Source organism: Nonomuraea sp. NPDC026600 (assembly GCF_040638335.1).
In the GTDB taxonomy this organism is placed as follows: domain Bacteria; phylum Actinomycetota; class Actinomycetes; order Streptosporangiales; family Streptosporangiaceae; genus Nonomuraea.
In genome coordinates this window covers 164899-213974 of sequence record NZ_JBEZYD010000021.1, presented here as the reverse complement: position 1 = coordinate 213974, position 49076 = coordinate 164899, and the positions used below count along the sequence as shown (strand labels likewise).

The 49076-nt window shown below is 69.4% G+C and carries 48 protein-coding genes and 2 tRNA genes (1 of these 50 running past the window's edge); 14 read left to right on the top strand and 36 right to left on the bottom strand.

The window, feature by feature from the left end; genetic code table 11:
• Positions 1 to 41: 41 nt before the first annotated feature.
• From AB0F17_RS38665 to AB0F17_RS38585, 17 genes are all read right to left on the bottom strand, one after another.
• Entirely contained in the window at positions 42 to 452 is a 411-nt protein-coding gene (locus AB0F17_RS38665) for a PPOX class F420-dependent oxidoreductase (RefSeq protein ID WP_358033372.1), read from the bottom strand.
• A gap of 57 nt (positions 453 to 509) precedes the next feature.
• Positions 510 to 743, bottom strand: coding sequence for a DUF4287 domain-containing protein (locus AB0F17_RS38660; RefSeq protein WP_358033370.1), 234 nt, complete (start codon positions 741 to 743; stop codon positions 510 to 512).
• Positions 744 to 899: 156 nt separating this feature from the next.
• Entirely contained in the window at positions 900 to 1688 is a 789-nt protein-coding gene (locus AB0F17_RS38655; RefSeq protein ID WP_358033367.1) for a Bax inhibitor-1/YccA family protein, read from the bottom strand.
• A gap of 170 nt (positions 1689 to 1858) precedes the next feature.
• Positions 1859 to 1931, bottom strand: a tRNA-Leu gene (locus tag AB0F17_RS38650).
• 49 nt (positions 1932 to 1980) lie between these two features.
• Positions 1981 to 2505, bottom strand: a complete 525-nt coding sequence (locus tag AB0F17_RS38645) for a peptide deformylase (protein ID WP_358033365.1) — start codon at positions 2503 to 2505, stop codon at positions 1981 to 1983.
• Entirely contained in the window at positions 2502 to 3014 is a 513-nt protein-coding gene (locus AB0F17_RS38640) for an ACT domain-containing protein (protein WP_358033362.1), read from the bottom strand. Before AB0F17_RS38640 ends, AB0F17_RS38645 begins: the two co-directional genes overlap by 4 nt.
• Before the next feature lie 79 nt (positions 3015 to 3093).
• A complete protein-coding gene (locus AB0F17_RS38635; protein WP_358033359.1) occupies positions 3094 to 4410 on the bottom strand; it encodes an NAD(P)/FAD-dependent oxidoreductase in 1317 nt (438 codons plus the stop codon).
• A 96-nt stretch (positions 4411 to 4506) separates the two neighbouring features.
• Entirely contained in the window at positions 4507 to 5301 is a 795-nt protein-coding gene (locus AB0F17_RS38630; RefSeq protein ID WP_358033356.1) for a uracil-DNA glycosylase, read from the bottom strand.
• Positions 5302 to 5369: 68 nt separating this feature from the next.
• Positions 5370 to 6803: a hypothetical protein gene (locus AB0F17_RS38625; RefSeq protein ID WP_358033354.1), complete on the bottom strand. Its 1434-nt coding sequence runs from the start codon at positions 6801 to 6803 to the stop codon at positions 5370 to 5372.
• Positions 6804 to 6979: 176 nt separating this feature from the next.
• Positions 6980 to 7972 (bottom strand): Ppx/GppA phosphatase family protein, encoded by a 993-nt coding sequence (locus tag AB0F17_RS38620; protein ID WP_358033351.1) that lies wholly within the window; start codon positions 7970 to 7972, stop codon positions 6980 to 6982.
• The gene (locus AB0F17_RS38615; protein ID WP_214639628.1) at positions 7963 to 8451 is read right to left on the bottom strand and encodes a DUF501 domain-containing protein; all 489 of its coding nucleotides are present in this window, start codon (positions 8449 to 8451) and stop codon (positions 7963 to 7965) included. Before AB0F17_RS38615 ends, AB0F17_RS38620 begins: the two co-directional genes overlap by 10 nt.
• A 13-nt stretch (positions 8452 to 8464) precedes the next feature.
• Complete coding sequence (locus AB0F17_RS38610; RefSeq protein WP_214639627.1) at positions 8465 to 8857, bottom strand: septum formation initiator family protein; 393 nt, start codon at positions 8855 to 8857, stop codon at positions 8465 to 8467.
• Between the two features lie 123 nt (positions 8858 to 8980).
• Complete coding sequence (eno, locus tag AB0F17_RS38605; protein ID WP_358033348.1) at positions 8981 to 10258, bottom strand: phosphopyruvate hydratase; 1278 nt, start codon at positions 10256 to 10258, stop codon at positions 8981 to 8983.
• A 133-nt stretch (positions 10259 to 10391) separates the two neighbouring features.
• Positions 10392 to 11336 (bottom strand): MazG family protein, encoded by a 945-nt coding sequence (locus AB0F17_RS38600; RefSeq protein ID WP_358033345.1) that lies wholly within the window; start codon positions 11334 to 11336, stop codon positions 10392 to 10394.
• Between the two features lie 2 nt (positions 11337 to 11338).
• On the bottom strand, positions 11339 to 11947 hold the full coding sequence (locus AB0F17_RS38595) for a SurA N-terminal domain-containing protein (protein ID WP_358033342.1): 609 nt from the start codon (positions 11945 to 11947) through the stop codon (positions 11339 to 11341).
• Between the two features lie 26 nt (positions 11948 to 11973).
• On the bottom strand, positions 11974 to 15462 hold the full coding sequence (gene mfd, locus AB0F17_RS38590; protein ID WP_358033339.1) for a transcription-repair coupling factor: 3489 nt from the start codon (positions 15460 to 15462) through the stop codon (positions 11974 to 11976).
• A gap of 52 nt (positions 15463 to 15514) precedes the next feature.
• Entirely contained in the window at positions 15515 to 15913 is a 399-nt protein-coding gene (locus AB0F17_RS38585) for a signal peptidase I (RefSeq protein WP_358033337.1), read from the bottom strand.
• A 62-nt stretch (positions 15914 to 15975) separates the two neighbouring features.
• Here AB0F17_RS38585 and AB0F17_RS38580 point away from each other — a divergent pair, with 62 nt between their 5' ends.
• The 3 genes from AB0F17_RS38580 to AB0F17_RS38570 all read left to right on the top strand — a co-directional run bounded on the left by AB0F17_RS38580 (position 15976) and on the right by AB0F17_RS38570 (position 18854).
• Positions 15976 to 16692, top strand: a complete 717-nt coding sequence (locus AB0F17_RS38580) for a class I SAM-dependent methyltransferase (RefSeq protein WP_358033335.1) — start codon at positions 15976 to 15978, stop codon at positions 16690 to 16692.
• Between the two features lie 69 nt (positions 16693 to 16761).
• Positions 16762 to 17976 (top strand): adenylyl-sulfate kinase, encoded by a 1215-nt coding sequence (gene cysC, locus AB0F17_RS38575; protein WP_358033333.1) that lies wholly within the window; start codon positions 16762 to 16764, stop codon positions 17974 to 17976.
• The gene (locus tag AB0F17_RS38570; RefSeq protein WP_358033331.1) at positions 17973 to 18854 is read left to right on the top strand and encodes a sulfite exporter TauE/SafE family protein; all 882 of its coding nucleotides are present in this window, start codon (positions 17973 to 17975) and stop codon (positions 18852 to 18854) included. The genes cysC and AB0F17_RS38570 overlap by 4 nt, the downstream gene beginning before the upstream one ends.
• Here AB0F17_RS38570 and AB0F17_RS38565 read toward each other — a convergent pair.
• Entirely contained in the window at positions 18799 to 19896 is a 1098-nt protein-coding gene (locus tag AB0F17_RS38565) for a hypothetical protein (RefSeq protein WP_358033327.1), read from the bottom strand. The two genes, AB0F17_RS38570 and AB0F17_RS38565, sit on opposite strands and share 56 nt — an antisense overlap.
• Before the next feature lie 220 nt (positions 19897 to 20116).
• Here AB0F17_RS38565 and AB0F17_RS38560 point away from each other — a divergent pair, with 220 nt between their 5' ends.
• Genes AB0F17_RS38560 through AB0F17_RS38535 form a run of 6 tightly spaced genes read left to right on the top strand, consistent with a single transcriptional unit; the run spans position 20117 to position 26687 of the window.
• A complete protein-coding gene (locus AB0F17_RS38560) occupies positions 20117 to 21490 on the top strand; it encodes a Wzz/FepE/Etk N-terminal domain-containing protein (RefSeq protein ID WP_358033324.1) in 1374 nt (457 codons plus the stop codon).
• Positions 21487 to 22764, top strand: coding sequence for a hypothetical protein (locus tag AB0F17_RS38555; protein ID WP_358033322.1), 1278 nt, complete (start codon positions 21487 to 21489; stop codon positions 22762 to 22764). Before AB0F17_RS38560 ends, AB0F17_RS38555 begins: the two co-directional genes overlap by 4 nt.
• Positions 22761 to 23666, top strand: a complete 906-nt coding sequence (locus AB0F17_RS38550; RefSeq protein ID WP_358033319.1) for a hypothetical protein — start codon at positions 22761 to 22763, stop codon at positions 23664 to 23666. The genes AB0F17_RS38555 and AB0F17_RS38550 overlap by 4 nt, the downstream gene beginning before the upstream one ends.
• A 5-nt stretch (positions 23667 to 23671) precedes the next feature.
• Positions 23672 to 24517: a sulfotransferase domain-containing protein gene (locus tag AB0F17_RS38545; RefSeq protein ID WP_358033388.1), complete on the top strand. Its 846-nt coding sequence runs from the start codon at positions 23672 to 23674 to the stop codon at positions 24515 to 24517.
• Complete coding sequence (locus tag AB0F17_RS38540; RefSeq protein WP_358033315.1) at positions 24505 to 25785, top strand: polysaccharide biosynthesis C-terminal domain-containing protein; 1281 nt, start codon at positions 24505 to 24507, stop codon at positions 25783 to 25785. Before AB0F17_RS38545 ends, AB0F17_RS38540 begins: the two co-directional genes overlap by 13 nt.
• Complete coding sequence (locus tag AB0F17_RS38535; RefSeq protein WP_358033312.1) at positions 25782 to 26687, top strand: sulfotransferase; 906 nt, start codon at positions 25782 to 25784, stop codon at positions 26685 to 26687. Before AB0F17_RS38540 ends, AB0F17_RS38535 begins: the two co-directional genes overlap by 4 nt.
• Here AB0F17_RS38535 and AB0F17_RS38530 read toward each other — a convergent pair.
• From AB0F17_RS38530 to AB0F17_RS38470, 13 genes are all read right to left on the bottom strand, one after another.
• A complete protein-coding gene (locus tag AB0F17_RS38530; protein ID WP_358033309.1) occupies positions 26662 to 27288 on the bottom strand; it encodes a hypothetical protein in 627 nt (208 codons plus the stop codon). The genes AB0F17_RS38535 and AB0F17_RS38530 overlap by 26 nt on opposite strands.
• Before the next feature lie 39 nt (positions 27289 to 27327).
• The gene (locus AB0F17_RS38525) at positions 27328 to 28131 is read right to left on the bottom strand and encodes a WecB/TagA/CpsF family glycosyltransferase (RefSeq protein ID WP_358033306.1); all 804 of its coding nucleotides are present in this window, start codon (positions 28129 to 28131) and stop codon (positions 27328 to 27330) included.
• A 361-nt stretch (positions 28132 to 28492) separates the two neighbouring features.
• Complete coding sequence (locus tag AB0F17_RS38520) at positions 28493 to 29413, bottom strand: glycosyltransferase family 2 protein (protein ID WP_358033304.1); 921 nt, start codon at positions 29411 to 29413, stop codon at positions 28493 to 28495.
• A gap of 91 nt (positions 29414 to 29504) precedes the next feature.
• A complete protein-coding gene (locus tag AB0F17_RS38515; protein ID WP_358033302.1) occupies positions 29505 to 30413 on the bottom strand; it encodes a sulfotransferase in 909 nt (302 codons plus the stop codon).
• Between the two features lie 205 nt (positions 30414 to 30618).
• The gene (cysN, locus tag AB0F17_RS38510) at positions 30619 to 31881 is read right to left on the bottom strand and encodes a sulfate adenylyltransferase subunit CysN (RefSeq protein ID WP_358033299.1); all 1263 of its coding nucleotides are present in this window, start codon (positions 31879 to 31881) and stop codon (positions 30619 to 30621) included.
• A 4-nt stretch (positions 31882 to 31885) separates the two neighbouring features.
• Entirely contained in the window at positions 31886 to 32800 is a 915-nt protein-coding gene (gene cysD / locus AB0F17_RS38505; RefSeq protein WP_358033296.1) for a sulfate adenylyltransferase subunit CysD, read from the bottom strand.
• Between the two features lie 18 nt (positions 32801 to 32818).
• Positions 32819 to 33595, bottom strand: a complete 777-nt coding sequence (locus tag AB0F17_RS38500) for an inositol monophosphatase family protein (protein WP_358033293.1) — start codon at positions 33593 to 33595, stop codon at positions 32819 to 32821.
• A complete protein-coding gene (locus AB0F17_RS38495; protein ID WP_358033385.1) occupies positions 33595 to 34920 on the bottom strand; it encodes a sugar transferase in 1326 nt (441 codons plus the stop codon). The genes AB0F17_RS38500 and AB0F17_RS38495 overlap by 1 nt, the downstream gene beginning before the upstream one ends.
• Before the next feature lie 226 nt (positions 34921 to 35146).
• Positions 35147 to 35731, bottom strand: coding sequence for an aminoacyl-tRNA hydrolase (gene pth, locus AB0F17_RS38490; protein ID WP_358033291.1), 585 nt, complete (start codon positions 35729 to 35731; stop codon positions 35147 to 35149).
• A 60-nt stretch (positions 35732 to 35791) separates the two neighbouring features.
• On the bottom strand, positions 35792 to 36385 hold the full coding sequence (locus AB0F17_RS38485) for a 50S ribosomal protein L25/general stress protein Ctc (protein ID WP_358033288.1): 594 nt from the start codon (positions 36383 to 36385) through the stop codon (positions 35792 to 35794).
• A gap of 93 nt (positions 36386 to 36478) precedes the next feature.
• The gene (locus tag AB0F17_RS38480; protein WP_358033285.1) at positions 36479 to 37456 is read right to left on the bottom strand and encodes a ribose-phosphate diphosphokinase; all 978 of its coding nucleotides are present in this window, start codon (positions 37454 to 37456) and stop codon (positions 36479 to 36481) included.
• 64 nt (positions 37457 to 37520) lie between these two features.
• Positions 37521 to 38972, bottom strand: coding sequence for a bifunctional UDP-N-acetylglucosamine diphosphorylase/glucosamine-1-phosphate N-acetyltransferase GlmU (gene glmU, locus AB0F17_RS38475; RefSeq protein WP_358033282.1), 1452 nt, complete (start codon positions 38970 to 38972; stop codon positions 37521 to 37523).
• 118 nt (positions 38973 to 39090) lie between these two features.
• Positions 39091 to 39162: transfer RNA gene (locus AB0F17_RS38470), tRNA-Gln, on the bottom strand.
• Between the two features lie 232 nt (positions 39163 to 39394).
• Here AB0F17_RS38470 and AB0F17_RS38465 point away from each other — a divergent pair.
• From AB0F17_RS38465 to AB0F17_RS38450, 4 genes are all read left to right on the top strand, one after another.
• Complete coding sequence (locus tag AB0F17_RS38465; RefSeq protein ID WP_358033279.1) at positions 39395 to 40333, top strand: acyl-CoA desaturase; 939 nt, start codon at positions 39395 to 39397, stop codon at positions 40331 to 40333.
• Positions 40334 to 40427: 94 nt separating this feature from the next.
• A complete protein-coding gene (locus AB0F17_RS38460; RefSeq protein ID WP_358033383.1) occupies positions 40428 to 41294 on the top strand; it encodes a TetR family transcriptional regulator in 867 nt (288 codons plus the stop codon).
• Positions 41295 to 41347: 53 nt separating this feature from the next.
• A complete protein-coding gene (locus tag AB0F17_RS38455) occupies positions 41348 to 43408 on the top strand; it encodes an RNA degradosome polyphosphate kinase (RefSeq protein WP_358033277.1) in 2061 nt (686 codons plus the stop codon).
• Entirely contained in the window at positions 43401 to 44234 is an 834-nt protein-coding gene (locus AB0F17_RS38450) for an NUDIX hydrolase (protein ID WP_358033275.1), read from the top strand. Before AB0F17_RS38455 ends, AB0F17_RS38450 begins: the two co-directional genes overlap by 8 nt.
• A 4-nt stretch (positions 44235 to 44238) precedes the next feature.
• Here AB0F17_RS38450 and AB0F17_RS38445 read toward each other — a convergent pair whose 3' ends face one another.
• Genes AB0F17_RS38445 through AB0F17_RS38430 form a run of 4 tightly spaced genes read right to left on the bottom strand, consistent with a single transcriptional unit; the run spans position 44239 to position 48194 of the window.
• A complete protein-coding gene (locus tag AB0F17_RS38445) occupies positions 44239 to 45414 on the bottom strand; it encodes a cytochrome P450 (RefSeq protein WP_358033272.1) in 1176 nt (391 codons plus the stop codon).
• On the bottom strand, positions 45411 to 47048 hold the full coding sequence (locus tag AB0F17_RS38440; protein WP_358033269.1) for a CYTH and CHAD domain-containing protein: 1638 nt from the start codon (positions 47046 to 47048) through the stop codon (positions 45411 to 45413). The genes AB0F17_RS38445 and AB0F17_RS38440 overlap by 4 nt, the downstream gene beginning before the upstream one ends.
• Before the next feature lie 31 nt (positions 47049 to 47079).
• Positions 47080 to 47436: a glyoxalase gene (locus tag AB0F17_RS38435; protein ID WP_358033266.1), complete on the bottom strand. Its 357-nt coding sequence runs from the start codon at positions 47434 to 47436 to the stop codon at positions 47080 to 47082.
• A complete protein-coding gene (locus AB0F17_RS38430; RefSeq protein WP_358033263.1) occupies positions 47433 to 48194 on the bottom strand; it encodes a trans-aconitate 2-methyltransferase in 762 nt (253 codons plus the stop codon). The genes AB0F17_RS38435 and AB0F17_RS38430 overlap by 4 nt, the downstream gene beginning before the upstream one ends.
• Before the next feature lie 109 nt (positions 48195 to 48303).
• Here AB0F17_RS38430 and AB0F17_RS38425 point away from each other — a divergent pair, with 109 nt between their 5' ends.
• Complete coding sequence (locus AB0F17_RS38425) at positions 48304 to 48804, top strand: MarR family transcriptional regulator (protein WP_358033260.1); 501 nt, start codon at positions 48304 to 48306, stop codon at positions 48802 to 48804.
• A 122-nt stretch (positions 48805 to 48926) separates the two neighbouring features.
• On the opposite strand, the gene AB0F17_RS38420 is transcribed toward AB0F17_RS38425, so the two are convergent.
• Positions 48927 to 49076: the 3' end of an ABC-F family ATP-binding cassette domain-containing protein gene (locus AB0F17_RS38420; RefSeq protein ID WP_358033258.1), read on the bottom strand. The gene runs 1647 nt beyond the window's last position; the window shows 150 of its 1797 coding nt (coding positions 1648-1797); its start codon lies beyond the right edge, outside the window; its stop codon occupies positions 48927 to 48929.

Sequence of the window (49076 nt, the reverse complement as noted above, 5' to 3'; positions counted from 1 at the left end):
CCGTGACGTGCGCGTCCCCGGCCGTCTTCTTCGGACTTCCCCTACCCGTGGCGGTCCGGCCCGGCCTGAACCGGAGCCACCCGGACGATGACCCTCTTGTCCCGGACCATCGCCGCCTCGTAGTCCGGCCAGTCCGGATGCTCGCCCGAAATGCCGCGGTAGTAGGCGATCAGGTGATCCATGGCGTCCGGGAGGGAGATGATCTCCGCCTCGCCCTCTACCTGGATCCAATTCCCGTAGAAGGCGTCCGTGAAGGCACAGATCGCCACCCTGTTGTCGCGGCGGATGTTGAGAGTCTTGGCCGCCGTCTCTCTGGTGCTGATGACGAGGTAGCCCTCGTCGTCCACGCCCACCCCCACCGGGGACATCTGCGGACGGCCGTCGCCGCGCCTGGTGAGGAGTATGGCGCGGTGGTTGTGCCGCAGGAAGTCGCGTGCCTCGTCTAGATCCATGCACCCATGATTACGCGCCCGTGCCGGAGGCACGGGCGCGGAGTCGGAGTACGGGCTCTACAGGAAGCCCGCGCGGTTGTGGCGGAACCGCTCGTGTTCGTGCACGATCGCGGCGGCGTAGCCATGGGTCAGCCCGTGCTCGTCCGCGAGCCAGTTGGCCCGCTCGTCACACCTCAGGAAGGACGGGCCGTTGTCGATGGCTTGAAACCACTCGGGGAGTTCGCGTCCCGTTATCGTTGGGACCCTGGCGATGAGCTTCGTGTGCGTCTCCGGTGAGTGGTTCAAGGACATGGGCACCTCCACGGATTAAGGTCCTTTGCTCGACACTGCAACACGTCCCCCGGAATGACAAGCCCCAACCTCCGACCATTTTGTGACGGCGGGTAGATTTTCGGTCGCGCAAAGCGAAGGACCCCGCCGGATCGACGGGGTCCAGGAGAAGAACGATCAGTCGCTTCGAGTGAAAATGCTGATGAACCGGAGCACCTCGAGGTAGATCCACACGAGGCTCAGCGTGAGCCCGAAGGCGCACTGCCAGGCGAACTTCTCCGGAGCGCCCTGCCGGACGCCTTCCTCGATGGAGTTGAAGTCGAGCAGCAGGAAGAAGCAGCCGAGCAGGATCATCGCGATGCTGAAGATCCAGCCGAGCGGGGAGTCGGTGCGGAGGCCGAGGCCGCCCGCGACGAAGAACCCGGCGATCAGGTTGACGAGCATCAGCCCGACGGCCGCGATGCCCGCGGCGACCACGAACCGGACGAACTTCGGCGTGACCCTGACGATGCGCAACGCGTAGACGGTCAGGACTCCGCCGAAAGCGAACGCGGTGCCGAGCACCGCCTGGAGCACGATCCCGTTGTAGAGGTTCTCGTACGCGCTGCTGATCGCGCCGAGGAAGACCCCTTCGAACGCCGCGTAACCGAGGATCAACGCCGGGTTGGTGCTCATCTTGAAGGAGGCGATCAGCCCCAGGACGAGCGCGACGAGGGCCGCGCCGATGGCCACGCCCAGGGAGACGTTGAGATACCAGGCCGCCGCCGCGGTCACGACGAGCGTGCCCAGGGTCATGAAGCCGCGGACCACGACGTCGTCGATCGTCATCGCCCGGTAGGCAGGCGGGGCCGAGGGGGCGTACGACGGGGAGTCGTACATGTTCTGCAGGTGGCCGGGTGTCGGCGTCGCGCCCTGCCACCCTGCCGACTGCCTGGACCTGTTGAAAACGGGGTTCTTGCTCTCCATCGCTGCCTCCTGTGCGCCGAGCTTATTGGACCCGGCGTCGCCTAGGTCAACCGGCGCTCAGATCTATGTGGTTTCGAGACTTCAGCAGGTGGACAACGAACGGATACGTTCCTGAGTTCCCGCGGTTACTGAGGGTTGTTTAATGGGGCATTTCCTATGGTAGACGCGGGTGCCCCCGGCGGGATTCGAACCCGCACTACAACCCTTTTAAGGGGTTTGCCTCTGCCTTTGGGCTACGGGGGCGCCGCAATCATACGAAACGGACCATGCTTCCGAGGAGCACAACTTCGTATCAGGCGTCACATCTGTGAAGTCTGCGGTGAAGTGATAGGGCTCCTGGCACTCTGTCCAGGAACAGAACGCCGTCGAGATGGTCCAGTTGATGCTGAATGCACCTAGCTTCGAATGCATCCGCCTCGATGGTGACGGGATCTCCCGTGCCAGGCAAGCTGCCGAACACTGTGATACTCGTCGCTCGCCGTACGTCACCGGTCAGATCCGCGATCGAGACGCAACCCTCGCGCCCCGCGCGCCAGCGAGACGCCTCAGCGAGGCGTGGATTGACCACCACGAGCTCGCCGGCCCAGGACCGGCCCTTCGGGTGCCCGGCGGCGTCGAAGGCGATCAGCCGCCAGCTCAGCCCGATCTGGGGGGCGGCCAGGCCCGCCGTCCTCGGCTCGCTGCGCAGGGTGGCGAGGAGGTCGGCCGCCGCCGCCACCACGCGGGGGTCTGTGGGGTCCACCTGCTGGGCCCGGGCGGACAGGAGCGGGTGCGGAGCGTCGAGCACACCGCGGACGATCCCGTCCGGCCAGGTCACAGCAGGTCCGGTTCAACAGGGCGGAAGGTGATCTCGGATTCGAGACCCGTGCCGACCGTGGCCAGCCGGCGCATCAGCCCGGCCACGTCGACCTCCTCGGGCAGCTCGACGTCGGCGATGAGGACGTAGAGCCGGCCGGTGAGCCGGGTGCTCATGCCGGTGATGTTGCCGCCCACCGAGGCGAGCACGGCGCTGATGGCCGAGATGATGCCCGGCCGGTCGGGGCCGTGGACGGTCAGGACGTAGCCGAGACCGGTCGGCCGCCCGCCGAAGTAGCGGCGGGCCTCGACGGCCGAGGCGGTCACCACCAGTTCCGGCGCGCAGAGGTGCTTGCAGAGTTCCTCGGCGCTCAGGTCGCCCGAGACCAGCAGCATCATCGCGACATGGCCGCCGAGCAGCGTCATGGTCGAGTCCTGGATGTTCGCCCCGCAGTCGGCGAGCGAGCCGGTGACCGCGGCGATCACGCCGGGCCGGTCCACGCCGAGCACCGTCACCGCTGAGAGCCCCACTCGTGGATCCCCTCTCTATCGAGATCGAGGATGCCGAAACGCCCCGATGCGGCCGCACCGGGGCGCTGCTGTACGCGGGCTAGCGGCGGGTCGTCGCCACAGCGGCCCTGAACCCGTCACGCGGGTGCTCCATCTCGCCCAGTGAGATGGTCTCCCGCTTGAAGAACAGGGCCAGCGTCCAGTCGACGACGACACGGACCTTGCGGTTCAGCGTCGGCACCCGCGACAGATGGTAAGTGCGGTGCATGAACCACGCAGGGAATCCGCGAAGCTTGATGCCATAGACGTTCGCGACGCCCTGATGCAGGCCGAGACCGGCGACCGATCCGACATACTTATGACGGTAATCGACCAGATCCTGCCCACGGAGATGGCGGACCAGGTTGTCGGCCAGCACCTTGGCCTGGCGTACGGCGTGCTGGGCGTTGGGCGCGCAGTACTGGCCCGGGTTCGTCACGTCGGGCACGCCCGCCGCGTCACCGGCGGCGAAGGCGTCCGTGACGCCCGCGACGGTCAGCCTGGTCGTGGTCTTGATCCGGCCGCGCTCGTCGAGCGGCAGGCCGCCGTCGTTGACCACCGGGCTGGGCTTGACGCCCGCGGTCCACACGAGGGTCTCGGCGTCGAACTCGGTGCCGTCGGAGAGCACCACGTGGCCGCCCTCGCACGACTCCAGGCGCGTGTCGAGCTTCACCTCGATGCCGCGCTCGCGCAGCTGCTCCAGGGTCCACTTGCCCATCTCGGGGCCGACCTCGGGCAGCACCCGGTTCGTGGCCTCCACCAGCACCCAGCGGATGTCGGCGGGCGTGATGTTGCGGTAGTAGCGGGTGGAGTGCTTGGCCATGTCCTCGAGCTCGGCCAGCGCCTCGACGCCCGCGAAGCCCGCGCCGACCACGACGAACGTGAGGGCCCGGCGGCGCGCCTCCACGTCGTCGGTCGACTCGGCGACGTCGAGCAGGTGCAGGACCCGGTTGCGCAGCGCGATGGCCTCGCCCACGGTCTTGAACCCGATGCCGATGTCGATCAGCCCCGGGATCGGCAGCGTCCGCGAGATCGAGCCGGCGGCCATCACGATCACGTCGTAGGCGATCTGGCGGGGCTCGCCCTTGGACGGCTGGAAGGTGACGGAACGCTCTCCGTGGTCCACCGCGGTGACCGTGCCGTTGAGCACGCGCACCTTAGGCAGCACCCGGCGCAGCGGGGCGACCACGTGCCGCGGGGAGAGGTTGCCCGCCGCCGCCTCAGGCAGGAACGGCTGGTAGGTCATGTAGGAGTGGGGGTCGATGATCGTGATGCGCACTTCGCCGTCGCGCAGCTCCGTGCGGAGCTTGTGCTGCAGTCGCAATGCCGTGTAGAGGCCGACGTAACCGCCGCCGACGATCAGAATGTGCTTGTTCATCCTCAGGTCCCATCCCTTGCGGGCAAGCTTGTGAAACTATTCACAAGGCTACGTCAAGAGCGCCCCCAAAAGCCAATCCCCAGGTCGTGCGACACATCACACCCCCAGCGCCCTGGCTCTGGCGAGGATGTCGTCGAGCATCTGGGCGGTCACCCTGCCGGTGAAGGTGTTCTGCTGGCTGGGGTGATAGCAGCCCAGCAGGGTCACCGGCGCCTGGCCGTACGAGACCTGGACCTCGACGCCGTGCCCGAACGGCGGCCTGGCGCGCGGCAGCGAGTAACCGGCCTCCTTGAGCGCGGGCCACATGGCCTGCCAGGCGAACCCGCCCAGCGCCACGACCACCCGCACGCTCGGCGCGGTCAGCGCGAGCTCACGGGACATCCACGGCAGGCAGGTGGCCCGCTCCTCGGGCGTGGGCTTGTTCGCGGGCGGCGCGCACCGCACCGAGGCCAGCATCCGGGCGCCGATCAGCTCCTGCCCGTCACCGGCGCGCGTGCTCGTCTCCTGTACGGCCAGGCCGACGCGGTACAGCGAGGCGAACAGCCAGTCGCCGCTGCGGTCACCCGTGAAGATCCGCCCGGTCCTGTTGCCCCCGTGCGCGGCCGGGGCGAGGCCGACGAGCAGGACGCGCGGCTCGTCGTCGCCCCACCCGGCGACCGGCCGCCCCCAGTACGTCTCGTCGGCGAACGCGCGCCGCTTCACGTCGGCCACGTCCTCACGCCATTCCACCAGGCGCGGGCAGGCCCTGCACACGGACTGCGCGGCGGTGAGCTCCGCCAGAGTGTCGCCCGCGGCGGCCAGGCGGCGCACGTCAGCGGGGTCGTGGGCGACCGGGGTGTCAGCGGTCGCCGGGTCACCGGGCCAGCCGGTGCCGGGAGGTACGAAGCTCACGTCGCAACCGTAGCGACAACGGAAAACCGGGTGGCGCCGGAGGGCACCACCCGGTTCAGTTCAACCGATCAGACACCGGTCTTCGGGCAGGCCACCGAGAAGGTGGTGGTCGAAGAGGCGGCGTCGGGGCTGACGACCACGAGCGAGACAGAGCCCTTGGTCTCGGCGGCGCTCTGCGCGCCGGCGATGCCCCAGGTCACGTCGACACTGCCGGTGACCTGACGCTCAAGGTCCGGGTTCTCCCGCTTGCCGTCGATCACCCAGTAGTACTTGACGGTGGTCGGAGCGGAGCTGGAGATCGTCGCCTTGAAGTCGACGCCCGGGCCACGCTTGTCGGCGCAGAAGTTGTTCCGCTGGCCGACCGTGATGCTCGAAACCGTGATCTTCGGCGTCGGCGCCACGCACGCGGCGTAGGACTGCGTGATCGAGTCGTTGTTGCTCGGTCCAGAGACGGACAGGGTGACCTTTCCACCCTTCGTCGCGGCACCGGACAGAACACGGTCCGACAGCTCGACGGTACGCGAGCCCTCGCGGCCGAAGAAGACCACGTCCTTGTCGACGGGCGTGCCGTTGACCGACCACACGTACTCGACCCGCGCGCGGCCGGTCGAGTTGATGGTGGCGTGCGCGCCGACCTTGCAGCCGTCGTTGTTGGTCGCGGTCACCAGGTTGGTGGCCGTGACCTTGACCGAGGGAGCGGGGTCCTCACACGTGACCTTGTAGTAGGCCCGGTCGGACGAGCGGCCGTCGTTACCGACGACCTGCAGCACGGCGTAGCCGCGCTCGCTGACCCGCGGCGAGTAGCCGAAGGAGACCGTCCGCGAGTGGCGCACCCTGGTCTTGCCGTAGTCGACGACGCGACCGTCCAGCACCCAGCGGTACTTGACCCACGACGGGTCGCTGACCTTGATCCGGCCAACAAAGTTGATCTTGTCGCCGGGGGTACAGGGGCCGGTGTACGAGCTCGGGTCGGCCCAGGCGCTGACCGAGACGTTCGTGTCGTCATCGTTCTCGATGACGACCTCCTTCTGGCAGCTGACCGAGAAGTAGCCCTTCTTGGAGGTCACCTTGCGGGGGCTGAGGACCTGCACGGCCTCCCAGCCCTTGACGTCCTCGTCGAAGGAGAGCGTCTGGCCGATCTTGACCGACTTGGTGCCGTGGCCCTTGAGCTTCAGGACCTTGACCTTGCCCTTGGACCCATCACCGTGGAGCCAGCGGTAGGCGAGGTCGGTCTTGCCGTCGAGCTTGACATTGACCTTGGCCGTGATGCCGACCTTCACCGGGCAGGCACCCTCGTAGTCGCGGGCCGACGCCTTGGGCGTGGACACCGAGACCTTGGGCCGGGCCTTGGTGGAGGTGGTGGCCGCGGTGCCCGCCTTACCGGCGGTGGCCTGGGTGGACGCCTGCGCGGGAGCGGCTGCCAGCCCCGCGATCATGGCGCCCAGCACGGCGGCGGAGGCGCCGAACGCCGCCGCCTTCCGCGCTAAAGGAGAGGACTTCATCTGAGAGTGCTCCATTCCGTTAGGGAAAAGACGCGCTCGGGAACGGTTGCCACGCCGACACCATCCGTGTCCGGCGATATGACAAAGCCCCCGCAATGCTGCCTTAACCTAAGCACAAAACTGATTGCACGCTCAACACAACCGGAAACCCCACATGTCCGTATTTCGTCGAAATATCAGGCTATGGAGTAGGCGATTCCGTCAAGGATGTCGTGTTCACTCACGACTACCTGCGGAAACGCGAAACGCCGTACGATGCGGTCCAGAATCAGCGCGCCGGCACAAATCACGTCAACTCTTCCGGGATGCATCACCGGAATCCGGGCCCGCTCACTATGGGTCATCGCGAGCAGTCGACGGGTGACGTCGTGAACCTGCTGGGCGGTGATCCGGGAGTGATGGATCCGCTCCGGAACGTACGCGGGAAGGTCGAGCGCGATGCCCGCCACCGTCGTGACGGAGCCGGCCAGACCGACCAGTGTGTGCGCCTCTTGGACCGGCACCACCTCGGCCACCCGATCGAGCGCGGCCTCGATGTCGGCCACCATGGCCTCCAGCGCCCGCACCGGCGGTGGTTCTTCCGGCGCCCCCGCGGAGCCCGGTGAGCGCAGATGGCGCTCCGTCAGCCGCACGCAGCCGATGTCGACCGACAGCGCGCCGATGACGTGCTCGGAGCCGACCACGAACTCGGTCGAGCCGCCGCCGATGTCGACGACCAGGTAGGGAGGAAGCGGCCCCTGCGGCATCCCGGTCTCGCGCGACAACCGGACCAGCCCCCTGGTCGCCCCGACGAACGACAGCTCCGCCTCCTCCGTGCCCGTCACCACCTCGGGCTCGACCCCGAAGATCTCGCGCACCCCGTCGACGAACTCCTGCCTGTTGGCGGCGTCACGCGTCGCGCTGGTCGCCACCACCCGGGTCGCCGTGGCGCCGTGCTGGTCGATGAGCTTGCGGTAGATCCGCATGGCGGCGAACGTCCGCTCCAGCGCCTCGGGAGCCAGCCGCCCCGTCTGGTCGACCCCCTCGCCCAGCCGGACGATCTCCATCCGCCGCTCGACGTCGACCGGCCTGCCATGGGCCGGTGCGCCGTCGGTGACCTCGTCGCCGCCGAGATCGGCGATCAGCAGGCGTACGGAGTTGGTGCCGCAGTCAACGGCGGCTACACGCATGGTCCGTCACTCCACCACTCGGGGAGGGCATCCAGCGCCTCCCGGCCGAACGGGTTGGATCCGGGCACGGCCAGCTCGTGCGCGACGAGCGCGTGCAGGCATTTCACCCTCAGCGGCATGCCACCGGTGCTCTGCATGTCGCGCGGCAGCGGCTCCAGGCCCTGGTCCTCCGCCGCCTTGTCGCGCCTGGCCACATAGTCGTCGTGGGCGGCCTGGTAGGCGGCGGCCAGCTCGGGATCGGTGGCCAGCCTGGCCTGCATCTCGCGCATCAGCCCCGAGCCCTCCAGGGTGCCGATCGCGGAGGCCGCCTTGGGGCAGGTCAGGTAGTAGAGGGTGGGGAACGGCGAGCCGTCGGGCAGCCTCGGCGCGGTCTCCACCACGTCGGGGTTGCCGCACGGGCAGCGGTGCGCCACCTCGCGCGGCCCTCTCGGCGGGCGCCCCAGTTGCCGCTGCACCGCTTCGACGTCACTGCTGTCCAACGCTCTCCCCGTCTTATCCGGCCTTGCGGCCCTGGCCCGTGTCGGCGGCCTCGACCGATTCCCACAGCGTCTGGTACCACGGCGGCCGCGTCGCGGGCTGTTTGACCGTCTTCTCGGTCTTGTCCGGCTCGGCGTCCATGACCACGTAGCACTTCTCGCCCGGCCCGCAGTAGTGCAGCCGTTCCTTGGCCGTCCGCTTGATCCAGTTGGGATCGCGGATCTGCTCCGCCTGCGCGGCCAGCGCCTGGCGGTCGGCCTCGACCCGTGCCTTCTCCGCCTGCAACTCCGCGATGCCGCGGCGCTGGGCGATGTACTCGCGCACAGGATAGGCCAGGCTCATGGCGATCGCGCACACCACGATCGCGAGGATGGCGGCCCGCCCGGTCAGCTGCGGCCTCTTCGCCAACGCTTCCTACCCCCTCACTGCCCGGCCCGGCGTGGCGACCAGCTCAGGCCGGGGCGGATAGTCGTGTTCGCCGTTTCTGAGCGGCTCGCGGCATACCCGCCATGCCGCGAGCCGTACCCGAAACTAGCGCTGGAAGCGCGGAAAAGCCGCGCGACCCGCGTAGCGAGCGGCGTCGTCGAGAATTTCCTCGATGCGAAGGAGCTGGTTGTACTTGGCCACCCGGTCCGAGCGGGCGGGGGCGCCGGTCTTGATCTGGCCGCAGTTGACCGCCACGGCCAGGTCGGCGATCGTCGTGTCCTCGGTCTCGCCGGAACGGTGGCTCATCATGCAGCGGTAGCCGCTGCGGTGGGCCAGGTCGACCGCGTCGAGCGTCTCGGAGAGGGTGCCGATCTGGTTGACCTTGACCAGCAGCGCGTTGGCGGTGCCTTCGGCGATGCCGCGCCCGAGCCGCTCCGGGTTGGTCACGAACAGGTCGTCGCCGACCAGCTGGACCTTGTCGCCGATGGCCTCGGTGATGGCCTTCCAGCCAGCCCAGTCCTCCTCGTCGAGCGGGTCCTCGATCGACACGAGCGGGTAGTTGTCGACCAGGTCCGCGTAGAAGGCGATGAGCTCCTGGGCCGACACGCCCTTGCCGTCGATCGTGTAGACGCCGTCCTTGTGGAACTCGGACGCGGCCACGTCGAGCGCCAGCGCGACGTCCTCGCCCGGGGTGTAGCCGGCCCGCTCGATCGCGACCAGGATCAGGTCGAGCGCGTCGCGGTTGGACGGCAGGTTGGGCGCGAAGCCGCCCTCGTCGCCCAGCCCCGTGGCGTAGCCCTTCTCCTTCAGCACGCCCTTGAGCGCGTGGTAGACCTCGGTGCCCATGCGCACGGCCTCGCGGAACGTCGGCGCCCCGATCGGCGCGATCATGAACTCCTGGATGTCGACGTTGGTGTCGGCGTGGGCGCCGCCGTTGAGGATGTTCATCATCGGCACGGGCAGCACATGGGCGTTGGGGCCGCCCAGGTAGCGGAACAGCGGCAGGTCGGCGCTGTCGGCGGCGGCCTTGGCCACGGCCAGCGAGACGCCCAGGATGGCGTTGGCGCCCAGCTTGGACTTGTTGGGCGTCGCGTCGAGGTCGATCATGATCTGGTCGATGATGCGCTGGTCCTCGGCCTCGATGCCGTTGATCTCTTCGAAGATCTCGTCGGTGACGGCGAGGACGGCCTTCTCCACGCCCTTGCCGCCGTAACGCTCGTCTCCGTCACGCAGCTCCACGGCCTCGAACTGGCCGGTCGACGCGCCGCTGGGCACCGCCGCGCGTCCCCTGCCGCCGTCGTCGAGGATCACCTCGACCTCGACGGTCGGGTTGCCCCGGGAGTCGAGGATCTCGCGAGCGTATACGACCTCGATGGTAGCCACGGGTTGCGCTCCTAAATCGAAAGGCAAATATGCCTTCAGAGCCTATCGGTCGGCCGGGACCAGGCAGCAGCCGGAAGCATGACACTCCGCCAAATCCCCGGAGAACCCGCCGAGAACCCGCGCGTCGGCGGCGTTACGGCGCCTCGCGCCCGGACTCCCAGCGGAGCACGCGGTCGCGGTAGGAGCGGGCGGCGGCGCGGAGCTCGGTCTCGGCGTCGAGGCCCGCGTCCTGGGCGCGGCGGACGAGGTCGAACAGCTCGCGCCCCACCCCCTGCCCGATCGCGGCGGCCAGCGCCCAGGGGGCGCCCGCGCGCTCGGCCCGGCGCACCAGCTGGGCGGCCAGCGACAGCGCGGGTTGCCCCATCGGCACCCCGTCGAGCACCGAGGGAGTATCGCCCTTCGACGCGCGCTCGGCCGCCTTGATCGCCTCCCAGTTGTCGTTCACCTCGTCGGCGGTCTCCGCCCGCACCGAGCCGAACACGTGCGGATGGCGCCGCACCAGCTTCTCGACGATCCCCTCGGCCACGTCGTCCATGTCGAACCCGTCGGCCACCCGCGCGTGGAACGCCACCTGGAGCAACAGGTCACCCAGCTCCTCACGGAGCGCCGGGTAGTCGCCCTGCTCGATCGTCTCCAGCACCTCGTAGGCCTCTTCGAGCAGGTACGGCACCAAGGTCTCGTGCGTCTGCTTGCGGTCCCACGGGCACTCGGTGCGCAGCCGGTCCATCACCGCGACCAGGTCGAGCACCCGGGCGCCCGGCAGATCGTACGAGCCCGGCACCACCTCGATCAGCGGCGGCTCGGCCATCGCGACGGCGGCGTGGCCGACCGAACGCATGAAGTCCTCGGCGTCGGCGGCGGCCAGCCAGACCACCGTCTCCGTCACCGCCCGCCGCGCCAGCCCGGCGGGGTCGGGCGTGACGACGGCCACCTCGACCCCGGCCTCGGCCAGGTAGGGCAGTTGCGGATGATCCTCGGACCCGGTCAGCACTGGGCCCGAACCGAACGCCTGCCACGCCTGGTGGCTCAGCAGACCCGGTGCGACCCGCGGCGAGGTGGTGACGACGATCAGCGGCACGGCTAGCCCTGCGACTGCTGCTGCTGGGCCTGGTCGGTCTGCTCGGTGGTCGCCGACGGCTTGCCGAAGCGGCCGGCGTCGACGAAGCCCTGCTGCCCGATCTTGCCGTAGCGCGGGCTGAAGACCGGGGCGAGCCCGTCGTACTCGACCTTGAACTTCTCCACGGCCTGCTGGTTCTGCGAGCCGCCGAACTTCGCGATCATCTTGTTCACGCCGATCATCGCCCGCAGGTAGCCGCGCGGGTCGGCCGGGGCGACGCCCTTGGACAGCAGGTTCATCTCGGCCGTCTGCTGCTCGCCCTTGTCCTGGGCCGCGGTGTCGATCTCCGTGTCGCTGACCTCCACCCCGAACCTGTCGGCCAGCTGCTGCTGCCGGCTCTGCTCGGCCATCCTGGACAGGACGAACTGGTTGACCGACACACCGAGCTGCGACGGGTCGATGTTGACCTTCCGCAGCGCGGCCTCGTACTCCTGGACGTTCTTGTTCAGGTCGCGCGCCGAGATCCGCTCATGACCCACTACGGCCGCGGCACCGGCCTCCATGGGCGAGGAGCAGGCGGTCAGCGCGACACCCACCACTGCAGCGGCCACTGCCACTCGAATCAACTTCACGTGCGTCCTTTCCGACAAAACCGCGGCTAGCTTACCCTCGCCGGCTCCAGGAACATCGCCTCGACCAGGTCCCCGCACCATTTGAGCAGGTCGAGGTCGCGAAGCGGCTGCCCGCCCAGCGGCTTGGTCTTCGGCACGGGCACCAGCAGCGTCTCCGCCGCCTGCTTGTAGATGGCCTTCTTGTACAGCCGCTCGAGGCGTACCTGCTGCGACTCCCGGAGCCTGACCGGGCCGAACTTGATGTTCTGGCCCTGCAGCGTGACATCGGTGAGCCCGGCCTGGCGGGCCCGGATGCGGAAACGGGCGACGGCCAGCAGGTTCTCCACCTGGACGGGCGGCTTGCCGTATCTGTCCGTCAGCTCGGCGCGGACCTCGTCGATGTGGATGTCGGCCGAGATGGCGGCGATCCGCTTGTACGCCTCCAGGCGCAGCCGTTCGGAGGTGACGTAGTCGTGCGGGATGTGCGCGTTGATCGGCAGCTCGACCTTGACGTCGTGGTGCTCCTCCGTCACCTCCACGCCGGACAGCTTGGCCTTCTGCTCCTGTACGGCCTCGGCCATGAGCCGGACGTACAGGTCGAAGCCGACGCCCGCGATGAAGCCCGACTGCTCGGCGCCGAGCACGTTGCCCGCGCCGCGGATCTCCAGGTCCTTCATCGCGACGTACATGCCCGCGCCCATCTCGGTGTGCTGCGAGATCGTCGCCAGCCGCTCGTGGGCGGTCTCGGTGAGCGGCTTCTCCGGCGGGTAGAGGAAGTAGGCGTAACCCCGCTCCCTGCCTCGCCCGACCCGGCCCCTGAGCTGGTGCAGCTGCGAGAGGCCGTAGTTGTCCGCCCGGTCGACGATCAGCGTGTTGGCGTTGGGCACGTCGAGGCCGGACTCCACGATCGTGGTGCAGACCAGCAGGTCGTATTCGCGCTCCCAGAAGCCGACCATGATCTTTTCTAGCTGGTGTTCGTTCAGCTGCCCGTGCGCCACCGCGATGCGCGCCTCGGGCACCAGCTCCCTGATCCGGGCGGCGACCCGGTTGATCGAGGCCACCCGGTTGTGCACGAAGAAGATCTGGCCGTCACGCATCAGTTCGCGCCTGATGGCGGCCCCGATCTGCTTCTCGTCGTACGGTCCGACGAAGGTGAGGATCGGGTGCCGCTCCTCCGGCGGGGTGAGGATGGTCGACATCTCCCTGATGCCGGTCAGGCCCATCTCCAGCGTGCGCGGGATCGGCGTGGCCGACATGGCCAGCACGTCGACCTGGGTGCGCAGGTGCTTCATGGCCTCCTTGTGCTCGACGCCGAACCGCTGCTCCTCGTCGATGATGATCAGCCCCAGGTCCTTGAACCTGACCTCGGGGCTGAGCAGCCGGTGGGTGCCGATCACCAGGTCCACGGCGCCGGTGCGGAGCCCCTCCAGGGTGCCCTTGACCTCGCCGTCGGTCTGGAAGCGGGAGACCGGCCTGAGCGCGATGGGAAAGCTGGAGAACCGCTCGGTGAACGTCGACATGTGCTGCTGCACCAGCAGCGTGGTCGGCACCAGCACGGCCACCTGCTTGCCGTCCTGGACGGCCTTGAACGCCGCCCGCACCGCGATCTCGGTCTTGCCGTAGCCGACGTCGCCGCAGATCAGCCGGTCCATCGGGACGCCGCGCTCCATGTCGCGCTTGACCTCGTCGATGGCCTCCAGCTGGTCGCCGGTCTCGACGTAGGGGAAGGCGTCCTCCATCTCACGCTGCCACGGGGAGTCGGCGGCGAAGGCGTGGCCGGGCGAGGCCATGCGGGCGGAGTAGAGGCGGATGAGCTCGCCCGCGATCTCCTTGACCGCCTTCTTCGCCCGGGACTTGGCCTTGGCCCAGTCGGCGCCGCCCATCCGGTTGAGCGTCGGGGCCTCGCCGCCGACGTAGCGGGTGACCTCGTCGAGCTGGTCCGTCGGCACGTACAGGCGGTCGCCCTTGGCGTACTCGATGACCAGGTATTCGCGCGTCGCGCCCTGGACCGTCCGCTGCACCATCTCGACGTAGCGGCCGACGCCGTGCTGCTCGTGCACCACGTGGTCGCCGACCTTGAGCTGGAGCGGGTCGACCATGTTGCGGCGGCGGGACGGCAGGCGGCGCATGTCCTTGGTGGACGCCTTCTGGCCGACGAGGTCGAGGTGGGTGAGCACCGCGAGGTTGGGGGTGATGAACCCGTGCTCGATCAACCCCGTCGAGACATGGACAACCTTCGGATCTGGCGATTTATCCAGATACTTCACCAACCGGGCAGGGACGTCCACGCCCTTGAGGACCTCGACCATGCGCTCGGCCGGGCCGTGCCCCTCGCTCAGCAGCACGACCGCCTTGTCCTCGGCCAGCCAGCCCTTGACGTCGTCGAGCGCCTTCCTGGTGTCGCCCCGGTACGCCTCGGAGTCCTGCGCGTCGAGCTCGACCCCGGCCCCGAACGGCGCCATCGTCCACCACGGCTGCCCCAGCACGTCGGCGTGCCCGCGGATCTCCTCGAGCGAGCGGAACGCCGCCGCGCCGAGATCGATCGGCGCCTCGCCCCCGGCCGCCGCGTTGATCCACGACGCCTCCAGGAACTCCTGCGACGTGCGGACGAGCTCCTCGGCCCGGCTCCTGATCCGCTCGGGGTCGCAGACGAACACCGCGGCGTTGGCGGGCAGGTGGTCGAGCAGCAGGTCCATCTCGCCCGCCAGCACGGGCGCGAACGCCTCCATGCCCTCGACCGGCGTCCCCTCAGCGAGCTGGTCGAGCACCTCGGCCAGCGCCGGGTGCTCGCGGCCCAGCTCGCGCGCCCGCTCCCTGACCTCGGCGTTGAGCAGCAGCTCACGGCAGGGCGGCGCGAACAGCCCGCTGTCCGCGGCCTCCAGCGACCGCTGGTCGGCCACCTTGAACCAGCGGATCTCCTCGACCGTGTCGCCCCAGAACTCCAGCCGCAGCGGATGCTCCTCGGTCGGCGGGAACACGTCGAGCAGCCCGCCGCGGACCGCCACCTCGCCCCGCTTCTCCACCATGTCGACCCGGTGGTAGCCGTTCTCGACCAGTCGCCGTACGACCTCGTCGAGGTCGGCGTCGTCGCCCGCGCGCAGGCGGGTGGGCTCCAGGTCGCCCAGACCCTTCATGATCGGCTGGAGCAGCGCCCTGATCGGCGCCACGACCACGCTGAGCGGTCCGGCCGACTGGTCATCCTTGACCGGGTGCGAGAGCCTCCTGAGCACCGCCAGCCGCTGCCCCACGGTGTCGCTGCGCGGGGAGAGCCGCTCGTGCGGCAGCGTCTCCCAGGCGGGGAAGACGGCCACGGAGGTGGGCTCGATCAAGCTGGTCAGCGCGCTCGCCAGATCCTCCGCCTCGCGGCCGGTGGCGGTGATCGCCAGCACGGCCCGCTGATCGTGCCCGGCCAGCGCGGCCACTCCGAACGGCCGCAGCGCGGACGGCGCCACCAGCGAGATGTCTCCGCCCTCTTCCAGAGCGGCGGTCAGCTTGGGGTCGGTGATGACAAGATCAAGCAGCCCGGACAGACTCATTTTTCGACAGCCCCACGACGATTACCCCCAGCCGGCGGGCGTGGGGGTTCCCCTACTCTATTCGCATCCACCCCACGCCCCCGTCCTGCTCCGCGACCTTGTAGCCCGGGACGGACGGCCAGCGGACCGTGAGGACCACCGACTCCTCCTCCGCGCGCCAGGAGTGGTCCACGCCCTTGCCCCAGACCACGTAGTCGCCTCGCTCGGCGAGCAGCACGCTTCTCCCCGGTAGTTCGACGCGGAAGCGGCCCGAGATGAGGATCAGCAGCGCCGTACGCTCTTCGCCTTTCACCCACTCGGCGCGCTCGTCGCCCGGAAGGTGGGTGCCCCATTTGATTTCCACTCCGTTGCTGTGTCTCGGATCCCCGTAGGGTTTGAAATGACCCAGGAGCCAGCCATGGTCCGTCGCGGCGTCCACGTTCGCGTTGCCCACGTACACGAGATCACTCACGGCGCAGGACGCTAGCAGGGAAATGCCTTACTAATTGGCGTCGATTGATTACTCTAGGTGACATGTCTGAGGTGCGGTCGGTAGCCCCGAGGGGCGATCTCTTTGGTCAGCGGATCCGCGAGCAGTGGGCCGGACAGCTCGGCAGGCGACTCGACGTGCTCGTCGCCGGATGCGCGCACGACGAGCCCCTGGTCCTGGACCGGATCGACACCAGGATCACCGGTGTCGACGAGGACCTGCCCCCGATCAGGACGGCGGTCGCCGAGCGGGCCGATCTCGTCAGGTGGTCGCTGGGCGACCTGCGCTGCGTGCCCCTGCCCCCGAGATCCGTGGACGTGATCCAGCTCTCGTTCCTGCTGGAGCGCATCCAGCACGCCGAGCTGGTCTTCGACCGGCTGCTCCAGGCGCTGCGCCCCGGCGGGCTGATCCTGCTGCGCATGCGTGACCGCAAGTCCGCCTACGGCCTGCTCGACCGGATCACCCCGTCCTGGCTGCGGCTGCTGCTCTGGCGGCACCTGGTGGCCGCCGGCACGCCGGGCCCGCTGCCGGCCGTCTACGGGCCGGTGACCTCGCGCGACGGGATCCACGCCTTCTGCCTGACGCGCGGACTCATGATCACCGATGACCAGGAGGCGACCAGCGGCCCGGCCATGGGCCGCATCGGCCGCGCGGCCGTCGCGATGACGGCCAAGCTGACCCGTGGCCGCTTCCCGTCCGCGCACGACGAGATCGCCATGGTCATCAGAAAGCCACAGAACCACTTCGCACGCCTCATCTAGCGACACACTGGTAGCAAAGGATAGACTCCTTTCCTACCAATTCAATCGGAATAGTTGGGATGGCAGAACGTGGAGTGGACCCCCGGCGCGTACGAGCTGGCCGATCTGGAGCTACTGCTCTCCGGCGCGTTCCAGCCGTTGAGCGGGTACCTCGGCCACGACGACCTGCACGCGGTGCACGAGCGCGGCACGCTCGCCGACGGCACCCCGTGGCCCGCGCCCGTCACGCTCCACCTGCCGCAGGAGGCCGCCCCCGGTGATGAGGTCACGCTGCTCGATCCCGAGGGCGTCCCGCTGGCCGTGCTCACCGTCGCCGGGCGCGAGCCCGACGGCCTGACCTTCGGCCCGGTGAAGGGCTTGGGCGCCCCGGAGCACGGCCCGTTCGCCCGGCTTCGCCGTACTCCGGCACAGGTACGCGACGAGCTCGACGGGCGGGAGGCGCTCGCCGTCACCATGCGGGGGCCGCTCGACGACCTCACCGAGATCGTCGCCACCGCCAAGGAGCTCGACGCGGTGATCGTGCTGCTCCCCCTCTCCTACGGCGAGACGGGCCCGGCCGTGGTACGAGCCGCGCTGCGCGCCAAGGAGCAGCTTCCCGAGGGCACGCTGGTGGTCTCGGTGCCGCTGGCGCCGCGCGCGGAGCTCGAGATCGACCTGGAGCTGCGCGAGCACGTCGCCACCGCCTACGGCGCCACCGAGCACCTGGCGGGCCCCGAGCCGGTGCGCATCCCCGGACCGCCGCACCGGCGCGGGCTCGTGGTGTTCTTCACCGGCCTGTCCGGCTCCGGCAAGTCCACGATCGCCCGCGGCCTGCGCGACTCGCTGCTGGAGCTGGGCAGCCGCACGGTCACCTACCTCGACGGCGACGTGGTCCGCCACCTGCTGTCCAAGGGCCTGACGTTCTCCAAGGACGACCGCGACCTCAACATCCGGCGCATCGGCTTCGTCGCCGCAGAGGCCGCGCGCCACGGCGGGCTGGCGATCTGCGCCCCCATCGCCCCCTACGCGGACACCCGCGAGGAGGTGCGCGAGATGGCCGAGTCGGTCGGCGCCGACTTCCTGCTCGTGCACGTGGCCACCCCGCTGGAGGAGTGCGAGCGCCGCGACCGCAAGGGCCTGTACGCCAAGGCCCGCGCCGGGCTCATCCCCGAGTTCACCGGCATCTCCGACCCCTACGAGGAGCCGGACGACGCCGAGCTGGTCATCGACACGACACACATTTCCATCGAGGCGGCCGTCGCCCAGGTGCTGGGGACACTGCGCAGCGGAGGCTGGGTTCGTTGATCGACTTCCCCCTGATCGCCGGGTCCTTTGTCGTGGCCATCGTCGTCGGGCTCACCGGCATGGGCGGCGGCGCGCTCATGACGCCGATGATGATGCTGTTCTTCCACGTCTCGCCGCTGGCCGCGGTCTCCAGCGACCTGGTCGCCTCGGCCGTGATGAAACCGGTCGGCGGCGCGGTCCACCTGCGCAGGGGCACGGTCAACCTGCGCCTGGTGGGCTGGCTCTGCGCGGGGTCGGTGCCGGCGGCGTTCTGCGGGGTGTTCGTGGCGCGGGCGTTCGCGGTCGGCGACGGGGTGAAGTACGCGCTCGGCGTGGCGCTGCTGCTCGCCGTCGCGGGCCTGGTCGCCAAGACGTGGCTGGCCGGGAAGGGCGGCACGTCGAGCGCCCACGATATCGTCGTGCGCCCAATCCCGACCGTACTGGTCGGTACGGTAGGCGGTCTCGTGGTCGGGATCTCCTCGGTGGGCTCGGGTTCCCTGATCATCGTGGCCCTGCTCGCCCTCTATCCGGCGCTCAAGGCCAACCAGCTCGTCGGCACCGATCTGGTGCAGGCGGTGCCGCTCGTCGCCTCGGCCGCGCTCGGCCACCTGCTCTTCGGCGACTTCCAGCTCCAGCTGACGCTCTCGCTGCTCATCGGTTCCATCCCGGGCGTCTACCTCGGTGCCCGGATCTCCTCCAGGGCGCCGGGCGGCCTCATCAGGGCGGTGCTCGGGATCGTCCTGCTCGCCTCCGCGCTCAAGCTGCTCGACGTGAGCAACACGCTGACGGTGTGGGCGCTCGCGGGCGCCACACTCGTGACCGTCGCGGGCTGGCGCTGGCGCGTCAGGGCCGAGGCACGGGCGTCGAGTGAAAGTACGGATCTCGCGCGAGTTCACTGAACGCCCGCCCGGCCGCGGGGTCGGAGTCGAAGCTGGTGTCGCCGCGCGGCGCGTGCGGTGAGTCGAAGTAGATCAACGCCTTGATCTGCGGGTAGTGCTGGATCTGCGTGCGCACCGACTCGAAGAACGAGCGCTTGGCCGTACGGTCGCCGGACCGCTCGAACACGCCCCACTCCGCGACCATGACCGGCTTGCCGGGAAAGCGCCACTGCATCCAGCGGTAGAACCCCGGCCACTGGCCGAAGTCGGGCCGGGTCTTGTTGACCAGCCCGTCGAAGTCGTCGACCCGGTGGTCGGCATAGGGGTCGAGGGCCACCCAGTCGACCACGTCGTCACCTGGGTAGAGCTGCTCGAACCAGGGCTTGGCCGCCCAGTTCGGGGCACCCATGTAGGTCATGACCGTGACCGCGTTCTTGACGCCCTCATCGCGCAGCCTGAGCACGACATGGCGGTACATGGCGGCGTAGTCGGTGGCCTGCATGCCCGAGCCGGGGGTGGCGTCGACGTCGTTCTCCGGCTCGTGGTGCAGGGTGAGGAAGAACCGCTCGGGGAAGGTGCGTCTGATGTAGTCGGCCAGCCGGTCGATCCTGCGGTCGATGGCTCCGCCGGCGATCTGCGCCCAGGTGTGGTCGAACGACGGCTTCCAGTTGATGAGCAGCAGCCTGGGCCGGACCGGGTCGCGAGCCAGCCTGACCTCCTCCTCGGTGGGGAACTCCTCCTTGCCCCGGTGATAGACGTGCAGCACGTCGGCGGTGTCACCGATGCGGGTCTCGGCGCTCTGGAGCGACCTTTCGACGCCCGTACCGGTGAAGACCTCTGGGGCGATCCCCCACCAGGCACCGCATGACGGGATGAGCCGGGCGGTGACGGCGCAGGACGGCGAGCTCTCCGCGTTCGGCCTGACGCTCGGCTCCCGCGCCGGGCTCTCCGAGCCTCCCGGCTGCGCCGAGCAGCCCGCGAGCACGGCGACGACCAACAGCGCGACACCCTTGATGCCGATATTTACCGCTTTATGAGAAATTCCCCACCGGTTCAAGGCCATTCAACCCTCTCAACCAAGGTCCCCCGTCCTATCAAACCTGAACCATGCCATGCCGTTCCCAGAACTTCAGCCGGAGCGGGTGTATCGCCAGGTCATCGAGCACCTCGGCCGTCCTCAATTTCGCATTATTTCGAGATATTGGAGGGCGAATTACTGGCCGCTCCAGAGAAATCTCCCAAGATTCGTCCTGGGCAAAAGCGGTTCCACCTATAGTGGGCGGATGCCCGCGACTCGTGACGCACAGTCGTCGATCGGCGACACCGCGCACATACTCCAAGGGAGATCCGCCCCAATGAGCCTGTCGCCGGACTACCCGGGCCGCCGCCCCGGCACCGACCTGGCGGAGCATCTCTCACTGTTGCGTAGACGCTGGCTGCCGTTCCTGGGACTCCTGCTGGCCGGCGGCACGGCGGGGCTGGCGCTGCTGCGGGTCACCCCGCCCGCCTACACCGCCACCACCGAGGTCCTGGTCGCGCCCGTGGGCGTCCAGGACCAGAACAACCAGGTGACCAACCGGCAGCGCGAACCGCTCAACCTCGACACCGAGGCACAGATCGCGCAGTCGTCCGTGGTGGCGGCCAAGGCCGCGAAGGAGCTCAAGACCGGCGCGCCCGAGCCCGTCGAGGTCTCGGTGCCGCCCAACTCGGCCGTGCTGTGGATCTCCGTCACCGCCGCCGACCCCGCCGTCGCGGCGGCCCAGTCGCGGGCGTACGCGCAGGCGTACCTGGCCAACCGCACCGAGAGCGCGCAGGCGACGATGACCGCGCAGCAGCGGGCGATGCTGGTCAAGCTCAGACAGGTCAACACCGCGCTCGACACCGTGATCAAGGAGCTCGCCCGGCTGGGCAAGGGCACCATCGAGCACACGATGGCCGCGCACCGGCAGAGCGTGCTCAACCGGCAGGCCTACAGCCTCACGCTCAAGTACGACGCGCTGAAGACCGTCGCGGTCACCCCCGGCTCGATCATCAGCCAGGCCACGCCGCCGACCGTGCCGAGCTCGCCCAGCCTGCCGCTCTACCTCGGCACCGGGCTCATGATCGGCCTGCTCCTCGGCACCGCCACCGCCTACGTCCGCGACCGGCTCGACACCCGGCTGCGCACCGCCGCCGACGTCGAGCGGCTGACCGGGCTGCCCGTCCTCGGCGACCTGTCGGACCCGCTGGCCCGGGGCGTGCCGCATGACCTGGCCGCCGCCGTGGTCGCCGCCTGCCCGGGCAAGCGGCTGCTGGTCAGGGCGATCCCGTCCGAGCTCGGCGCGACGCAGGTGCTCGTGCCGCTGGCCCGCACCGCGCCGCTGTCGCTGCTGACCGGCTCCGACGTGGGCGACCTGGCCCGGGCGGACGCGGCCTTGCTGCTGGTCGGGCTCGGCCGGGCCACCTCGGTGCAGACGGACGCCGCCGTACGCCATCTGGGCAGGCACAACGTACCGATCATCGGTGTGGTGACGACGACGGATCGGGCCCCGGGGCCCGATCCGCGGGCCGGCGCCTCGCTCGGCAAGCTGGTCGCCAGCGGCGAGCTGGAGCCCGGCCTGTCCGCTGAGACGGGTCCCATGACGGCGTTCCCCCACCCGCCGGGCACCTCGCCATGAGAGGCCCCGCGTGGCCGATCGGCGCGCTCCTGCTCGGCTATCCCGTGTGGTGGGCGCTCGGCTTCGGGGGCCTGTCGGTGATCGTCCTGGCGGCGCCCATGGCCGTCATCCTCTGGCGGCGCCGACCGATCCGGGTGCCGCGCGGGTTCGGTCTGTGGCTGCTGCTCCTGGCCGGTTACACGGTGAGCGCGCTGATGCTGGCCGACATGCCGCCCGACACCTACGGCGGCTTCAACGCCGGGCGGGTGATCGGCTACCTCATGCGGTTCGCGCTCTACGTGGCACTGTTGATCATGGTTCTCTACCTGGGCAACCTGACCGAACGGGAGCTGCCGCAGCTCAGGCTCGTACGGATGCTCGGCGTGCTGTTCGTCACGACCGTGGTGGGCGGGCTGCTCGGGGTGTTCTTCCCCCGGCTGGAGTTCACCTCGCCGGTGGAGCGGGTGCTGCCGGGCTGGATCAGCGACAACGCCTTCGTCCAGAACCTCATCCACCCCACCGCCGCCCAGACCCAGAAGGTGCTGGGCTACGCCTCACCCCGCCCCGAGGCGCCGTTCGAGTGGGCCAACGCGTGGGGCAGCAACGTGTCGGTGCTGCTGATCTGGTTCGTGGTCGGCTGGTGGGTGTACGGCGGAGGCGGGCGCAAGGCGGCGGCCATCGCCTTGACGGCCGTGGCCGCCATCCCGATCGTCTACTCACTCAACCGCGGCCTCTGGATCGGCCTCGGGCTGGCCGGGCTCTACCTGATCGTCCGGGTCGGCGGACGCACCAGGCTGGCCCTGTGCGCCACGGCGGTGGCGGCGACGCTGGCGTTCGCGCTCAGCCCGCTCGCCTCGCTGGTCGGCCAGCGCCTGGACAACCCGCACTCCAACGACATCAGGGCCTTCACCGTGTCGGCGACCATCGCGGCGGCCGCCCACTCCCCGATCATCGGCTACGGCAACACCCGCAACGCCATGGGCAACCACCGCACGATCACCACCGGCAAGACCGAGTGGTGCGGCGGCTGTGGCCATCCGCCGCTGGGCAGCGACGGGCAGCTCTGGCTGCTGATCATCACCCAGGGCTTCGTGGGGGCGGCGCTCTACGTGGCGTTCTTCCTGGGCGCGATCCGGCGCCACTGGCCCGACCGCAGCCCGATCGGGCTCGCGGGCGTGCTCGTCATGATCCTCGTGCTGCTCTACATGTTCGTCTACGACGGTCTGGTCACTCCGCTCAGCCTCTACCTCATCTCGTTCGCCCTCCTGTGGCGCAACGCCAGGGAGACCGCGTGAACGACGCGAACCGGCGGCTGCGCTATCTCGATCAGACGGTGCGCTCGCTCTACCCCGGCCCCGGCTCACCGCGCCCCTACAGCGTGCTGCCGCACCGGCTGCTGCCGCGCCGCCTGGCCCCCCGGCGCCGATGGCACGCGCTGCTGGGGCGCCGGGTCATGGTGCCCGTCGAGGGCTCGATCGAGACCCATCTGAGCGACGTCCTCGGCGGTCCCGTCGAGACCGTCCTCCACGTACGGCCGGCCGGCCGGGCCAACCGCAAGCCCGTCCTGGAGGCGCACCGCGAGGGCTCTGTCCTGGCGTTCGTGAAGGTCGGCGACACCGCGCGCACCCGCGAGCTGGTCGACGGCGAGGCCGCCGCGCTGCGGAAGCTGGGCGACCTGACGCTGAAGACGGTCATCGTGCCGGCCGTGCTCCACCACGGGCAGTGGGGGGAGTTCTCGATCCTGGTCCTGTCGCCGCTGCCGGTCCGGCGCGGCCGGGTCTCCGCCGCGCTGCTCGCCGACGCCGTCAGGGAGATCGCGGGCACCGGCGGCGCCGAGGGAGCGGCCTGGCACGGTGACCTGTCGCCCTGGAACATCGCCCCGTCCGGCGACGGGCGGCTGCTCGTCTGGGACTGGGAGCGCTACGCGGTCGGCGTGCCCTACGGGTTCGACGCCGTGCACCACTTCTTCCAGCGCGCACTGCGGCGAATGAACCCGCCCACGGCCGCGCGGGCCTGCCTGGCGCAGGCCCTGCCGGTTCTCGCGCCGCTCGGGCTGTCGGCCGCGCAGGCCAGGCGGACAGCCCTGCACTACCTCATCGCCCTGGCCGACCGGCACGCCGCCGACGGCCACGAACCCCTCGGGCCGCCGGACACCTGGCTCAACCCGCTCGTCGATCACCAGGAGTCAGTGACGTGAACACCATGAAGCAGTCGGTGCTGTCCGTCTCCCGGACCACCGGGAAGTTCACGTCGAGCGTGCGGATGCTGCCGTCGTTCCTGATCGCGGGGGCGCAGCGGTGCGGCACCACGTCGCTCTACCGGGCGCTGGCGCGGCACCCGCTGCTGCTCAAACCGGTGCTGCACAAAGGCGTCCACTACTTCGACGCCGACTACGGGCAGAGCCTGTCGTGGTATCAGGGGCATTTTCCGCTCCGGGCGGCCGCCGCGCGGCTCGCCCGCCGCCACGGCACGCACCCGCTGGCGTTCGAGTCGTCGCCCTACTACCTGTTCCATCCGCTGGCCGGGGAGCGCATCGCCGCCGACCTGCCCGGGGTCAAGCTCGTCGTGCTGGTCCGCGACCCGGTCGAGCGGGCATGCTCGGCGCACGCCCACGAGCTGGCCAGGGGGTACGAGACCGAGTCCGACTTCGAGCAGGCCGTGGAGCTGGAGGTGCCACGGCTTGCCGGAGCCGAGCAGAGCCTGCGAGCGCGGCCCTACTCCGTCCACCATTCGCACCGCCACCACGCCTACCTGGCGCGCGGCCGATACGCCGAGCAACTCGACCGGCTGGAGCCGCTGTTCGGCCGCGAACGCATCCTGGTGCTCGACAGCCACCGCTTCTTCACCGAGCCGGAACGCATGTACGACCGCGTGCTGGACTTCCTCGGCGTGCCGCGGCTGGGATATCCGGTGTTCGAGCGGCACAACGGGCGGCCGCTGCCCCGGCCGCTGCCCGACTCGGTCAGGCGGACGCTCAGGGACCACTTCGAGGTGTACGACACACGGCTCACCCGCTGGCTGGGGGGTGACCCGTCGTGGCGTCACTGACCGCACGTCCGGCGGGCCCGCTCGGGCAGGTGGCCAAGGGCGGCATCGCGGGCATCACCGGGGCCGCCATCAGCGCGGCGGCCCAGTTCCTGCTGGTCGTGGTCGTCACCAGGGCCTTCACCGCGCACCAGGCGGGCACCTTCTTCACCGCCACCGCCCTGGCCCTCATGATCGCCGGGGTGGCCAAGCTCGACGCGGGCAACGGCCTCATCTACTTCATCGCCCGCGCCAAGACCTCCGACTACCACGGCATTTCCGGATATATCCGGGCGGCACTCGTCCCGGTGGTCCTGGTCGCCACCGCCTTCGGAGCGGTCCTCTACCCTCGGCTCGGCCTCCTGGCCGCGGCCCTGCCGGTGATGGTCGTCGCCGACGTCCTGCTGGCCGCCACCCGCGGCTTCGGCGCCATGCGTCCCACGGTGCTGCTCGACGGGATGGCGCTGCCCGCGCTGCAGTTCCTGCTGGTCGCCGCCGCGGGCGTCGCCGTCAGGCCGCAGTGGCTGCCGTTCGCGTGGGCGCTGCCATACCTGCCGGTGGCGCTGCTCGCCGCGATCCAGTTGCGCGAACGCCTGCCGCGTACGCCATACCTGCCGGGAACCGGCCGCGACCTGTGGCGCTACACGGCGCCGCGCTCGGTGGCGGGCGCCATCCAGGCGGTGTTCCAGCGGCTCGACATCGTGATCGTCGCGGTGCTCGGCGGCCCGGTCCAGGCGGCCGTCTACACCGCCGCCACCCGGTTCAAGGTCGTCGGCCAGCTCGCCAACCAGGGCCTGGCGCAGGCCGTACAACCGCGGCTGGTCAGGGCGCTGGCCGACGGCGAGCTGGCGCGGGCGCGGGAGCTGTACCAGGCGGCGACGGTCTGGCTGGTGCTGCTCACCTGGCCGGTCTGGCTCGGATACGCCGCGCTGGCGCCGTGGCTGCTGCGGCTGTTCGGCGCGGGGTACGACGCCGCCGTGCCGGTGGCGCTGGTCCTGGCGGGCACCATGATGCTGGCGACGGCGTGCGGCATGGTCGACGTCGTCCTGACCGCCGCCGGACGCACCACGGCCAGCCTGCTCAACCTGGTGACCGCGATCGCCTGCACGGTCGTGCTGGACGTGGCGCTCATCCCGGCCCACGGCGCCTTCGGGGCGGTGCTCGGCTGGTCGGGCGGGATGGTCGTGAAGAACCTGCTCCCCCTCTGGCAACTGCACCACCGCTACGGCCTCCACCCCTTCGGCCGCCACAGCCTCCCGGCACTCCGCTTCCGCTCCTGGGCCACCGCATGACCGCTCCCATCCTGGTGACGGGCCTGCCCAGGAGCGGCACGAGCTGGACGGGCAAGATGCTGGCGGCCGGGGGCGACCTCGTCTACGTCAACGAGCCGCTGAACCCCCAGCATCCGCCCGGCCGCTGCCCCGGTGTCCTGCGGGCGCACGTCACCCACCGCTTCCAGTACATCTGCGACGACAACGCCGCCGGCTGGCTGCCCGCCTTCCGTGACACGGTCGCGCTGCGCTACCGCTACCTGGCCGAACTCCGCGCCAACCGCTCGCCGTACGATCTCGCCCGCATGGCGCGCTACGGTACGGCCTTCACGCTGGGCCGCCTGCTGGGCCGGCGCGCACTGCTCGACGACCCGTTCGCGGTGCTGTCGGCGGGCTGGTTCGCCACCCGCCTGGGCTGCAAGGTGATCGCGCTGACCCGCGACCCGGTGGCGTTCGTGGCCAGCTGGCAGCGACTCGGCTGGACCGTCTACTTCCACGAACTCCTCGAACAGCCCCTGCTCATCCGCGACCACCCCGAACTCCTGGAACTACGCGCCCTCATCGGCTCCCAGGACCGCATCGCCAAGGCGGCGGCCCTGTGGCGGGTCACCCGGTCGATCCTCGCGCGCACCCCGGACATCCTGCTGACCTCCTACGACGCCTTGGCCGCCGCACCCGTCCCGGGCTTCCGTGAGTTGTACGCCTACGCGGGCCTCGCCTGGTCACCCGCCGCCGAACGCCGCATCACCAGAGCCTGCACGGCCCCCGCCGGCGGTGGCAGCGCGTTCGCCTGGTCGGGCCTGTCCCGAACGGCCTTCCGCCCGATGAACTCGCGCCGCGCCCTCGAAACGGCCACCCTCGGTTTGACCCCCGCGGAGGCGTCTCGCGTACGGGCGCTCACTTCCGCAGATTTTCCGGCCTGAGGTGCATGGGCAGGTCCACGGCCACGCCGCGGCCACGCAGCAGCACCCACACCAGCCTGGTCTGCACGATCGCCGCGATCACGAACGCGTAGACGTAGAGGAAGAGATTCCCCACGAGCAGGGCGGGGACCGACAGCGGCAGCAGCGCGTAGATCAGCACCGGGCTCAGCACGCCCGTCATGTCTCCGGCCATGTCGAACACCCCAGCCGCGATGGCCCCCAGACAGAACACGCCATAACCCATGCTCACCCAGAAGGCCAGGCGGCCGCGTGAATAACGGCCGGTGAACTCGGTGATCGTCTCGTCACGCGCCCACGCGTGCCCGCCGACGGCACGGGGTTTGCCCCTGCTGAACCACCACAACGGCACCGCCTGCACCAGCCCGAGCCCGGTCAGCAGAGCGACGGCCACCAGGTCTTCGGAACTGAGAATGGGCAGCAGGAACATCACCAGGCTGGCCGGGAACGCGAGGATCGAGAGCAACCCTGCGAATGTTCTCGCGGCCGGGCCCACGATCGCGAGGACGGCCACCAGAACCAGCAGAGCGCAGTAGACGAGCATCAGCAGACCGACGAACCGGGCCCGGGTAGGTAATTTCACTGCGACACCATATGGGCCCGCGATCCGGCGGCAGAAGGCCTATTCGCCCGTGGTCCTGCCGCTTCCGGAGGAGGCCCTTTTCCTCAGGCAGCCACCCAGCAGCCGGGCCGCGAACGGCAGGTCGTCGATCAGATAGCGCCGGGCCAGCCGTCCGGGCTCGGTCGCCAGCCGGAACGCCCACTCCAGCCCCGCCCCCTGCATCCAGCCGGGCGCCCTGGGCACCGTCCCGGCGGCGAACGCGATCGCCGACCCGCACCCCACGAACCACGACCCCGGCAGATCCTCGCTCAGCCGCACGATCAGCCGATCCTGCCGCGGAAACCCGAGCCCGACGAACACCAGTCTCGGCCCTGCTCCCACGACTCTCCGCCGCACCCGCTCACGCGCGCCGTTCCCGTTCTCGAACCGGAACGGCGGCGCGTCCACGCCGCAGACCTGCAGCTTGGGATAGCAGGCAGTGAGCTCACGAGCGGCCGCCACGGCCGCTCCCGGCGGGCCGCCCAGGAGATAGATCGGCCACCCTCGGCGCGCGGCCAGCTTGCTCAACGACCAGATCAGGTCGGCCCCGGTGACCCGCTCGGGTATCGGCGTGCCGAGCAGTCGCGCCGCCCACACCAGCGGCATCCCATCGGCCACGACGAGGTCCGCGGAGTTGACGAGGTGGCGCAGTTTGTCGTCCTTTTCGACGGCCCGGCAGATGTCGACGTTCGGCGTCACGATCCGGCCGCCCCGCCCGGCCTCCAGTTCTCCGTCTACGTGCTCGACGACCTGCCGCTCGGTCAGCGGATCGACGGCAACGCCCCCGACCAGCACCCGCCCCGGCCGCTCCTTCTCCCCAGCCATCCCCCGCCCCTCTCCCGACGCCCCCGTGAGCCCCTTCTCGTGCCGATCCCCGTATCTGGACTCCTCGCGGCGGGGACGGGATGCGACGGCCCCGCCGAAGTGCGGAAGAGCGCCATGCCTCGACCCGCCCGCTCAGCCCGGACGCGAGACCGCGCCACGCCTCGACCCGCCCGCTCACGCCGGACGCGAGACCGCGGCACGCCTCGGCCCACCCGCTCACACCGGACGCGAGGTCGCGGCATTGCCCGCCCCATCTGACCGCTCTGGCAGTGAGGCGACGACGACATGGCCGTATCGGGGCGCTCGGACCGGCCACGAGACGGCGGCGGGGTGTGATCGCGGGAGGGAGGTCTGGGGTGGGTCAAATGCCGTGCCCCCGATCGTGGAGCAGGGCGAGGACTGCCCGTGCGGAGATGAGGCCGGCGGCGACGGCGAGGGCGATCGGCGCGCGGGGTTCGCCGATGCGGGAGGCGAACGTACGGAGGGCCCAGCGCCCGGCCTCACGGCGCCGGCCCAACGCGGCGTGGTGGAAGGCGAGTTGACCGTAGACCCGCGCTGCGCCTCGCGGGTCCACGGCCAGTTCGGGGTGACGGGCGAGCATCCATTCCAGCCCGGCGATGCGGTCGGCCCAGCCGGCGACATAGTGGGAATTGCCCCAACGGATACGTACAAGTGGGCGATCGATGTTCGCGATCGGATGCCGCTTGGCGGCGCGCAGGGCCAGATCCCAGTCCTCGTTCTGACCGGCCGGAGCGCTCTCGTCCACCCACATGGCGCCACGCCTGAACAGGAACGTCGACGAGTGCACCATCACCATGCGCGAACGCACCAGGTCGGCCACCGTGACCGTGTCGGTGCCCGCGAGCCGAGGCACCCGGCGCCGGCCGTACTCGACCTCGATGCCGCAACTCACGAACTCGGCGCCATCCTCGATGGCCCGCGCCTGTGCGGCGAGCTTGCCCGGCAGCCACACGTCGTCGTCGTCGCAGAACGCGATCAGCTCGGTGTGACAAGCGGCGATCCCGGTGTTACGCGCGCCCGGCAGACCGGTGCTGAGCACGTTGGGCAGGACGAGAACACGGTGGTGGACGCCCGTGCCGTTCTCCTGCGCGGCCACCTTGGCCACCTGCCCGGCGACGGCGGCGGGATCGCCACCGTCGACGACGATGGCCAGCGAGATCCGCCCGGGGTAGTCCTGCGCCAGGACGGCTCGGGTGGCCGCCCGCAGTTGTTCGGGCCGGTCTCCCCTGGTCGGGATCACCACGCCGACGGACGGGCTCATGCGGCACCCCCTTCGAGAGGTACGGCCCACGTCGCGGCGTCGGCAACCGGTCCACGAGGTACGGATCGCACCCTGGCGTCGCAGCTCCGAGTCATGCCATTGCCTCTCCGTAGCCGTACCTCAACCTGAGCGGCCAGGTGAGCGCGGCGACCAGCCGCCGGTGGTGGCGCGACAGGCCGGAGCGCCATGAGTCGTCCCGCCGTAGTTGGACCGGGCCGACGGTGAAGCGCATGGGGTTGCCCGAGGCGGTGTGGGCGGCGGTCAGCCGGGCGGTCGTGCCGGTGAGGAACGGCAGCGCCGTGGCCAGGCCCAGAGTGCCGGCCAATGTCGCCAGGGCGGCCGCTGGGTCGGCCAGGAGGTCCTCGTAGCGGAGCCTCGTCACCTGGACACCGCGAGCGGCGAGGAGGTCCAGGGCGAGGTTCTGGGCCGTCCAGTGGGCTGCCGTGCGGGCGGGGCCCCAGCGGGTCATCGGGCGGCCGTCCTCGGGGCGTTCGACGGTCTTGCGCCAGGAGTGGGCGACGGCCCGCGGGTCTCTGACCACGTGGACCACGTGCACGTCCACCCCGGCCGCCGCCAGGCAGAAGGCCAGGGAGGCGTGCTTGCCGGAGTCGACGACGACCGATGCGCCGGCGGTGACGGCCGCGGCGTCGTAGAGGCGCTGGTAGATGCCGGTGTATTCGGCCAGATCCGGGTGGCCGATGCGGGGGATCCTGCGCGTGCGGTCGACGCGGTGCCGCAGGGCGAGGACGCGTTCGGCCAGAGCCGGTGTCCATCCGCCGAACGCGCTCTCGCCGACTTCGCGCCAGAACGGGCAGGCCGGGAAGGGGGCGCCACAGCCGCACGGCTCGCCGCCCAGCACCCCTCTGGCCCAGAGATGGACGACCTCGCCCAGGGGTGCCACGCCCGGGATCTCGCCGAGCAGTCTTTCGAGCAGCGTGGTGCCGCTACGGCCGAGGCCGCCCAGATAGATCACCCGGGAGGCGGTCGAACGGTGAGTCACGGGGGACGGCTTTCGCGCGAAGAATACGGACCGTGGAGAGGCTAGCGCGGAGAGTAATCATTCCATCCGTGAAACGGCAAAGGATCTACCTAAGACCCACCATGGGCGTGGCGGCCGTCCTAGTCAGCATCACCCGCCGCCAAGCCACACAAAACACGCAAAAGCGGGCGCCCGATCCACCGGACGCCCGCTTCGAACGACTTGACTACCGCACGTCTATGATCATGCCGGCCCCGACCGTCCCGTTCGTGGCCTCGTCCACCAGGATGAACCCACCGGTCAGCCGGTTACGCGAGTAGTCGTCCACGAACAACGGCTGGGTGATCCGCAACGACACCCGCCCGATCTCGTTGAGCGACAGCGAGGCCGCCGTCTCGTCCCGATGCAGCGTGTTGACGTCGAGCCGATAGTGCAGGTCGCGAACGAGCGCCCGAGCGGTGCGCGTCGTGTGTTTGATCATGAGCTTGGAGCGCGGCGCCAGTTTGGCGGTGTCGGCCATCCAGCAGACCATGGCGTCGATCTCCTGCGCCACCTGCGGCTGGTTGTTGGGCCGGGCGATCAGGTCGCCGCGCGAGATGTCGATGTCGTCCTCGAAGCGGAGCGTCACCGACATCGGCGGGAACGCCTCCTCCACCGGCCCGTCGAAGGTGTCGATCGAGGCGATCCGGGTGACCAGGCCCGAGGGCAGGTGGACGACCTCGTCGCCGGGCTTGAGCACGCCGCCCGCCACCTGGCCCGCGTAGCCGCGGTAGTCGTGGAAGGCGTGGTCGGTGGCCCGCTGCGGGCGGATCACGTATTGGACGGGGAAGCGCACGTCGACCAGGTTGCGGTCGGAGGCGATGTGGACGTTCTCCAGGTGGTGCAGCAGCGACGAGCCGTGGTACCAGGGCATGTTCTCGGACCTGGAGACGACGTTGTCTCCGTTGAGCGCCGAGATGGGGATGAACGTCAGATCGGTCACGTTCAGCTTCGAGGCGAAGGCGGTGAACTCCTCGCGGATCTCCTCGAAGCGCTCTTCGGAGTAGTCGACCAGGTCCATCTTGTTCACGGCCAGGACCAGGTGGGGCACCCGCAGGAGCGTGGTCAGGAAGGCGTGCCGCCTCGACTGCTCCAGGACGCCCTTGCGCGCGTCGATGAGGATGATCGCCAGGTCGGCGGTGGAGGCGCCGGTGACCATGTTGCGGGTGTACTGGATGTGCCCGGGCGTGTCCGCGATGATGAACTTGCGGCGCGGCGTCGCGAAGTAACGGTAGGCCACGTCGATCGTGATGCCCTGCTCCCGCTCGGCCCGCAGGCCGTCGGTGAGCAGCGACAGGTCGGTGTATTCGGTGCCGCGGTCGCGCGAGGTGCGCTCGACCGCCTCGAGCTGGTCTTCGAAGATCGCCTTGGAGTCGAAGAGCAGGCGGCCGATCAGGGTGGACTTGCCGTCATCGACGCTTCCGGCCGTGGCGAAACGCAGGATGTCCATAGGTTTAGAAGTAGCCTTCCCGCTTGCGATCCTCCATGGCGGCCTCCGAGGCGCGGTCGTCGGCCCTGGTGGCCCCGCGCTCGGTGATCCGGGTGACCGCGATCTCCTCGATGATCTCCTCCACCGTGCCGGCCGCGGACTGCACGGCCCCGGTGCAGGTCATGTCGCCCACCGTGCGATAGCGCACCACCGCCTCGAACAGCGGCTCATCGTCGCCCCGCTTGACGACCTCGGAGTCGGGCAGCAGCATGCCGTCGCGCTCGAAGACCTTGCGGGTGTGGGAGAAGTAGATGGACGGGATCTCGATGCCCTCGCGCCGGATGTAGTCCCAGACGTCGAGCTCGGTCCAGTTGGACAGCGGGAACACCCGGATGTGCTCGCCCTTGCGGATCCGCGCGTTGTAGAGGTTCCACAGCTCGGGGCGCTGGTTCTTCGGGTCCCACTGGCCGAAGTCGTCGCGGAAGGAGAACACCCGCTCCTTGGCGCGGGCCTTCTCCTCATCGCGGCGGGCACCGCCGAAGACGGCGTCGAACTCCTGCTCCTCGATCGCGTCGAGCAGCGTGGTGGTCTGCAGGCGGTTGCGCGAGGCGCGCCGCCCGGTCTCCTCGACCACGCGCCCGGCGTCGATCGAGTCCTGCACGCTGGCCACGATCAGGCGGGCGACCAGTTCCTCGGAACGGCGGTCACGGAACTCGATGACCTCCTCGAAGTTGTGGCCCGTGTCGACATGCATCAGCGGGAACGGGATCGGGGCCGGCCAGAACGCCTTCTCGGCGATCCGCAGCATGACGATGGAGTCCTTGCCGCCCGAGAAGAGCAGACAGGGGCGCTCGAACTCCGCCGCCACTTCACGCATGATGTGAATGGCCTCGGCTTCGAGTACGTCGAGCTGCGACGTCGTATAGTCGCGCTGGAGCATGGGGACTTCCTCCGGCCTTCAGCGGTGCAGATCCCGAATCCCGGCGAGCAGGGCAGACGCCAAGTCAGGTAGGGAAACAAGGATATCCGGTAGTGAGGGGTCAACTTGGTTGTAGGTCAGCGGCGAGCCGTCGATGCGGCTGGCATGGGCCCCGGCCGCCTGCGCGACGGCGACGGGCGCGGCTGAATCCCACTCGAACTGGCCTCCGGCGTGCACGTACGCCTCGACCTCGCCGGTGAGCACGGCGGAGATCTTCGCCCCGGCCGACCCGATCGGCACGAGGTCGGCACCGACCAGATAGGCCAGCTTCTGCACGAACTCGGGCGGCCTCGTGCGGCTCACCGCGATGCGGAACCGGCCGTTGTTGAAGGCGGGGTCGAAGGCGGGCAGCGTGGGCGGCTCGGCGGTGGTGAGCGTGCGGCCCTGCGCGGGCAGCGCCACCGCGCCGGCGGCCAGCGCGCCCCGGTCCCAGAGCGCCACGTGGACGGCCCAGTCGGCCCGGCCCTCCTCGGAGAACTCGCGGGTGCCGTCGAGCGGGTCGACGATCCACACGCGTGAGGCACTCTGCCGGCGCGGGTCCAGCCGTTCCTCGCGGGTGGCCTCCTCGGAGAGCACGCAGTCGCTCGGCCGTAGCCGGGCCAGCGACTCCATCAGGAAGACGTGCGCGCCACGGTCACCTTCGGCCCGCAGCGCGGACGCGTCACCGAAGCCGGTGCGCCTGCGGATCTCCAGCAACCGCTCGCCCGCCTCCGTCGCCAGATCGGCGGCGAGGGCATGGTCGTCCCGAATCGTCATCAATAAGCTCCTTGCCCGCGGGCGACGGCCGACCAGGTCTTCCAGAGGATCTGAAGATCCAGCATGAGAGACCAGTTCTCCACGTAACGCAGGTCGAGGCGGACCGATTCCTCCCAGGACAGGTCGGATCTCCCACTCACCTGCCACAGCCCGGTCAGTCCGGGCCGGACCAGCAGTCTTCTGCGCACGTCGTCGCCATAGCGGGCGACCTCTTCCGGTAGCGGCGGGCGCGGTCCGACCAGCGACATGTGCCCGAGCACCACGTTGATGAGCTGCGGCAGCTCGTCGAGCGAGTGGCGCCGCATCAGCGTGCCGAGCGGCGTCACCCGGGGATCGTTGCGGACCTTGAACAGCACGCCGTCGCCATCGCTGACGAGGGTGATCTTCTGCTGCTCGGAGCCACGCCGCATCGTGCGGAACTTCACAATCATAAACAGCTTGCCGTCCTTGCCGACCCTGATCTGCCGGAACAGCGCCGCCCCGGGACTGGTCACGCGTACGGCCAGCGCCAGCCCGCCCAGCAGCGGAGCCAGGCACACCAGCAGCAGGGCGGCCACCACCCGGTCGAAGCCGTTCTTGACCAGTTGCCTGGCCCCCGCCAGCTCGGGGTGCTCGACGTGCAGCAGCGGCAGCCCGGCGGCCGGCCGGATCATCGTGCGCGGCCCGGCCACGTCCATCAGCGCCGGGGCGACCACGAGGTCGGTCCGGGTGCGCTCCAGCCGCCAGGCCAGCCGCCGCAGCGCCTGGCCGTCCATCTCGGGGCAGGCCAGCACGGCCACGGTGTCGGCGCCGGACTGGTCGACCACGATCGACACGTCGCTGAAGCCGCCCGCGACGGGCACGTCCGCGATCCGCTCTTCGGGCGCGTCGTCGGGCAGGCAGGCGGCCACGACCTCCATGCCGTGGTAGGGCTCCCTGCGGAACAGCTGGACCAGCTCGGCGATCGCCGAGGCGTGCCCGACGGCCACCACCTTGCGCATGCACGCGCCCGCCGCCCGGCGGCGGTGCAGCGAGCGGCGCAGGCCGTACCTGCAGAAAAGGGTGAAGAGCGTGACGAGCGGCAGGGCGAGGACCACGTAGCCGCGGGCGACGTCGGTCTTGGTCACATAGGAGCCGATGGCCGTCGCGGCGGTCAGCGCGACGCCGCACTGCACGACGCGGCGGAACTCCTCGGAGCCGATGCCGATCATGCGCGGCTCGTAGGCCCGGTTGAACGCGACCGTGCAGATCCACAGCAGCGGCAGCGCCACGCTGACCGCGAAGTAGGGAGCGGAGTAGGCGGTGAAGCCGCCGAACCTGACGTAGAACGCGGAGCCGGACGCCATGCCCGCGCACAGGAAGTCGCCGAGCATGGCACGGATGCGATAAGCGCGTATCCAGGTAGGCAGGTAGGGACTGACCCGCCTGGACCTGGCGTGGCCGGACCGGACTAGGGTCATCAGCCCCTCGCCGTCGCGCACGAACCCTCCACGTGACCGTTGATCAACAGACAGTCACCAGATCGTAGCGTTGGGTGAGGCATGGGAACCCACGAACGACCCAATGCGATGGTCAGCGAGGAGGGCCGGAAATGTGCAGATCAGCGCGGTGGAATTCGTTCTGCGTGACTTCGAGGCCGCGCTCCATCAGCGACTCCACCACGTCGGCCGCCCGGTCGACCAGGAACGTCAGGTCCTTGCGCTCGACCGTGGCGAAGTCCTTCAGAACGTAGGCGGCGGGGTCCATCCGGCCGGGCGGGCGCCCGATGCCGAAGCGAACCCGCAGGTAGTCGCGGGTGCCGAGCACCTTGGTGATCGACTTCAGCCCGTTGTGGCCGTTGTCGCCGCCGCCGAGCTTGGCGCGCAGCGCGCCGTACGGGACGTCCAGCTCGTCGTGGACCACGATCAGCCGGTCGGGGCCGAGCTTGTAGAAGTCGGACAGCGCTTTGACCGGGCCGCCCGACAGGTTCATGTACGTCAGCGGCTTGGCCAGCACCGCGCGGCTGGACTCCAGCACCTCGGATCGGCTCCGGTGCGCCTTGAACCGCCCGCCGGCCCTGGCGGCCAGCTCGTCGAGCACCATGAAGCCCGCGTTGTGCCTGTTGCCGGCGTACTCGGAACCTGGATTGCCCAGCCCGGCGATCAACCAGCGGTCCATGTGTCTCCCTCACGCGAAACGGGGCAGCCATCGGCTGCCCCGTCGCACAACTGCGGTGTGTTACTCGGCGTCCGCGGCGGCCTCGGCGGCTTCGGTCTCGGCCTCGGTGGGCGCCTCGACCGGCTTGGAGATGACCTGGAGGATGACGGTCTCGGGCTCGGCGATCAGCGTGGTGCCCTTGGCCAGCTTGAGGTCGGCGGCGGTGATCACCGTGCCGATCGTCAGGCCCTCGACGTCGACCTCGACGCCGGTCGGGATGTGGGTGGCCTCGGCCTCGACCGAGACGGAGACGAGCTGCTGGTCGAGCAGGCCCTCGGAGTTGACGTCGCCGACCGTGGTGACCGGGATGTCGACCGTGACCTTCTCGCCCCGCTTGACCAGGAGCAGGTCGACGTGCTCGACGAAGCCCCTGATCGGGTCGCGCTGGACGCCCTTGGGCAGCGCGAGCTCGTCGACGCCGTCGCCCTTGAGGTGGATCAGCACGTTGGCGGTGCGGAGCGCGAGCAGCACCTCGTGGCCGGGCAGCGTCAGGTGCAGGGTGTCGGTGCCGTGGCCGTAGAGGACGGCGGGCACCTTGTTGTCGCGGCGGATCTTGCGCGCGGCGCCCTTGCCGAACGTGGTGCGCGGCTCGGCGGCGATACGTACTTCAGACATGACATCTCCTAGGGATGCATTTCAGGATTTTGCGCTCCCCCTCACCCGCCCTAGCGGAAGGCGTTACGAACGCAACCCTCCAAGTCTACCGGCTCAGGTGTCGCCCTCGAACAAGCTGGTCACCGAACCGTCGGTGAACACCTCGGTGATCGCGCGGCCGATCAGCGGCGCTATCGACAGAACGGTGAGCTTGTCGAACCTGTTGGCCGGCGACAACGGCAGGGTGTTGGTGACGATGACCTCGGAGATCCGGGAGTTCTTCAGCCGGTCGACCGCGGGATCGGAGAACACCGCGTGGGTGGCGGCGGTGATCACATTGGTGGCGCCCTGCTCGTAGAGGGCGTCGGCGGCCTTGCAGATGGTGCCCGCGGTGTCGATCATGTCGTCGATCAGCACGCAGGTGCGCCCGCGTACCTTGCCGACGACCTCGCTGACCTTCACCGAGTTGGCCACGTCGAGGTCGCGGCGCTTGTGTATGAAGGCCAGCGGCGTGCCGAGCGTGTCGGCCCAGCGCTCCGACAGCCGGACCCGGCCGGTGTCGGGCGAGACGATCGTGGTGGTCGCCAGGTCGAGCCGGTTCTTCAGGTAGCTCTCGAGCACCGGCATGGCGAACAGGTGGTCGACCGGGCCGTCGAAGAAGCCCTGGATCTGCGAGGTGTGCAGGTCGATCGACATGAGCCGGTCGGCGCCCGCGGTCTTGAACATGTCGGCCATCAGCCTGGCCGTGATCGGCTCGCGGCCGCGGCTCTTCTTGTCCTGCCTGGCGTAGCCGAAGAACGGCATGACCACGGTGATGCGCTTGGCGGAGGCCCGCTTCAGCGCGTCGACCATGATGAGCTGCTCCATGATCCACTGGTTGATGGGCCAGGTGTGGCTCTGGATCACGAAGGCGTCGCAGCCGCGGACGGATTCGAGGTAGCGGGCGTAGATCTCGCCGTTGGCGAAGTCGATCAGCTTGGTGGGAGTGAGAGAGACGCCGACGTGCTCGGCGACCTCGTCGGCGAGCTCGGGGTAGGCCCGGCCGGAGAAGAGCATGAGGTTCTTCTCGCCCGGCTGCTTGATGCTGGTCATGAGATCTCCTTCGTCGGTCCCATGACCAAGGTGCGGTTGTTACTGATGACCTCGACAAGCTCGGTCATATGCCACTCTCCTGCTGTTCTTGCTTGGCCAGCGCCTTTTCGGCCGCCGCAGCCGATTTCGTACCCGCGCGCCTGCGCAAGACCCATTTCTCGATGTTGCGCTGTCGCGCCCTGGCCACGCCGATCGCGCCCGGAGGAACGTCGCCGTCGATGACCGAACCGGCTGCGGTGTAAGCGCCGTCGCCCACGGTCACCGGGGCGACGAGCATGGAGTCGCAGCCGACGAACGCGCCGTCGCCCACCGTGCTGCGGTGTTTGTTGACGCCGTCGTAGTTGACGAAGATCACGGCCGCGCCGATGTTGACGTCGTCGCCGATCGTGGCGTCGCCCGCGTACGACAGGTGTGGCACCTTCGACCGCTCGCCGACCTGCGTGTTCTTCATCTCGACGAACGTGCCCGCCTTGGACTTGCGCCCGAGGACGGTGCCGGGGCGCAGGTAGGCGTAGGGGCCGACGCTCGCCTCCGGGCCGATCTCGGCGTGGTCGCAGACCGCGTTGCGCACGACCGCGCCCGCGCCGACCTTGGTGTCGGTCAGCGTGGTGACCGGCCCGACCTCCGCTCCGGCTTCGATGACGGTGTGACCGTGCAACTGCGTGCCGGGATGGACGACCACGTCGGGCTCGATCTCGACGCCGACGTCGATCCAGGTGCTTGCCGGGTCGATGATCGTGACTCCGGCCCGCATGTGGCCGTCGAGCAGCCGCTGGTTGAGCACTTTGCGGGCGGAGGCGAGTTGTACGCGGTCGTTGACGCCCTCGACCTCGACGAAGTCGGCGGCGATGTGCGCGCCGACCCGGTGGCCCTCCTCCCGCAGGATGGACAGCACGTCGGTGAGGTATTCCTCGCCCTGGGCGTTGTCGGTGGAGACCCGTTTGACCGCGTCGGCGAGCAGCAGCCCGTCGAAGGCGTAGATGCCGGAGTTCATCTCCTTGATGACGCGCTGCTCGGGCGTGGCGTCCTTCTCCTCGACGATCTCCAGCACGGCGCCGCCGGCATCGCGGACGATGCGCCCGTAGCCGGTCGGGTCGGGCACCTCGGCCGTCAGCACGGTGACCGCGTTGCCGTCACCGGCATGCCGTTCGAGCAGCTCGGCGAGGGTCTGCGTACGCAGCAGCGGCACGTCTCCGTAGGTGACGAGGACGGTGCCGGCGATCGTGCCGAGCTCTTCGAGCACGGTGCGGACGGCGTGGCCGGTGCCGCGCTGCTCCCGCTGGACGACGGCGCGCGCGTCGGGGCTCGACTCGGCCAGGTGCGCGCCGACCCGTTCGGAGGCGTGGCCGATGACGACGATGAGCCGTTCGGGACCTAGGTCGCGAGCGGCGGTGAGCATGTGATCGACCAAGGCGCGGCCGCACATCTCATGCAGGACTTTGGGGGTTCGGCTCTTCATCCGGGTGCCCTCGCCTGCGGCGAGGACGATGACTGCGGCCGGGCGCGGCACACTCACGGACTGGGGCTCCCTGTGGCTGGGCGGTTCAGGGTCGCGGCTCTCGCACCGCCACCCTCCCGACACCGTGAGGATACCCAACCGACACTCGCGCTTACTCGGCGGGAGAGCCTCCAAGCTCCCGGAAGAGGACTCGAACCCCTACAAAGTGGACCAAAACCACTTGTCCTGCCGATTAGACGATCCGGGACTAAATCGGGCACCGAAGCGCCCGACGCACTCCTACGATACCGATCCTTGGCCCACGCGCGCGCCACATAACAGACCGCCCGAAAAGCCGCAAGGTAAAGAACCTACTCCTCTCTTGGGCAGAGAGTCGCCTTCGCCACACTCGCGGCTTAGGTCTTACTAACTTACGATGGCGTAGGTTACGGTTGCGTAGCCAGGACATTCATTCTCATATACGTCGTGAGAGGTAGCCCATGACCGTTATCGCCGAGCGCACGTCCCCCGGACCGAAGCCCGACGTCGAACCCGATCCCCGGAGCAAGGCCGAGCTCGTCACCTTCACCCTCGTCGTGGGACTCCCCCTCATCGCGCTCGTGGCCGCGGTGCCGTTCGCGTGGGGATGGGGACTCGGCTGGACCGACATCGTCATCGCCTTCGTCTTCTACGTCGTGACCGGCCTCGGCGTCACCGTCGGCCTGCACCGCTACTTCACGCACGGCTCGTTCAAGGCCAAGCGCCCCCTGAAGATCGCGCTGGGCATCGCGGGCAGCCTCTCGCTGGAGATGTCCGTGCTCGACTGGGTGGCCACCCACCGCAAGCACCACAAGTTCTCCGACAAGGAGGGCGACCCGCACTCGCCGTGGCGCTTCGGCCCCGGCTTCAAGTCGCTGTCCAAGGGTCTGCTGTACGCGCACATGGGCTGGATGTTCGACGCCGACCGGACCAACCGCGAGAAGTACGCCCCCGACCTGGTCAAGGACGACGACGTCGTCAAGCTGCACAAGTGGTTCGGCCCGCTGGCCCTCACCTCGCTGCTGCTGCCCGGCATCCTCGGCGGCCTGCTCACCTGGTCCTGGCAGGGCGCGGTGACCGCGCTGTTCTGGGGCTCGCTGATCCGCATCGGCCTGCTGCACCACGTGACCTGGTCGATCAACTCGATCTGCCATGTGTTCGGCGAGGAGAGCTTCCAGGTCCGCGACAAGTCGCGCAACGTGTGGTGGCTGGCCATCCCCTCGTTCGGCGAGTCCTGGCACAACCTGCACCACTCCGACCCCACCTGCGCCAGGCACGGCGCGCTGAAGGGCCAGATCGACCTCAGCGCCGAGGTCATCCGGATCTTCGAGCGGCTCGGCTGGGTGTACGACGTACGTTGGCCGACCCCCGAACGCCTGGCGGCGAAGCGCATTGGATGAGCCCGGCTCCTTGTTGACCGGATCTTTGATGACCGGTCAACCGTCGGGCACCGCCATTATGGAAACCGTGACCGAACCCCGATCGCGCAGGCGCATGACTGGCAGGGAACGAAGAGAGCAGCTGATCCAGATCAGCCGTACGCTCTTCGCCGAGAAGGGGTTCGACGGGACCTCCATCGAGGAGATAGCGGCAACGGCCCAGGTCTCGAAGCCGGTGGTGTACGAACACTTCGGCGGCAAGGAAGGCGTCTACGCGGTCGTGGTCGACCGGGAGATGCAGAAGCTGCTCAGCATGATCACCGAGGCGCTGTCCGCCTCCCACTCGCTGATCAAGCTGGAGCGGGCGGCCCTGGCCCTGCTCCACTACATAGAGGAGAGCAGCGAGGGCTTCCGCATCCTGGTGCGCGACTCGCACGCCGCCTCGGGCACGGGCACGTTCGCGAGCCTGATCAGCGAGATCGCCAGCCAGGTCGAGGACGTCCTGGCCGACGAGTTCGTCTCGCGTAACTACGACCCCAAGCTGGCGCCGATGTACGCGCAGATGCTCGTCGGCATGGTGGCGCTGACCGGCCAGTGGTGGCTCGACGTGCGCAAGCCGGGCCGCGAGGAGGTCGCCGCCCATGTGGTGAACCTGGCCTGGAACGGCCTGACCGGGCTGAACCCGCAGCCGGCCATCACCGAGAGCGGGCGCGCCCACCCGACCGTCGTCGTGCCGCGCGCCAGCGAGAAGGAGCTGCGCGAGCTGGAGAAGGCCCGCGACAAGGAGCTCAAGGAGGCCGAGAAGGTCCGCCTGCGTGAGCTCAGGGAGGCCGAGAAGACCAGGGTCCGCGAGCTCAAGGAGCGCGAGAAGCTGCTGAAGGACGCCGAGAAGGCCCGCGAGCGCGAGGAGAAGCTGCGCCAGCGGGAGGCTCGCCTGGCCGAACGCGCGGCCAGGTTGGAGCAAATTGACCAGGCGGAATAAGCCGTTGCCGGGTCGTTCACGTTCTGTTCAACCAAATGGGGCATATTTCTCATATGTCCGCGGAACCACTTCGTCCTGAGAGCGATCTCCCCCTGCCACAAGAGAGGTTCCTCAACCGCGAGGAGAGCTGGCTGCAGTTCAACGAGCGGGTGCTGGAGCTGGCTGAGGACTCCTCTCTGCCCCTACTCGAACGCGTGCGCTTCCTGGCCATCTTCGCCAGCAACCTGGATGAGTTCTTCCGGGTACGGGTGGCCGGGCTGAAGCGGCGGATGGCCACCGGCCTGCTGCTCAGGACGAAGAGCGGGCTGAAACCGCGCGAGGAGCTGGCCCGGATCGCGGCGATCTCCGACGAGCTGGCCAAGCGGCACGCGGCGGTCTTCCACCAGCAGGTCTGCCCGCAGCTGGCCACCGAGGGCATCGAGATCGTCAGGTGGGACGACCTGGGCCGCGAGGAGCGTACGGAGCTGCGCAAACTGTTCAGGGAGCGGATCCGGCCGGTGCTGACGCCGCTGGCCGTCGACCCTGCACACCCATTTCCGTATATTTCGGGACTCAGCCTGAATCTGGCGGTCCTGGTGAGGAATCCGGCGAACGATCACACCGTGTTCGCGCGGGTCAAGGTTCCTTCGCAGCTGCCCAGGTTCGTCACTGCCTCCAAGGATCGGTTCGTACCGCTAGAGGATGTCATCGCGGCACACCTGGGGCAGCTCTTCAAGGGCATGGAGATCGTCCAGCACCACGCCTTCAGAGTGACCCGCAACGAGGACCTCGACGTGGACGAGGACATCACCGAGAACCTCATGCAGGCGCTGGAGCGGGAGCTGAAGAACCGCCGCTTCGGCCCGGCCGTACGGCTGGAGGTCGAGGACACCATCACGCCCGAGGTGCTCGATCTGCTGGTCGAGGAGCTCGAAGTCGCGCCGCACGAGATCTACCGGCTGGCCGGCCCGCTGGACCTGACCGGGCTGCACGCCCTCGCCGATCTGGACCGGGCCGAGCTGAGCTACCGGCCGTTCGTCCCCAGGGAGGCGGTGCTGGCGGATGACGACATCTTCGCGGCGCTGCGCGAGCGGGACGTGCTCCTGCATCACCCCTACGACTCGTTCGCCACCAGCGTGCAGCGCTTCATCGAGGCGGCGGCCGAGGACCCGAACGTCCTGGCGATCAAGCAGACCCTCTACCGGACCAGCGGCGAGTCCCCCATCGTCGACGCGCTGATCGACGCGGCCGAGTCGGGCAAGCAGGTCGTCGTGGTGGTGGAGATCAAGGCCCGCTTCGACGAGCACGCCAACATCGAGTGGGCGCGCAAGCTGGAGAAGGCCGGCTGCCACGTGGTCTACGGCGTGGTCGGGCTGAAGACGCACTGCAAACTGGCGCTGGTCGTACGGCAGGAGCCGTCCGGCGAGCTGCGTCGCTACTGCCACATCGGAACGGGCAACTACAACCCCAAGACGGCCAGGCAGTACGAGGACATCGGCCTGCTCACCGCGGACCCGCTGGTCGGCGAGGACGTCACGGACCTGTTCATCCACCTGACCGGCTACTCCAACCACTCGGCCTACCGCAGGCTGCTCGTCGCCCCGCACTCGCTGCGCGGCGGCCTGATGGCCAGGATCGAGCGCGAGATCGCCCACCAGGAGGCGGGCCGTCCCGCGCGCATCCGGATCAAGACGAACTCGCTGGTGGACGAGCCGCTCATCGACGCCCTCTACCGGGCGTCCCGGGCCGGCGTGCAGGTGGACCTGTGGGTGCGGGGCATCTGCACTCTTCGCCCAGGCATTCCAGATCTGTCGGAGAACATCCGCGTACGGTCCATACTCGGGCGCTTCCTGGAGCACTCCCGGATCTACGAGTTCGGCCTGGGCCGGCGGCCCGAGGTGTGGATCGGCAGCGCCGACCTGATGCGCCGCAACCTCGAACGCCGGGTCGAGTCCCTGGTCAAGGTGACCAGCCAGCAGCACAGGGCGTACCTCATCGAGCTGATGGACTTCGCCACCGCCGGCACGACAAGCGCGTGGCAGCTGAACTCCGACGGAACCTGGGTGCGACATCCGGGCGAGGACCTGCAGAGCCATCTCATCGGCACCCGCCGTTGGAGGACCATTGATGACTGACCCGCTCCGTGCCGCCGGAGCCGTGGTGTGGCGTGGTGACGAGCGCCGCCCCGAGGTGGCCGTCATCCACCGCCCCGCCTACGACGACTGGACCTTTCCCAAGGGCAAGCTGAAACACGGCGAGCACGTGATCACCGCCGCGCTGCGCGAGGTACACGAGGAGACGGGCCTGGTCACGGTGCTCGGTCGTGCCCTGCCGCCCGTCCACTACCTGATCACGGACCAGCTCAAGCGGGTCGACTACTGGGCGGCCCAGGCCACACCCGAGAGCGAGGCGTTCACCCCCGGCGACGAGGTGGACGAACTGCGCTGGCTGCCGCTCGACCGCGCCCGCGAGCTCCTGACCTGGGAGTGGGACGCGGGCCTGCTCCACTCGCTGGAGGCGGCGCCGCTCGAGACCGTCCCCCTCGTCCTGGTACGTCATGGCTCCGCGGGCTCCAGGCAGGCGTGGGAGGGCGATGACGCGCTGCGCCCCCTCGACACGGACGGCAGGGCACAGGCCGAGACCATCGCCCGGGTGCTGCCCGCCTACCGTCCCGAGGTCCTGGTGAGCTCGCCCAGCCTCAGGTGCGTTCAGACGCTCCAGCCGTACAGCGCGGACATCAGGACCGAGCCACTGCTCAGCGAGGAGGACCAGGACCCGGACAAGACGACCGCGCTGGTCGGGGATCTCAAGACGGCGGCGGCCGTGTGCAGCCACGGCAAGGTGCTGCCCGACCTCATCCAGTCGCTCAGCGGCAAGGACGTGAACCTGCGCAAGGGGGCGTTCGCCGTCCTGCACCGGCTGGGCGAGCGGGTCGTCAGCGTGGAGCGTTACCCGGCGTGACGGGTCACCAGGTGACGGGCAGTTCGGCGACCCCTTCGGTGATCCGCCCCTCGTTGCGCCGCAGCTCGTCGAACGGCACGGCCACCCGCAGGTCGGGGAAGCGCCGATAGAGCCGGCTGAACACCGCCTCCAGCTCGACCCTGGCCAGGCTGGCGCCGATGCAGTAGCGCGGGCCGTACCCGAAGCTCAGGTGCGCGTCACTGGACGTCCGGCCCACGTCGAAGGCGTCGGGGTCGGGGTAGATCCGCTCGTCCCTGTTGGCCGCGCCGGGCATGATCAGCACGGCTTCGCCCCTGCGGATCGTGACGCCGCCGATCTCGATGTCGTCGTGGGCGTAGCGGGGCAGGCCGTGCAGGCTGGGCGAGGCCATGCGGAGGATCTCCTCGACGGCGCCGGGCGCCCGCCCGGGGTCGGCCTTGAGCAGCGCGAGCTGGTCGGGGTTGGCCTCCAGGAACAGCACGCCGTAGTCGATGCGGTTCACCGTGGTCTCGTGCCCGGCGAACAGCAGCCCGCCGGCCAGCTGGGCGATCCTGCCGTCGTCGTCCAGCACATCGGCCAGATCCGACAGGACGTCCTCGCCGGGATCGTGCCGCTTGCGCTCGATGAGCCCGGCCATGTACGCGCTCAGCTCCTCGCGCGCCGCCATGCCCTTGGCCTCGTCCGCGACGTCGCCCATCCGGGCGGAGACACCGCTGAAGTAGACCCGGTCCTCGAAGGGGACGCCGAGCAACTGGCAGATGACCAGCACGGGGAGCGGGAAGGAGAGCTCGGCGTGCAGGTCGGCGGGCGGCGTGAGGCCGGCCAGGTGCTCCAGCCGCTCGTCGACCAGGGCACCCACGTGGTCGCTGAGCGCCTTCATCCGGCGGGCGGAGAACGAGGGCATGAACAGCTTGCGCATCCGCTCGTTGTCGGCCTTCTCGGTCGCGCTCTCGCCCTGGGGGCCGCCGAGCAGCGCGGAGCCGGAGACGCGGGCGGCCTTCTCCGGCTCGGGGTGCGAGCGCCCGAGCCGGGAGTCGGCGAACAGCTTGCGGGCGTCCTCGTAGCCGCTGACGAGCCAGACCTCACCCCCCACCCGGGTCCGCACCCGGGTGATGCCCTTCTCGGCCCGCAGCTCCCGATAGGCTGCGGGAACCTCGAGCGCGTCCTGTCGTTCGAAGGGTATGACTGGTAAGTCACTCATAGTAGTTTCCCGATGGCTTGCACTGTTTCGGCCCAGACTCTGGGGAAGTCCGCGTGTGCTCGCTCCGCCGTGCCGCGTTCGAGGCCGATGAGCAGGCCGTAGGTGAAGGTGTCCTCGCCTGCCTGCCGCGCGGTCTCCGCCTCCTTGGCCAGCGTCTCCTGCGCCACCACACCGTCCTGATGCGTTCCGAGCACCTCCTGCACGGCCGCGGCGTGCTTGGCCAGCTTGGCCATGCTCCTGCCGAGCGTGGGCTGGAGGGCTTCGGCGGTGTAGCGGGCGCGTTTGGCCGCCTTGCGTACGTCATGCATGGCGATCTCGCGGCGCTCGAGGTCGGAGATCGCCTGAGCGGTGTCGTAGGCCTTGGTCACCCGGTCCCAGCTACCGGCGGCCACGTCACTGAGCTTGTCCTCTGCCGGTTTCGCCGCGGCCTTGGTCAGCCTCGGCGTGGCCGCCAACGTGTCGAGGGCCTCGAGCAGCGCGTAGTAGCGCTCGCCGCTGAGGGCCTCCTTGATGCGCTCGTACGCCTCGTGCTCGCGCGCGAGCAAGTCCTCACCGAGCCTGGTCAGGATGGGGCCGGTGACCAGTTCGGGGGCCAGCACCGCCAGCTCGCGGGCGAACCTGGCCCTGATCACCTCCAGGTCACGGGCCTCGCCGAGCGTGGTGCCCAGCCAGCGCAGCTCGTCCTGGACCGGCTTCGTGCCGGTGACGATGGTGTCGAACGCCTTGAGCGCGCTGCGTAGCCTGCGGGCGGCGACGCGCATCTGGTGGACGGCGTCTTCTTCCGCTCTCCGTACTCGGGGATCTTGTGAGAGGAGGGCTGTTACCTGGCCTGCCAGGTAGTTAATAACGATCTGGCCTGCTGTGCCGTCTTTTGTCAGGGCCTGGGCGGGGGGTGGGGGTTCGAGGAGTCTGGCGAGTTTGCTGGCCGCCGCTGAGGGGGTGGCGCCGGCTTTCATGAGCCGCTTGCCGACCTTGGCCAGCAGGGCTTGGTCGCCTCCGAGGAGCTCCGCCTCCACCTCGCGCCACCGCGCGACCCTGGACTCGTCCGGCGCGTCCTGCTCGCCTTCCGCGGCCGGCCTGTCTGCCGCGTCCGGTTCACCGGCCGTGTCCGGCTTAGCTGCCGCGTCTGCCGCGTCTGCCGCGTCTGCCGCGTCTGCCGCGTCTGGCGCTTTTGGCCTGTTCAGCTGGTTCGGCTTGTTCGGCTTGTTGGCGAAGACCGTACCCTTGACGCGGTCGTCGGCGATCTCGACCAGTCCGGTCGGGCCGTCGTGCAGCAGCGTGACGGTCCGGCGGGTGTCGAGCTCGGCCACCACCTGGAGCTCGGCGCCGCGGGTGTAGGCACGGACGAGTTCGGCCAGCTCGGGGGGCACGATCTTGGTGCTCCGGGTGAGCGGGCGGGTGATCTCCTGGCGGACGCCCTTGGCCTTGGGCAGCTTCAGATGCCAGCCCGCGTCGTTACCACCGCGTCTTCGGCGCAGGGTGACGCCCCGGGTCGCCAGCCGCAGATCGGGCGTGTCGTAGTAGAGCGCCACGAGCTGATAGCTCTTCGGGCCCGAGATCTCCCCAAGCTTGCTCAGGTCGGGTATCGCGTAGTCGGGAGGAACGTCGAACTTGTCCTCGATTTCGATGCCCATAGCACCTCACAGCCCTGACCGATTTGGACAATCATGCCACCACTGGATGAACTTCACACTTCTGAAGTAGCTCGATTCTGTTCCCGACCGGGTCCATGAGGTAGATCCGGCGGTAGCCCGGGAGCAGGTCGTCGGGTGGTTCTGTACTGAACGCGTTGAGGTCGTCCACCAGGAACGCCGGGTGCGCCTTCCTTGCGGGCCGGAAGTCGTCCTCGATGCCGAGATGCACCTCCACGCCCTCGCCACGAAACCAGACGCCACCACGTTTGGCCAAATCAGGCGGCTTGGGGACCTCCTGGAGCCCGAGGACTCCGCCGTAGAACTCCCTCAGCAGCGGCTCGCTCCCCGCGGGCGCGGCGAGCTGGACATGGTGCAGGCCCTTGATCATTTCTGCGCCACCACGAAGATGCGCCGGAACGGAAACGGCGTGCCGTACGGCCTGGCCGGATAGACCTCGTCGAGCCGCTGCGCCAGCTCGGCCGTGAACCTCTTCTGCTCGTCGGCGTCCAGCCGGTCGAAGATCGGGCGCAGGGCGGTGCCGGAGATCCAGTTCAGCACCGCGTTGTCGCCCTCGAGCAGGTGGACGTACGTCGTCTCCCAGGCGTCGACCCGGCAGCCGCTCAGGAAGTCGACATAGTCGACGGCGTTGTCGACCGGGCGGCCCCGGTCGAAGTCGCCGAGCCGATCGGACCACGCGGGCGTGGCGCAGAGCTCGCGGATCGCCACGTGGCTGGGGGCGTCGAAGTTGCCCGGCACCTGGAAGGCCAGCCAGCCACCCGGGCTCAGCGACTCGATCCAGTGCTCCAGCACGTCGCGGTGCGAGGGCACCCATTGCAGGACGGCGTTGGAGACCAGCACGTCCACCGGCCGGTCGGGGCGCCACGTGGTGACGTCGGCGACCGTGGACCTGATCTGCTGGTACTGGCGGGCCTTGGTGATCATGGCTGGGGAGGCGTCGAAGCCGTCCACGGTAGCCTGGGGCCAGCGGCGGGCGAGTTCGACGGTGAGTTCGCCGGTGCCACAGCCGGCGTCCACGACATAATCGGGACTGTCGGCGCCGATTCTGGCGGTCAGCTCGAAGAACGGGCGTGATCGCTCGTCGGCGTACCTGGCGTATGTTGTGGGATCCCAGATATCTCTCGACATAGAGATTATTGATATCGAGATATGTATCTCGATGTCAAGACAGTACAATCTGACGCATGACGCAGGACGCGCTCCCCCCGATCTGGCGATCTCATGTCAAGGCGGTGTCGTGAACGAGGAGCCGCAGGACGAGGTCGACCGGCTGGTGGCGGCCTGGCGGACGGAGCGCCCGGACCTCGATGTCGAGCCGCTTCAGGTGCTGTCGCGGGTTTCGCGGCTGGCCAAGCATCTCGACCGGGCCAGGCGGGCCGCGTTCGCCGAGCACGATCTCGAGCCGTGGGAGTTCGACGTGCTGACGGCGCTGCGGCGGGCGGGCAAGCCGTACGAGCTGAGCCCGGGGGCCCTGATCCGGGCCACGCTGGTCACATCGGGCACGATGACGAACCGCATCGACCGCCTCGCCCAGGCGTCCCTGGTACGGCGGCGGCCGGACCCGGAGGATCGGCGGGGGGTGCTGGTGTCGCTTACTGAGAGCGGGTTGGCGCGGGTGGATGCCGCGTTCGCCGATCTGCTGCGACGCGAGCACGACCTGCTCGTCGCCTTGGCCCCCAACGACCAACTCACCCTGTCCGCCCTGCTCCGCACCCTCCTTGCCCCCTTCGACTCCTAACTCGTTCCGCAGGGCACGTCTCGCTGTGCTCAGCCGCTCTTCTCCGAGCCATGCTGAGCTCAGCGACTCTCCTCCGACCTCGCTGAGCTGAGCGGCTCTTCCGAGTCAGGAACCCCAGCCGCTCAGTCGCTCAGGCGGTCGGCGAGTTCGAGCCACTCGGCTTCGACTGTGTCCTTTTGGTCGAGGATGTCTCTGAGCTGGGCGTCCAGGGAACCTAGTTTGGCGTAGTCGCTGGCCGCGTCCGCCATTGCGGCGTGGAGCTTGGCTTCCTG

What these genes read in the sequence shown, in the direction of transcription:
- AB0F17_RS38665 (WP_358033372.1), bottom strand. Translation starts at nt 452, where the DNA reads ATGGATCTAGACGAGGCACGCGACTTCCTGCGGCACAACCACCGCGCC.
- AB0F17_RS38660 (WP_358033370.1), bottom strand. Translation starts at nt 743, where the DNA reads ATGTCCTTGAACCACTCACCGGAGACGCACACGAAGCTCATCGCCAGG.
- AB0F17_RS38655 (WP_358033367.1), bottom strand. Translation starts at nt 1,688, where the DNA reads ATGGAGAGCAAGAACCCCGTTTTCAACAGGTCCAGGCAGTCGGCAGGG.
- AB0F17_RS38635 (WP_358033359.1), bottom strand. Translation starts at nt 4,410, where the DNA reads ATGAACAAGCACATTCTGATCGTCGGCGGCGGTTACGTCGGCCTCTAC.
- AB0F17_RS38625 (WP_358033354.1), bottom strand. Translation starts at nt 6,803, where the DNA reads ATGAAGTCCTCTCCTTTAGCGCGGAAGGCGGCGGCGTTCGGCGCCTCC.
- AB0F17_RS38620 (WP_358033351.1), bottom strand. Translation starts at nt 7,972, where the DNA reads ATGCGTGTAGCCGCCGTTGACTGCGGCACCAACTCCGTACGCCTGCTG.
- mfd (WP_358033339.1), bottom strand. Translation starts at nt 15,462, where the DNA reads ATGAGTCTGTCCGGGCTGCTTGATCTTGTCATCACCGACCCCAAGCTG.
- AB0F17_RS38580 (WP_358033335.1), top strand. Translation starts at nt 15,976, where the DNA reads ATGTCTGAGGTGCGGTCGGTAGCCCCGAGGGGCGATCTCTTTGGTCAG.
- AB0F17_RS38565 (WP_358033327.1), bottom strand. Translation starts at nt 19,896, where the DNA reads ATGGCCTTGAACCGGTGGGGAATTTCTCATAAAGCGGTAAATATCGGC.
- AB0F17_RS38560 (WP_358033324.1), top strand. Translation starts at nt 20,117, where the DNA reads ATGCCCGCGACTCGTGACGCACAGTCGTCGATCGGCGACACCGCGCAC.
- AB0F17_RS38555 (WP_358033322.1), top strand. Translation starts at nt 21,487, where the DNA reads ATGAGAGGCCCCGCGTGGCCGATCGGCGCGCTCCTGCTCGGCTATCCC.
- AB0F17_RS38545 (WP_358033388.1), top strand. Translation starts at nt 23,672, where the DNA reads ATGAAGCAGTCGGTGCTGTCCGTCTCCCGGACCACCGGGAAGTTCACG.
- AB0F17_RS38535 (WP_358033312.1), top strand. Translation starts at nt 25,782, where the DNA reads ATGACCGCTCCCATCCTGGTGACGGGCCTGCCCAGGAGCGGCACGAGC.
- AB0F17_RS38525 (WP_358033306.1), bottom strand. Translation starts at nt 28,131, where the DNA reads ATGGCTGGGGAGAAGGAGCGGCCGGGGCGGGTGCTGGTCGGGGGCGTT.
- AB0F17_RS38520 (WP_358033304.1), bottom strand. Translation starts at nt 29,413, where the DNA reads ATGAGCCCGTCCGTCGGCGTGGTGATCCCGACCAGGGGAGACCGGCCC.
- cysN (WP_358033299.1), bottom strand. Translation starts at nt 31,881, where the DNA reads ATGGACATCCTGCGTTTCGCCACGGCCGGAAGCGTCGATGACGGCAAG.
- cysD (WP_358033296.1), bottom strand. Translation starts at nt 32,800, where the DNA reads ATGCTCCAGCGCGACTATACGACGTCGCAGCTCGACGTACTCGAAGCC.
- AB0F17_RS38500 (WP_358033293.1), bottom strand. Translation starts at nt 33,595, where the DNA reads ATGACGATTCGGGACGACCATGCCCTCGCCGCCGATCTGGCGACGGAG.
- AB0F17_RS38495 (WP_358033385.1), bottom strand. Translation starts at nt 34,920, where the DNA reads ATGGCGTCCGGCTCCGCGTTCTACGTCAGGTTCGGCGGCTTCACCGCC.
- pth (WP_358033291.1), bottom strand. Translation starts at nt 35,731, where the DNA reads ATGGACCGCTGGTTGATCGCCGGGCTGGGCAATCCAGGTTCCGAGTAC.
- AB0F17_RS38485 (WP_358033288.1), bottom strand. Translation starts at nt 36,385, where the DNA reads ATGTCTGAAGTACGTATCGCCGCCGAGCCGCGCACCACGTTCGGCAAG.
- AB0F17_RS38480 (WP_358033285.1), bottom strand. Translation starts at nt 37,456, where the DNA reads ATGACCAGCATCAAGCAGCCGGGCGAGAAGAACCTCATGCTCTTCTCC.
- AB0F17_RS38465 (WP_358033279.1), top strand. Translation starts at nt 39,395, where the DNA reads ATGACCGTTATCGCCGAGCGCACGTCCCCCGGACCGAAGCCCGACGTC.
- AB0F17_RS38460 (WP_358033383.1), top strand. Translation starts at nt 40,428, where the DNA reads ATGACTGGCAGGGAACGAAGAGAGCAGCTGATCCAGATCAGCCGTACG.
- AB0F17_RS38455 (WP_358033277.1), top strand. Translation starts at nt 41,348, where the DNA reads ATGTCCGCGGAACCACTTCGTCCTGAGAGCGATCTCCCCCTGCCACAA.
- AB0F17_RS38450 (WP_358033275.1), top strand. Translation starts at nt 43,401, where the DNA reads ATGACTGACCCGCTCCGTGCCGCCGGAGCCGTGGTGTGGCGTGGTGAC.
- AB0F17_RS38445 (WP_358033272.1), bottom strand. Translation starts at nt 45,414, where the DNA reads ATGAGTGACTTACCAGTCATACCCTTCGAACGACAGGACGCGCTCGAG.
- AB0F17_RS38440 (WP_358033269.1), bottom strand. Translation starts at nt 47,048, where the DNA reads ATGGGCATCGAAATCGAGGACAAGTTCGACGTTCCTCCCGACTACGCG.
- AB0F17_RS38435 (WP_358033266.1), bottom strand. Translation starts at nt 47,436, where the DNA reads ATGATCAAGGGCCTGCACCATGTCCAGCTCGCCGCGCCCGCGGGGAGC.
- AB0F17_RS38430 (WP_358033263.1), bottom strand. Translation starts at nt 48,194, where the DNA reads ATGTCGAGAGATATCTGGGATCCCACAACATACGCCAGGTACGCCGAC.